At 55.6% G+C, this 56,536-nt stretch carries 56 protein-coding genes and 1 pseudogene (1 of these 57 cut by a window edge); 33 read left to right on the forward strand and 24 right to left on the reverse strand.

Annotated features, from left to right (window positions below; genetic code table 11):
- The 7 genes from ACR0J4_RS22005 to ACR0J4_RS22035 form a co-directional block, all read right to left on the reverse strand.
- The coding region (locus ACR0J4_RS22005; RefSeq protein WP_480668821.1) for a sulfatase-like hydrolase/transferase at nt 1-520 on the reverse strand (520 nt) is incomplete at its 3' end.
- Between the two features lie 299 nt (nt 521-819).
- Entirely contained in the window at nt 820-1,836 is a 1,017-nt protein-coding gene (locus ACR0J4_RS22010) for a DUF2955 domain-containing protein (protein WP_170644316.1), read from the reverse strand.
- Nucleotides 1,826-2,890 (reverse strand): HlyD family secretion protein, encoded by a 1,065-nt coding sequence (locus ACR0J4_RS22015; protein WP_170644314.1) that lies wholly within the window; start codon nt 2,888-2,890, stop codon nt 1,826-1,828. Before ACR0J4_RS22015 ends, ACR0J4_RS22010 begins: the two co-directional genes overlap by 11 nt.
- Nucleotides 2,887-3,966 (reverse strand): AI-2E family transporter, encoded by a 1,080-nt coding sequence (locus ACR0J4_RS22020; protein ID WP_170377195.1) that lies wholly within the window; start codon nt 3,964-3,966, stop codon nt 2,887-2,889. The genes ACR0J4_RS22015 and ACR0J4_RS22020 overlap by 4 nt, the downstream gene beginning before the upstream one ends.
- 180 nt (nt 3,967-4,146) lie before the next feature.
- Nucleotides 4,147-4,416 (reverse strand): potassium channel family protein, encoded by a 270-nt coding sequence (locus ACR0J4_RS22025; protein WP_480668822.1) that lies wholly within the window; start codon nt 4,414-4,416, stop codon nt 4,147-4,149.
- 141 nt (nt 4,417-4,557) lie between these two features.
- The gene (locus ACR0J4_RS22030) at nt 4,558-6,171 is read right to left on the reverse strand and encodes a mechanosensitive ion channel family protein (protein ID WP_170644311.1); all 1,614 of its coding nucleotides are present in this window, start codon (nt 6,169-6,171) and stop codon (nt 4,558-4,560) included.
- A complete protein-coding gene (locus ACR0J4_RS22035; RefSeq protein WP_170556329.1) occupies nt 6,168-7,493 on the reverse strand; it encodes a mechanosensitive ion channel family protein in 1,326 nt (441 codons plus the stop codon). Before ACR0J4_RS22035 ends, ACR0J4_RS22030 begins: the two co-directional genes overlap by 4 nt.
- A gap of 126 nt (nt 7,494-7,619) precedes the next feature.
- Between ACR0J4_RS22035 and ACR0J4_RS22040 the strand changes: the two genes are divergently transcribed.
- Together ACR0J4_RS22040 and ACR0J4_RS22045 are read left to right on the forward strand one after the other, a co-directional pair.
- On the forward strand, nt 7,620-7,880 hold the full coding sequence (locus tag ACR0J4_RS22040; protein ID WP_480668823.1) for a hypothetical protein: 261 nt from the start codon (nt 7,620-7,622) through the stop codon (nt 7,878-7,880).
- Between the two features lie 138 nt (nt 7,881-8,018).
- Nucleotides 8,019-8,387: pseudogene (locus ACR0J4_RS22045) on the forward strand (DUF1254 domain-containing protein); the annotation flags it as partial.
- A gap of 168 nt (nt 8,388-8,555) precedes the next feature.
- On the opposite strand, the gene ACR0J4_RS22050 reads toward ACR0J4_RS22045, so the two are convergent.
- A complete protein-coding gene (locus ACR0J4_RS22050; protein ID WP_170644309.1) occupies nt 8,556-9,467 on the reverse strand; it encodes a LysR family transcriptional regulator in 912 nt (303 codons plus the stop codon).
- A 113-nt stretch (nt 9,468-9,580) separates the two neighbouring features.
- Here ACR0J4_RS22050 and ACR0J4_RS22055 point away from each other — a divergent pair, with 113 nt between their 5' ends.
- Both ACR0J4_RS22055 and ACR0J4_RS22060 read left to right on the forward strand, forming a co-directional pair.
- A complete protein-coding gene (locus ACR0J4_RS22055; RefSeq protein ID WP_170644307.1) occupies nt 9,581-10,516 on the forward strand; it encodes a VOC family protein in 936 nt (311 codons plus the stop codon).
- A 14-nt stretch (nt 10,517-10,530) separates the two neighbouring features.
- On the forward strand, nt 10,531-11,151 hold the full coding sequence (locus tag ACR0J4_RS22060; RefSeq protein ID WP_170644305.1) for an alpha/beta hydrolase: 621 nt from the start codon (nt 10,531-10,533) through the stop codon (nt 11,149-11,151).
- Here ACR0J4_RS22060 and ACR0J4_RS22065 read toward each other — a convergent pair.
- Complete coding sequence (locus ACR0J4_RS22065; RefSeq protein WP_480668824.1) at nt 11,113-12,063, reverse strand: LysR family transcriptional regulator; 951 nt, start codon at nt 12,061-12,063, stop codon at nt 11,113-11,115. The genes ACR0J4_RS22060 and ACR0J4_RS22065 overlap by 39 nt on opposite strands.
- A gap of 136 nt (nt 12,064-12,199) precedes the next feature.
- Between ACR0J4_RS22065 and ACR0J4_RS22070 the strand changes: the two genes are divergently transcribed.
- From ACR0J4_RS22070 to ACR0J4_RS22110, 9 genes are all read left to right on the forward strand, one after another.
- Nucleotides 12,200-12,961: a pirin family protein gene (locus ACR0J4_RS22070; RefSeq protein ID WP_170644301.1), complete on the forward strand. Its 762-nt coding sequence runs from the start codon at nt 12,200-12,202 to the stop codon at nt 12,959-12,961.
- Nucleotides 12,958-13,212, forward strand: coding sequence for a DUF1427 family protein (locus ACR0J4_RS22075; RefSeq protein ID WP_170644299.1), 255 nt, complete (start codon nt 12,958-12,960; stop codon nt 13,210-13,212). Before ACR0J4_RS22070 ends, ACR0J4_RS22075 begins: the two co-directional genes overlap by 4 nt.
- 30 nt (nt 13,213-13,242) lie before the next feature.
- Nucleotides 13,243-13,947 carry a hydrolase gene (locus ACR0J4_RS22080; RefSeq protein ID WP_170644297.1) on the forward strand — a complete coding sequence of 235 codons (705 nt, stop codon included), beginning with the start codon at nt 13,243-13,245 and terminating at the stop codon, nt 13,945-13,947.
- Nucleotides 13,948-14,079: 132 nt separating this feature from the next.
- Entirely contained in the window at nt 14,080-15,813 is a 1,734-nt protein-coding gene (locus tag ACR0J4_RS22085) for an amidohydrolase (protein ID WP_170644295.1), read from the forward strand.
- 24 nt (nt 15,814-15,837) lie between these two features.
- Nucleotides 15,838-16,146: a GNAT family N-acetyltransferase gene (locus ACR0J4_RS22090; RefSeq protein WP_170644293.1), complete on the forward strand. Its 309-nt coding sequence runs from the start codon at nt 15,838-15,840 to the stop codon at nt 16,144-16,146.
- A complete protein-coding gene (locus ACR0J4_RS22095; protein WP_170644291.1) occupies nt 16,130-17,740 on the forward strand; it encodes an MFS transporter in 1,611 nt (536 codons plus the stop codon). The genes ACR0J4_RS22090 and ACR0J4_RS22095 overlap by 17 nt, the downstream gene beginning before the upstream one ends.
- Nucleotides 17,741-17,754: 14 nt before the next feature.
- A complete protein-coding gene (locus ACR0J4_RS22100; protein ID WP_170644289.1) occupies nt 17,755-18,639 on the forward strand; it encodes an efflux RND transporter periplasmic adaptor subunit in 885 nt (294 codons plus the stop codon).
- 58 nt (nt 18,640-18,697) lie between these two features.
- Nucleotides 18,698-19,150: a (2Fe-2S)-binding protein gene (locus ACR0J4_RS22105; RefSeq protein ID WP_170644287.1), complete on the forward strand. Its 453-nt coding sequence runs from the start codon at nt 18,698-18,700 to the stop codon at nt 19,148-19,150.
- A 1-nt stretch (nt 19,151) separates the two neighbouring features.
- The gene (locus ACR0J4_RS22110; RefSeq protein ID WP_170644285.1) at nt 19,152-21,332 is read left to right on the forward strand and encodes a molybdopterin cofactor-binding domain-containing protein; all 2,181 of its coding nucleotides are present in this window, start codon (nt 19,152-19,154) and stop codon (nt 21,330-21,332) included.
- 7 nt (nt 21,333-21,339) lie between these two features.
- On the opposite strand, the gene ACR0J4_RS22115 is transcribed toward ACR0J4_RS22110, so the two are convergent.
- Genes ACR0J4_RS22115 through ACR0J4_RS22160 form a run of 10 tightly spaced genes read right to left on the reverse strand, consistent with a single transcriptional unit; the run spans nt 21,340 to nt 31,220 of the window.
- Entirely contained in the window at nt 21,340-22,161 is an 822-nt protein-coding gene (locus ACR0J4_RS22115; protein ID WP_170644283.1) for a 3-oxoadipate:acetyl-CoA acetyltransferase, read from the reverse strand.
- Nucleotide 22,162: 1 nt separating this feature from the next.
- Nucleotides 22,163-23,047, reverse strand: coding sequence for an intradiol ring-cleavage dioxygenase (locus tag ACR0J4_RS22120; protein ID WP_170556315.1), 885 nt, complete (start codon nt 23,045-23,047; stop codon nt 22,163-22,165).
- Nucleotides 23,048-23,086: 39 nt separating this feature from the next.
- Entirely contained in the window at nt 23,087-24,844 is a 1,758-nt protein-coding gene (locus tag ACR0J4_RS22125) for an FAD-dependent oxidoreductase (protein ID WP_170644281.1), read from the reverse strand.
- A 26-nt stretch (nt 24,845-24,870) separates the two neighbouring features.
- Complete coding sequence (locus tag ACR0J4_RS22130; protein ID WP_170644279.1) at nt 24,871-25,449, reverse strand: VOC family protein; 579 nt, start codon at nt 25,447-25,449, stop codon at nt 24,871-24,873.
- Nucleotides 25,450-25,452: 3 nt separating this feature from the next.
- A complete protein-coding gene (locus tag ACR0J4_RS22135; RefSeq protein ID WP_480668825.1) occupies nt 25,453-26,520 on the reverse strand; it encodes a branched-chain amino acid ABC transporter permease in 1,068 nt (355 codons plus the stop codon).
- Complete coding sequence (locus ACR0J4_RS22140; RefSeq protein ID WP_170644277.1) at nt 26,520-27,383, reverse strand: branched-chain amino acid ABC transporter permease; 864 nt, start codon at nt 27,381-27,383, stop codon at nt 26,520-26,522. The genes ACR0J4_RS22135 and ACR0J4_RS22140 overlap by 1 nt, the downstream gene beginning before the upstream one ends.
- Nucleotides 27,380-28,090: a branched-chain amino acid ABC transporter ATP-binding protein gene (locus tag ACR0J4_RS22145; protein WP_170644275.1), complete on the reverse strand. Its 711-nt coding sequence runs from the start codon at nt 28,088-28,090 to the stop codon at nt 27,380-27,382. Before ACR0J4_RS22145 ends, ACR0J4_RS22140 begins: the two co-directional genes overlap by 4 nt.
- On the reverse strand, nt 28,090-28,809 hold the full coding sequence (locus ACR0J4_RS22150; RefSeq protein ID WP_170556311.1) for an ABC transporter ATP-binding protein: 720 nt from the start codon (nt 28,807-28,809) through the stop codon (nt 28,090-28,092). Before ACR0J4_RS22150 ends, ACR0J4_RS22145 begins: the two co-directional genes overlap by 1 nt.
- A gap of 49 nt (nt 28,810-28,858) precedes the next feature.
- Nucleotides 28,859-30,133, reverse strand: a complete 1,275-nt coding sequence (locus ACR0J4_RS22155) for an ABC transporter substrate-binding protein (RefSeq protein ID WP_170556310.1) — start codon at nt 30,131-30,133, stop codon at nt 28,859-28,861.
- Nucleotides 30,134-30,158: 25 nt separating this feature from the next.
- Nucleotides 30,159-31,220 carry a maleylacetate reductase gene (locus ACR0J4_RS22160; RefSeq protein WP_170644273.1) on the reverse strand — a complete coding sequence of 354 codons (1,062 nt, stop codon included), beginning with the start codon at nt 31,218-31,220 and terminating at the stop codon, nt 30,159-30,161.
- Nucleotides 31,221-31,325: 105 nt separating this feature from the next.
- On the opposite strand from ACR0J4_RS22160, the gene ACR0J4_RS22165 reads away from it, so the two are divergent.
- A complete protein-coding gene (locus ACR0J4_RS22165; RefSeq protein ID WP_170644271.1) occupies nt 31,326-32,255 on the forward strand; it encodes a LysR family transcriptional regulator in 930 nt (309 codons plus the stop codon).
- Between the two features lie 1,498 nt (nt 32,256-33,753).
- On the opposite strand, the gene ACR0J4_RS22170 is transcribed toward ACR0J4_RS22165, so the two are convergent.
- Nucleotides 33,754-34,605: a helix-turn-helix domain-containing protein gene (locus ACR0J4_RS22170; protein ID WP_170644269.1), complete on the reverse strand. Its 852-nt coding sequence runs from the start codon at nt 34,603-34,605 to the stop codon at nt 33,754-33,756.
- A gap of 64 nt (nt 34,606-34,669) precedes the next feature.
- Between ACR0J4_RS22170 and ACR0J4_RS22175 the strand changes: the two genes are divergently transcribed.
- The gene (locus ACR0J4_RS22175) at nt 34,670-36,271 is read left to right on the forward strand and encodes an ABC transporter substrate-binding protein (protein ID WP_480668826.1); all 1,602 of its coding nucleotides are present in this window, start codon (nt 34,670-34,672) and stop codon (nt 36,269-36,271) included.
- Between the two features lie 83 nt (nt 36,272-36,354).
- Entirely contained in the window at nt 36,355-37,830 is a 1,476-nt protein-coding gene (locus ACR0J4_RS22180) for a M81 family metallopeptidase (protein WP_170644267.1), read from the forward strand.
- A 365-nt stretch (nt 37,831-38,195) separates the two neighbouring features.
- Here ACR0J4_RS22180 and ACR0J4_RS22185 read toward each other — a convergent pair whose 3' ends face one another.
- Nucleotides 38,196-38,870, reverse strand: coding sequence for a GntR family transcriptional regulator (locus ACR0J4_RS22185; RefSeq protein ID WP_170644265.1), 675 nt, complete (start codon nt 38,868-38,870; stop codon nt 38,196-38,198).
- 124 nt (nt 38,871-38,994) lie between these two features.
- Here ACR0J4_RS22185 and ACR0J4_RS22190 point away from each other — a divergent pair, with 124 nt between their 5' ends.
- From ACR0J4_RS22190 to ACR0J4_RS22240, 11 genes are all read left to right on the forward strand, one after another.
- Nucleotides 38,995-39,501: a TRAP transporter small permease gene (locus tag ACR0J4_RS22190; RefSeq protein ID WP_170644263.1), complete on the forward strand. Its 507-nt coding sequence runs from the start codon at nt 38,995-38,997 to the stop codon at nt 39,499-39,501.
- 3 nt (nt 39,502-39,504) lie between these two features.
- On the forward strand, nt 39,505-40,791 hold the full coding sequence (locus ACR0J4_RS22195; RefSeq protein WP_170644261.1) for a TRAP transporter large permease: 1,287 nt from the start codon (nt 39,505-39,507) through the stop codon (nt 40,789-40,791).
- 19 nt (nt 40,792-40,810) lie between these two features.
- Complete coding sequence (locus tag ACR0J4_RS22200; RefSeq protein ID WP_480668827.1) at nt 40,811-41,821, forward strand: DctP family TRAP transporter solute-binding subunit; 1,011 nt, start codon at nt 40,811-40,813, stop codon at nt 41,819-41,821.
- Nucleotides 41,822-41,842: 21 nt separating this feature from the next.
- Complete coding sequence (locus tag ACR0J4_RS22205) at nt 41,843-42,811, forward strand: C-terminal binding protein (RefSeq protein WP_170644259.1); 969 nt, start codon at nt 41,843-41,845, stop codon at nt 42,809-42,811.
- On the forward strand, nt 42,805-43,116 hold the full coding sequence (locus tag ACR0J4_RS22210) for a beta/alpha barrel domain-containing protein (RefSeq protein WP_170644257.1): 312 nt from the start codon (nt 42,805-42,807) through the stop codon (nt 43,114-43,116). The genes ACR0J4_RS22205 and ACR0J4_RS22210 overlap by 7 nt, the downstream gene beginning before the upstream one ends.
- Nucleotides 43,113-43,763, forward strand: coding sequence for an RraA family protein (locus ACR0J4_RS22215; protein ID WP_170644255.1), 651 nt, complete (start codon nt 43,113-43,115; stop codon nt 43,761-43,763). Before ACR0J4_RS22210 ends, ACR0J4_RS22215 begins: the two co-directional genes overlap by 4 nt.
- Nucleotides 43,764-43,833: 70 nt before the next feature.
- Complete coding sequence (locus tag ACR0J4_RS22220; RefSeq protein ID WP_170644253.1) at nt 43,834-45,024, forward strand: L-dopachrome tautomerase-related protein; 1,191 nt, start codon at nt 43,834-43,836, stop codon at nt 45,022-45,024.
- A gap of 63 nt (nt 45,025-45,087) precedes the next feature.
- Nucleotides 45,088-46,005, forward strand: coding sequence for a sugar kinase (locus tag ACR0J4_RS22225; RefSeq protein ID WP_170556299.1), 918 nt, complete (start codon nt 45,088-45,090; stop codon nt 46,003-46,005).
- A gap of 3 nt (nt 46,006-46,008) precedes the next feature.
- Nucleotides 46,009-46,713 (forward strand): SDR family oxidoreductase, encoded by a 705-nt coding sequence (locus tag ACR0J4_RS22230; RefSeq protein ID WP_170644251.1) that lies wholly within the window; start codon nt 46,009-46,011, stop codon nt 46,711-46,713.
- A gap of 12 nt (nt 46,714-46,725) precedes the next feature.
- Nucleotides 46,726-47,253 (forward strand): 2,4'-dihydroxyacetophenone dioxygenase family protein, encoded by a 528-nt coding sequence (locus ACR0J4_RS22235; RefSeq protein WP_170644249.1) that lies wholly within the window; start codon nt 46,726-46,728, stop codon nt 47,251-47,253.
- Nucleotides 47,231-47,632 carry a methylglyoxal synthase gene (locus ACR0J4_RS22240; protein WP_170644247.1) on the forward strand — a complete coding sequence of 134 codons (402 nt, stop codon included), beginning with the start codon at nt 47,231-47,233 and terminating at the stop codon, nt 47,630-47,632. The genes ACR0J4_RS22235 and ACR0J4_RS22240 overlap by 23 nt, the downstream gene beginning before the upstream one ends.
- Before the next feature lie 191 nt (nt 47,633-47,823).
- Here the strand turns inward: ACR0J4_RS22240 and ACR0J4_RS22245 are convergent, their stop codons facing one another.
- Entirely contained in the window at nt 47,824-48,771 is a 948-nt protein-coding gene (locus tag ACR0J4_RS22245) for a LysR family transcriptional regulator (protein WP_170644245.1), read from the reverse strand.
- Nucleotides 48,772-49,007: 236 nt separating this feature from the next.
- Between ACR0J4_RS22245 and ACR0J4_RS22250 the strand changes: the two genes are divergently transcribed.
- Entirely contained in the window at nt 49,008-49,748 is a 741-nt protein-coding gene (locus tag ACR0J4_RS22250) for an SDR family oxidoreductase (RefSeq protein WP_170556295.1), read from the forward strand.
- A gap of 490 nt (nt 49,749-50,238) precedes the next feature.
- On the opposite strand, the gene ACR0J4_RS22255 is transcribed toward ACR0J4_RS22250, so the two are convergent.
- Nucleotides 50,239-50,457 (reverse strand): hypothetical protein, encoded by a 219-nt coding sequence (locus ACR0J4_RS22255; protein WP_170474859.1) that lies wholly within the window; start codon nt 50,455-50,457, stop codon nt 50,239-50,241.
- Nucleotides 50,458-50,668: 211 nt separating this feature from the next.
- Here ACR0J4_RS22255 and ACR0J4_RS22260 point away from each other — a divergent pair, with 211 nt between their 5' ends.
- From ACR0J4_RS22260 to ACR0J4_RS22270, 3 genes are read left to right on the forward strand one after another with little or no spacing between them, the layout of a single operon-like run.
- Nucleotides 50,669-51,169: a Dps family protein gene (locus ACR0J4_RS22260; RefSeq protein WP_170380680.1), complete on the forward strand. Its 501-nt coding sequence runs from the start codon at nt 50,669-50,671 to the stop codon at nt 51,167-51,169.
- Between the two features lie 18 nt (nt 51,170-51,187).
- Nucleotides 51,188-51,505, forward strand: a complete 318-nt coding sequence (locus tag ACR0J4_RS22265) for a sll1863 family stress response protein (RefSeq protein ID WP_170644243.1) — start codon at nt 51,188-51,190, stop codon at nt 51,503-51,505.
- A gap of 43 nt (nt 51,506-51,548) precedes the next feature.
- On the forward strand, nt 51,549-52,811 hold the full coding sequence (locus ACR0J4_RS22270; RefSeq protein WP_170644241.1) for a DUF2254 domain-containing protein: 1,263 nt from the start codon (nt 51,549-51,551) through the stop codon (nt 52,809-52,811).
- A 502-nt stretch (nt 52,812-53,313) separates the two neighbouring features.
- Here the strand turns inward: ACR0J4_RS22270 and ACR0J4_RS22275 are convergent.
- Nucleotides 53,314-53,916, reverse strand: coding sequence for an XRE family transcriptional regulator (locus tag ACR0J4_RS22275; RefSeq protein WP_170556292.1), 603 nt, complete (start codon nt 53,914-53,916; stop codon nt 53,314-53,316).
- A 132-nt stretch (nt 53,917-54,048) separates the two neighbouring features.
- Here ACR0J4_RS22275 and glyA point away from each other — a divergent pair, with 132 nt between their 5' ends.
- Both glyA and lpdA read left to right on the forward strand, forming a co-directional pair.
- Complete coding sequence (gene glyA / locus ACR0J4_RS22280; protein WP_170644239.1) at nt 54,049-55,317, forward strand: serine hydroxymethyltransferase; 1,269 nt, start codon at nt 54,049-54,051, stop codon at nt 55,315-55,317.
- Between the two features lie 11 nt (nt 55,318-55,328).
- Nucleotides 55,329-56,536 carry the 5' portion of a dihydrolipoyl dehydrogenase gene (lpdA, locus tag ACR0J4_RS22285; protein ID WP_170644236.1) on the forward strand. Its footprint extends 175 nt past the window's final position, so the window shows 1,208 of its 1,383 coding nt (coding positions 1-1,208); the start codon lies at nt 55,329-55,331; its stop codon lies beyond the right edge, outside the window.

Consider the following 56,536-nt stretch of genomic DNA (forward strand, 5'->3'; position numbering starts at 1 on the left):
CAGGCTCTTCCATGTTGGCTTCAGCAAATCCCGGAAGCGTGCGCCAGACTGTAACGTCCGTGGTTTCAACACCGTAAAACTCGTCGAATCCCTGGTTGGTTGGATAGCGTCCTTCGGTCCATCCAAGGTGCCACTTGCCGTACATGGCCGTGTTGTATCCTGCTTCCTTGAGCATCTCGGCCATTGTGATTTCCCACAGAGTCAGACCGTAAACGCCACCCCCAAGTGGGACTGTATGGTTTCCGCTCCGAATGCCATACCGTCCCGTCATGGTCGCAGCGCGGGACGGCGTGCATTGGCTTTCCACGTTGAAGTTCGTGAGCCTTAATCCCTCAGCGGCCAGAGCATCCATTTCCGGAGTGGCGGTGCCGCGAATTATTCCTCCACCATTGAACCCTGGCTCACCCCAGCCAAAGTTATCGAGAAAAATAAAGACTATATTGGGCTTGTCATGAGCTGAGGCGACAGTGCCAATTAGAAGAGAAAGCAACAGTAGGAATGTTCGCGAAAACCGCTTCATGATGACGCTCCCTATAGATATCATTCGTTCGAGAATGGCGAAATTGGATGCCTGCGGTCAAAAAATGACCGTCTTCTAAGGGCTCGCTTTGAACTTTGGCTGCATCTTGAACGAACGGCAACTTTCAGGTCCAGAGTAGCCAGCAAGCGAAGCGGGCCGGTGGCAATTCGTAAAAAGCGGAAAGTAAACTTCCCGAGTTTAGATGCATCCTTGAAGTGTGCATTCTGTGTCATGATACGCGACTTAGAACAGCAAAACCTTCAAACCTTCTGTGGAGTGAATTGTCTAACGGTTCCACTTTAGGCCTCTGATGCAGGCTGACGTTTCTTTTCAGGCCAGAATTCGTCAACCACGACATAGGCAACAATTACGAAGATCGCAGCGCTGGCGACTTGCAGAACGCGCGTAATACTCTTTACGTCAGCTTCGTCGGAAAAAGGCGCAATTGACCCACCGTAGACGATCAAAGCAGTCGTAATTGCAGAGCCAGCGGCAGCGGCGAGCGGGGCTTGTGATTTTCCAAGTGCTCCGAGGGCCAGGCAAAAGAAAAAACACAGCAGAATAGAAGTGAGAATGACCGGGGCTATTACGTTTACTTCGTAACAAATGATAGAGACTGCTGCCCCAAGAAGGTTTGCCGTCAGCATTGCTTTTGCTACGGTTTTGCCCGCCGCAGGCATCGCAGCGAGTTGCTGGCTCAGCAGCGCGACAAAAAACAAAACCAATAATGCGGATGCCCCGGAAACAAAGAACGCCATAGCAAACGGAACTGTGACAAGTGACATCCTGACGATGCGGCGATGTGGGTCAAAGTCTGACGACGTTGCTGCTTTCTTCTGAGCGGCCGTCGGAGGCTCAGCGGGTATTAGCACGAACATCAGTGTCGACACGAAACCTGCAAAAAACAAATTCAGCGGTATCCAGTACACGAGCACCAAGGCCAAATCCTGCGATTGCAGAACCAAGTTCGGGATCATCAACGCCCCCATGAGAGCGATGACTCCCGGCAATACTCCGGCACCAGAAACGGACCAAACGAAAGACAGGATTATTCCGATGGCCACGAGGATGAGGAACACAAGAGGATATGGTGAGAAGATTGACGACACCAGGAACGAAATGAACATCAATCCAATCGAGAAGACAAACAGCTTGCCAAACGCCGCCAAAGGCAATGCGGCAGGCGCTTGCAGAAACAGTGCAGTGAATACCGCCCCGACGACTGCGAGTGGCCAACCAAGAAACAAGCCCAACGAAAAGACACCGGTCACACCCAGCGCAAGCCGGGCGACGGAGCGCTGGTCCTCAGTACGCATAGGACAGAATTGAAACCACGCGGATATAGGTACGGCCTACGAGGTTCAGTAACGAGTTGTCACTTAGATACATAATCACATCGGCCTGCCCGTTCAGCTGAAAGCGAAGGTCATCTTCAGCACTTCCAGCTTCATAACCAGGTAAGACGATCCTGACCGGGAACCTTTCAGGCTCTCGCAAGAACCCCTTGGTGCTTGGTGCGCTTGCCAATTGCCCGGGTTCGTCACCACCACTCAAAGACACAGCGGCACTGAAGCTCTCAATGACGCCAGGGACAATCTTACCGGGATGCATATCCAACACCACATCAACCGGAGACCCTATCGACGCCCTTCCCAGGTTGTTCTCGGTAAAATACGCTTCGATCCAGACGTCCGTTGCATCCAGAAACGTCAACAGATCTTGCCCGGATCGGGCATACGTACCGGGGGCTATTAGCAAGTTTGAGATGACACCTGTTGCCGGAGCACGCAGTTCAGTCCATTCAAGGTTCAGTTCCGAATCTGCCAAAGCAGCCAACGCGCGCTGGATCTTCGGGTTTTCAACCCCGTCGTCACCGAGCCTCTGCTTTGCTTTTTCCAGATCCGCTTTTGCGTTCTCAAAATTTGCTTCAGATTCTGCCAACTGCCCTCGCGCATCATCGGCCTTTGAGACGGCAATCAAACCCTTCTTTTCGAGCGCAAATACGCGCTCTGTCTGAAGGCGCATGGTATCGAGATCACTCTGCGCCCTCGCCAATTTCGCCTGCGCAGCGCTTACTTCCGCTGACGATGCTCCCACCTCTTGAGTGGCCGCCTCGAGATCGGCTTGGGCTTTGTCACGATCAATTTCGTACGGTCTGGCATCAATCCGAACCAGAACATCCCCTGCCGAGACCACCTGACCGTTTTGAACAAGAACCTCGGTCACCGTCCCAGTGACCTGCGGAACGATCTGGGTCGCCACTGCCTTTACTCTGGCATTTCCGGTGAACGGTGTCTTTCTGTCAGCGACCAGATACCAGACGAGAAAAATGAGAATGACGGCTAATGTCGACCAGATCGTCTTCCTCATTCTGCAGCTCCTTCAGCGGCGTCTTCGCTAACCGGCGGTGCGTCAATCCAGACTTTGAACAACTCATAGAAGACCGCAAACAATACAGGTCCCATGAAAATGCCGATCAAGCCATAGGCCATCATACCCCCCAGAACCCCAATGAGGATCACAAGCATCGGCGTTTCAAGGCCTTTTGAGATAAAGACGGGGCGCAGGAAGCTGTCCATTATGGTCACGGGAATGGCCAGTATGGTGAAGATCAAAGCCGCACCTCCGGACATGGAGCTCCATGCATAAATGATCACTGGTATAAGCACCAAACCGGGTCCAATCTGGATGATCGAAAGGATCAGGCAGACAAACGCCAGCGTCGCGGCCGAGCCAATCCCAAACAGAACCAGCAATATCCACACGACGACGGCCTGAATGGCGGCAACGCCAATTACACCTTTTGTCACATTTCGGATCGTCGCGCCTGCCAGAGTAACGAATTCACCACCACGCGGTGCAAATACACGGTTGGCAAAGCGCTGAAGGCCCTGAACCATACTTGGTCCGGGACTGAACAGAGCCCCCATTATCAATACCGACAGAGCGAGGCCAAGAAGCCCAATTCCGATTCCCAACACCTTTCCAAAAAGAGACTTGGTGATTTCAAGAATTTGGGTGCCGTATTTTGCAAGCGCACCGTCCAGATTCCGCTCGAACATGCCCCAAACATCAGCAATTTTCCCGCCGACTACCGGTAGTTCCTTGAGACCTTCGGGTGCTGGAGGGATTTTTATTTCGCCTTTGTCGGCCTGTTCCGCAAACTCGGACCCTAGTTCAGCAGCACCGGAAACCGCAGTTGCGACAGGCCCTAGGGTCAGAACAAGGCCCAACAAAACCAAGATCGTCGCTGCAAGCTTCTTTCGCCCTCCCAATTTAGATTGCATCCAATCAAACACCGGATAGAGCGCCACGCAAAGGATGGTTGCCCAGATGACCACGCTTGCGAGCGGGGCCACCATGACCAATGCGCTATAGAGAAATAGTCCGAGAAACAGCAGTCGTATCGCTAGATCGACAATCTTTGCGTCCTGAGTTTTTTCCATTCCATCCCCCTGGGTTTGTTTTCTGAATATTATACTCAAAAAACGTTATATGTATATTTTTTTGAGATTGAGGTGATGACCTATCAATTTGAAGACAAAAGTGAATCCGCAATAGGGTTTGAAATGCGCTGGCGTTCTTATGCCTGCGCACAAACTCGGTTGGACGAAACCAGGTACAGTTTATTCGTCTGTTTTCTTGTCGTCTTGGGATAAGATCGTATCAGCCACAGTGGTCGCAGCAGTCACAAAAACGCCCAGCCCTACAATGATGTAAAACATTGTAACGATTTTCCCCACTGCGGTTTCAGGTGAAAAATCACCAAACCCTACGGTCGAAATTGTAACGACAGAAAAGTAGATTGAGTCGAGCCAACTCCAACCTTCTACAAAGTGGTAGAAGACCGAGGCCCATAAAATCATTCCGACCGTGAAGGCCAAAAGGCCTTTCACTCTGCCATCCTTAAAGGCCGTTCGTATCCCTCTGGTGATTCTGGTAAGCGCGTTCATTGGACTACCTTAGCAACTAACACATAATTACATAGCGGTTTTAGAATTTAATATGAATCACGCATCGTCGTTTGGTCAAAGACCCTATTCAACTTCATGAGCAAGCCTGCCGTTCCATTCTTCTGTCGAAACTTTGGGTTCAGGCGGATCTGCTATGTAGGACGGTGTCATGATCTGTGTTCCGTTTTCATTGAACACTTCGACTATATTCTCGCGAAGATCGGACAAGATTTTGGGCAAGCTCGATCCACGCGACGTATAGGCATTGATCTCATAATTGATCGCGTAGTCAGCCAGTTGCGTCCAAAGGACAAAGGGCTCCGGCGACTTTTTCAAGCCTTGAGTTCGAAGAGCTGCCTCCACCAACATAGCTTTGATTTTCTTCGGAGGCTCCTCGTATCCGATCCCGACTGACGTGTGAACCAGCAGTCCTCGCCCATCCACTTTGCGCGAGTAATTCACAACCTCGGAATTTAACAATTGCGAGTTTGGAATACTAATCATCTCGTTTTTTATCGACTTGATGAGTGTTTCCATGAGCTTGATTTCGGTGACATCCCCTATCTTGTCACCAACCTGAATGCGATCGCCAATATTAGTACTGCGTCTGTAGATAACAAACAGGCCCGCCATCATGTTTGAAACAACCGTGTTTGACCCGAGCGAAACCATGATACCTGCGAGAATGGTCAGACCCTGAAAAGCTCGTGAATCAGACCCTGGAATGTAAGGGTAAGCGAATACGAGCGCGATCACGATGATCAATGCCCTGACCAGCATTTTTGTAGGTGCAATCCAATGGTCTTCAAAGTCCTTGATCTTGAAAGCACCATTCTCGAGGTTTTCAAAGAATAGATCGATGCCACGAATGGCCATTCTTGTGACAGCGGCAATGATGGCGAGCATGATGAGGTTTGGAATGTAGCTCATAATTGCCAAGACAACGCTGATGAGGGGCTCACTGACGTACTTCAAAAGGATTTGAGCAATACCCTGTGTTTCGGCGAAAGAAAGCAGGACCAGAGAAAGATAGTAGTAGAAGAAGAACAGAAAAAGGACCCACATCAAGATGTGAATTGAATAGACGATGATCGACGCGATAGCCCTGCTCCTTAAGATGGACTTGGTGGCTTCCTCGACGCCTTCCGCCCTCTTCTCCAAGATTTTTCTTATGTATTTCAATAACTTTTTACGTTTTGCAAAAAACCCATACGAAGCCAAAGCAAAGATTACCGTCCAAGCAAATGCCGCCATGGCACTGCCCACTCTGCCCTCATTGGACCGACCTTCTCGGTATTGGAGGATTGCTGCCTCGATCGCTTCGGATTGAAGCCCAGCAAGAACCTCAATGGCCATTTGTTCGTGTTCAGCGTCCGCTTGCGTGGTGATCGTAACCATTTGTCCATCCGCGCGGATTAATTTTCCGAACTCGGCATCCGAAATCTGCATCTGGACCGTGTTGCTTTGAGACGCATCTGCGACCTGAGCAATTCGTTCCTCAATTTTTGCCGCCCTTTCAATGGCAGGCAACGCGCTCGATCCTCGAACCACGAATAACTCCGAGCCGTCGATAACAACCGGCGCTATGAACTCGGGATCGTCTCTTTCTTCGGGTGCAACGAGGATCTCCTCGGACTGGGCAAACGCGACATTGCACAAGAGAAGAAATGATACGAACCAAACTGAAAAAGCTCTCATGAGTTTGCTCCTTCCACAGGTATCAAGTGAATATCCCGTTGTGGGAACGGGATCGAAATACCTTCTTCGTCAAACCGCTCTTTTGCCTGACCCGTTAGGTCCCAATAGACTGTCCAATAGTCGTCTGATTTGGACCACGGTCGGCAAAAGATATTGACCGAGTTGTCACCCAACTCACCCACAAAAACTTCCGGCTCCGGCGTCTTCAGACACAGCGCATGTTGGGCTACCAAGTCTTTCAGAACGTCAATTGCCTGGGCTGCGTTGTCCGAATAGGCGATGCCAAAAACCAGATCGACCCTACGTTCTTCAGATGCGCTCACATTGGTGATTACATCCCCCCAAATCTTGCTGTTTGGCACCACGATGATCTGGTTATCGAACGTTCTGATCTTGGTCGAAACAACTGACATCTCGTCCACGAAACCGGATGAACCCCCGACCTGAATATAGTCGCCGGTATCAAACGGCTTGAGAACCATGATCATCAAACCGCTTGCAAGGTTGCCCAAAGTTTCCTGCAAAGCGAAGCCGAGAATAAATGACAAACCGCCAAGCACCGCAAATAGCGGTGTGACGTTGACTCCGAAGAGAGCTAAGACGACCAGGATGCCAAGCACAAAAACAACCCAGTAAACCGTTGTGGCGATGAACCGCTTGAGCATCCTGGAAATCGTCGGAATTTTGCCGAGGCCGCGTTCGGTGATCCGTCTCACCATTCTTGCGATAAACATCATGGCCCAGACAGCCAACAAAACGCCCAGGGCGGCCATCAGCACGCCAACGCCGCCATCCCAGGAAAACAGCCAAGTCCAGGCGTTCTGAAAAAGCGTTTGAAGATCGGTCGTCTTAAGAGCGCCTGCTTTCAATGCGAGAATATAGTCGGTATGAGGCTCGAGCTCTTCCGCCTTTGCTCCTTTCAAAGTCCAGGCTTCAAGCACCAGTCGGTAGTTGTTCAGAAAATCTGATCCAGATTCACTTAAGGAAGACAATTGAGACCGCAAGCTGGCCTCTTGCTCTCCGCTTGCTGACCGAAGCTGAAGGTTGATTTGCGCGACGTCTTCGAGTTGCGATCGCACGTAACCCTGCCAACTACCTGCGACGTCAGATAACTCTTCAGCCGTTAACGGGACGAGTAGGATTTCCAAGTCATCTGCAGGGATTGTTTTTTCAACCACCTCTTCCAACAAGTTGTTGTTTTCCAGCACAACAACTTCCTGCTCTGGTTCAGTGACTTGAGCGACAACAGGAAACCCATTCGACGACACCGCAACGCACCAAAATAATAGCCAGACCAGTCTAATTCTGCGAAGTCGTTTCATTTGAAGTCCCCTACTCCTATAGCGCTTGAGGAGAGCATAGGAGGACCCATCAAATCTAGACTTATGTTTATTTTTGCATGTTTAAGTGCTGGCAACAGCTATGTTAGGTGCGCCTCGTGGTAGAAAATGGCGATCACTCCAATTCGCCGATTTTACTGCGTTGCGAGTATAGGAAATTCCTGTTTGCAGCCCTTCCAAAATCGCCCAAAAAGGGAAAGAGCTTCATCAGATTTGGACACTTTCGGAAAGATCTCCTCCATGTTGCGCTTGAAAGACATCGCAATTGCAAAGGCACTTGCGCTCGGCCTAGCTGCAGCGACAACCGCCCAATCAAGTGAGTTCGATCTAGCGAATGCCACCACTGCCGAGCGGATGACTTATCATTGAGCTGTCGACGCAGCCGTTTGGGCGATGCCACTGATGAATTTTAAGTTTTATCGTGATGCACTTGCCAATGCAGGGGTTGGTCCCAATGACATCGGGTATAATTCACAAGCCTAGGATTGGCGTTTCCAGACTGCAACACCGAATAACACGACGCCCTACTTCCACAGCTATTGGACTATCGAAGACGGCCCGATGGTTTTTGAAATGCCTGCGTCCGAAGAGGGTATGGGAATCTTCAGCACAATTTTGGAAGCATTGCAAAGCCCTCTGGACGACGTCGGCTCCAACGGTCGGGACCGCGGCGCGGGAGAAAGGTACATGCTGGTGCTGCCGGGATACAACGGTCCGCTGCTTCCGAACCCTCTGGTCTATGAACAAGACAAGAACTTCGGTTTTGCCTTGCTTCGTCCGATCCTTGCCGGCGCCGCCACCGAAGAAAACCTTGCGAAAGCCGCCGCGCTGACCAAAAAGACCAAAGATTGCCCTCTATCTGAGGCAGGTGGTTAGATGTCAACTCATTGCATCGACGTTTACGGGGTTAATTTAGAAATGACGCCTGCGATGAACGGCGGCATGTACAGCCATAAGCACCCCCATTTCATGCTCCCGTAAACAGTGTCGTTCAATCTGACTTGCCCTAAGGAGAACCAGCGCCGATTTGCAGCCCAAATGGCTTCAAACTTGTGTTTCCAGGTTCGGGTGGTCTTGCACGAATTTTTCAAAGTAATCCGCAAACGTTCCAACGATCGGTGGGAGTTGTTCGTATGGGGGGTAGTACAGCGTCAACCATAACGACGTGATAGACCAGCTTGGCATCACCTGCACGACTTGTCCGCTAGCTAATCCCTTGTCAGTTATGAAATCCGGTAGAACACATATGCCCTCTCCCGCGACCGCAAGAGCGTAGAGGAAGTCTCCATTGTTAGAGATTATCTTTCCGCCTGCTTGAATTGAAACGTTGCTACCTGCATTGGAGAAGTCCCAAGTTTCAGCGCGACCTTGCGTGCTGTAAGACATCAGAAAGTCTGGGTTCAGATCGCGCGGATGATCAGGCCTCGGGATGCGTTCAAACAGAGACGGCGCAGCAATCATATGCCGCGGAACTTCGCAAAGTTTGCGCCAAATTGTCGACTTGTCGGTAGGCGGGCCCGATACACGTACAGCGAGGTCGCAGTTTTCCTCAATCACATCAAGTAGGGTGTCGGTGAAGTTGATCTCGACTGAAATATTCGGATAGGCGAGACGAAACCCCGAGATCACTTGCGGCAGCAACGTGACGCCCAGCGATACCGGCGCGGTCAGACGTAGATGGCCCTTGTCAGGTTGGTTGGCCCGTTGAAGACTGCGTGTGACCTTTTCAAACCCCTCCAATAGCGGTCTGTACTGCGCAAGGACAGTCGCTCCGGCGCTGGTTAGTGAAACTTGTCGAGTCGTACGCACCAGAAGCTGCGTGCCCAGATCTCTCTCAAGCTGCGCTATGATGCGCGTTGCTGATGCCGGTGCGATGCCCAGTTCGCGCGCGGCCAAAGAAAAGCTTTTCAGGTCTGATACGGCGCGCAGAACGCGGATGGGCTTAAGCTCGATCATCTCAGTTTAATAATTCCGTTTTCGACAATAATAAAGCCACATAGTTGTCTATTCACTTTAATAATCGATGCGCCATCTTTGATGCAAGTGGAACACTCGCCAAGGAGCGGAACATGATCAAAGATATCAAAGGGCTGCACCACGTCACATCGATGGCTGCAGACGCCAGCACCAACAACGCTTTCTTCACCAACACACTTGGCATGCGCCGGGTGAAAAAGACGGTCAATTTCGATGCGCCTGAGGTGTATCACCTCTACTACGGGGACGAGGTTGGAACACCGGGCTCGGTAATGACCTATTTTCCTTTTGGTCAGATGCCAAAGGGACGCAGAGGGGCCGGTGAGGTAGGTGTGACAGAGTTTGCCATCCCCACAGGTGGTGTCGAATTCTGGAAACAACGTCTTGCATCTGAGGGCGTGACTGGGCTGGCCGATGGCACGGTCTTCGGAGAAAAGCGTCTGTCCTTCGACGGCCCCGATGGCGACAGCTTTGCCTTGGTCGAGTCTGATGCGCGGGGTCGGACAGCCTGGACCCAGGGCGGTGTTCCCGATGAGGCCGGGATTCTTGGGTTCCGGGGCGCTCGGTTCTCTCTGAAGGATGTCGATGCGACGGGTGAACTGCTGACCTTCATGGGATACCAGAAGGCTGAAACCGAAGGTGACGTCACTCGCTATGTGATCGAAGGGGGCAACGCTGCAGACACGATCGATCTGCAGCAGCTACCGTCAAGTACCCCGACCGCTGGTCAGGGCGCTGGGTCCGTTCATCATATCGCTTTTGCCGTCGACGACCGCGCCGCGCAACTGCGTGTTCGGCAGGCCTTGCTGGATACAGGCTATCAGGTCACGCCGGTTATCGACCGTGACTATTTCTGGGCGATCTATTTCCGCACGCCGGGTGGTGTGCTGTTTGAGATCGCTACCAACGAGCCCGGTTTTGACCGCGATGAAGACACGGCCCATCTGGGTAAGGCGCTTAAGTTGCCTACCCGCTACGAGCCACATCGCAGCAAGATCGAAAGTCTCCTGCCCCCACTTGCATCATGATTTCAGAGGTTGAAATGTCCAAAGATCTCTATCAGGCGCTTGTGCACGCGCCGCAACCCGCCCGTCCGCTGGTCTTTGCCTTTCATGGCACCGGAGGGGATGAGCATCAGCTTGTTGAATTGGCCGGCACTCTCGTCGCTGGCGCCGGGATCGTATCACCGCGCGGCGATGTCTCAGAGATGGGGGCCGCTCGGTTCTTCCGCCGCACAGCCGAGGGTGTGTATGACATGGAGGACCTTGCCCGTGCGACGGACAAGATGATTGCGTTCATCGAAGCCCATCGCGCATCGCATCCCGGTCATCCGGTCTATGGCTTCGGCTATTCGAACGGGGCAAACATCCTGGCGGCGGTCTTTCTCAAACGCCCGGACCTGTTCGAGCGGGTTGGCCTTTTGCATCCGATGGTCACGTGGGAACCGAACGCGCATCCTAAGCTGGTGGGGCGGAAAGTTCTGGTGACCGCCGGACGACGCGACCCAATCACGCCATGGCCGATGACGGAACGCCTTATGAACTGGCTTTCTGAACATGGTGCTGAGGTTACTTCGGACGTCCATGAAGGCGGGCACGAGCTGCGAAACTCTGAACTGACGGCGCTAGCCGCCCACTTCAACGGGGATGTCGACGCCGGGTGAAGGTTCACGCATTGCATTCAACGTAGACAAGACGGCGGCTTCTTTGCGCGCCCAGGACATGAACTCATGAATATGCTCTTCACGTTCCCGGCCCGGGTGGCAACATATGAAATAGCTGAACCCGGTTTCCACCACCGGACCGAACGGGCAAACAAGCCGTCCGTCCGAAAGTGCGGAATAGACCAGCAGCGACCCGCAGAGCGCGACACCCGCACCTGCGATCGCAGCATCCACAATCTGGCCACCCGGAGGTCTTTCAAACCGCATGGCTTTCGAAGGATCAACCGCATTCGGAAGCCCGGTGTGTTGGCTCCAAAGAACCCAACTGGGAACCGACCCGTCCAGCATCGGCGTTGTATCATACAGAACCTGCGCGGCCTTGATGTCGGCAGGGGACTTTATGTCGTACGTGTCCAGCACAGCTGGGCTGGCGACCACCAGCATCAACTCCCGGTGAAGCAACTCCGTATAACGGTCCTCTGGCGGTTCGCTGGTGTATCGAATTTCGATATTGGCGGTCGCGTGGGTTTTGTGGTCCGAAGGGTTTTCGGACTCAATGTGGACCTGAACGTCGGGATGGTCCTTGGTGAACTTGTGCAGCCTTGGCAAAAGCCACTTGCTGATCAACGCATTGCTGGAACTGATGCGCAGTTTAGGCGTCTTCTTGGGTCGAACCTCATCGACCACCTGACGGATCTGCAAGAACGCTTCACTGATCGTTGGCTGCAAGCGCTGCCCTTCGGGTGTCAAATGGATCGCGCGGGTCTTTCGCACAAACAAAGCCACCCCAAGGTCGGCCTCCAGCGCCTTGATCTGCTGGCTAACCGCACCCGGCGTCACCGAAAGCTCATAGGCCGCTTCCTTGATCGAGCCGCGCCGCGCTGCGGCCTCAAAGGCGCGCAAACTTAGCAAGGAAGGCAATCGGGACAGCGGCATGGCAACACAGAAAACAGTTTAGCCTAACTAATGCATACCCGCAGAACTTCTGCTTTGTCGAGTTCAAACTACGCCCCACATCGAAGAGCAACAGAACTTGGAACTGAGTGAAATGATCAAGATTCACGAAAAAGCATCGCGGGGACGCACGCAAAACGGATGGCTGGATAGCTATCACATGTTTTCGTTCGGCCAGTTCCAAGACCCGACGCGCATGGGGTTCGCCAATTTGCGCGTGATCAACGAAGACGGCCTGATCCCAGGTGGTGGTTTTGCTGCGCACGATCATGCGGATATGGATATCATTACACTGGTTCTGGATGGGCAACTGCGCCACGAGGATGATCAGGGCAATGTCGCCAGTATAAGCGCAGGCGAAGTGCAGGGAATGTCGGCAGGCACTGGCGTGCGCCATTCCGAATACAACGGCTCCACGTCGGAGCCCGCAAAATTCCTGCAAATCTGGCTGATCCCGGATGAGGTGAGTGGTCAGCCTTCATACACACAAGCCTCGCTTCCGAACGAAGGGGATGTCCTGCTCGCTGGACCCGCCTCATTGCACCCTTTGATCCCGTTGAAATCAAGGGCGCGACTGGCGCTTCGTCGGTTCACCGAAGGACAAGAACTTGTGCTTTCTCCAAATGGCGAAAGTGACCACTTCGTTCATTTGCTGGATGGCCTTGCCTTTGCCGAGCACGAACGTCTGAGCGCGGGTGACGGTCTACAGGTTCCGCGATCCGAACAGGTCACTATGCAATGGCACACTGACGGTGCTGCGCTGGTGTTCGATATGCCAAGCCCCCCGGCAAGGAAAGAATCCAAAACCCTCAAAGCCAGATCAATCGAACTAGAATTGCAAGGAGACCCGACGTGACTTGGCAACCATATCTCATATCGCTCGCAGCGGGCCTCGGGATTGGGGTCATCTATGGCCTGATCGCAGTCCGCAGTCCCGCCCCGCCAATCATCGCGCTTTTGGGCCTCTTGGGCATGCTCGCCGGAGAAGCTGCAGTGCAATGGATCCGAGGTCATTCCGACGCTGTGTCACAGGCCCTGCATCTGAAATCCTTCGCCGTCACGCAAGTGGAAGAGACGAGCCAACCAACCGAACCCAAAACCCTTTAGCCCCATCTACCCTCAACAAAGGAATGAAAAATGTCCAAACTTGAAGTCCTTACACCAGAGAACAGCCAGATCATCTTCATCGATCATCAGCCACAGATGGCTTTTGGCGTGCAGTCGATTGATCGTCAGACACTGAAGAATAACACCGTTGCCTTGGCAAAAGCCGCCAAGATCTTTGACGTGCCCACTATCATCACCACGGTCGAAACGGACAGTTTTTCCGGGCACACCTATCCTGAACTTCTGGATGTAAACCGACAGGCGCCTTTACTGGAACGCACGTCCATGAATTCCTGGGACGATCAGAAAGTCCGCGATGCACTGGCACGAGGAGCTGCGGAAGGTCGCAAGAAAATCGTTGTCTCGGGTCTTTGGACCGAAGTCTGTAATATCACCTTTGCGCTGAGCTGCATGGCCGACACGGACTACGAAATTTATATGGTTGCCGACGCGTCGGGCGGTACGTCGGCTGATGCCCACAAATACGCGATGGATCGGATGGTTCAGGCCGGCGTCATCCCCGTGACCTGGCAGCAGGTACTTCTGGAATGGCAGCGGGATTGGGCGCGCCGCGATACCTACGATGCTGTCATGGACTTGGTGCGTGAACACTCCGGTGCTTACGGAATGGGCGTCGATTACGCCTATACGATGGTCCACAAGGCGCCATCGCGCAGCCGCCACGCTGGACCAACGCTGGAAGCGGTGCCTGCCGGTAAAGTCGCCGCAGAATAGTCTGTCGCGCAAAGCCCGCTCGGTCCCCTCATCCCTCCCCATGAAACCGAGCGGGAGACTTTCCAAACCTCTCTCAATCTGTGCCCTTGCGGTGGGCACAGACACCTCACGTTTTGCCAAAGGATCTGCACCATGGCCGCCCCAGACACGATACTCTTCAACGGCAAGATCACGACGATGGATCCCGACAGGCCCGCAGCAACCGCTGTGGCCATTTCAGGGGATCAGATCAACGCTGTTGGAACAGACAAGGACATGCTTGGGCTTGCGGGACCCGAAACCGAGACCATTGATCTGGGCGGCCAGCGTGTAATTCCCGGCCTGATCGACAGCCATACGCACATCATCCGACAAGGCAACAACTTCGCCATGGAGCTGCGCTGGGATCACGTTCCGTCGCTTGCTGACGGTCTGCGTATGCTGAAGGCGCAAGCAGAGCGTACTCCTGCCGGGCAATGGATCCGCGTGGTTGGTGGTTGGTCCGTTGATCAATTCGCCGAAAAGCGCCTGCCGACGATTGATGAGATCAATGCGGTCGCGCCGGATGTGCCTGTGTACGTGTTGCATCTCTATGATCGGGCGTGGCTGAACAAAGCCGCCCTGCGTGCAATCGGCATCGACAAACACTTCTACGAGCCCTTTGTCTCAGGGCGTCTGGAGCGGGACGATCAGGGCAACCCGACAGGCCTCGCGATGGCGCGCCCCAACGCGCAACCGCTTTACGCGTTGTTGGATATGGCCCCCAAGCTGGATTTCGAACAGCAGGTCACCTCGACCAAGCACTATTTCAAGGCGCTGAATGGTCTTGGATTGACCTCGGCTTTGGATTGCGCGGGTGGGTTCCTGAACTATCCCGACGATTACGGCGTCATCACCGAGTTGAACAAACGCGGCGAGCAAACCGTGCGCATCGGCTATCAACTATTTGCGCAGCGCCCGATGTTTGAGCTGGACGATTTCAAACGTTGGAATGACATCGTCAAGCCAGACGAAGGCAACGACTACCTGAAATGCGTGGGCGCGGGCGAGATGCTGGTCGCGTCGGCCTATGATTTCGAAGATTTCAGCTACCCACGCCCCGATCTGCCCAAGCGGATGGAGGGGGACCTCAGGCCGGTACTCGAGTTTCTGTTCGAAAACCGCTGGCCGATCCGCTTCCATTGTACCTACGAGGAAAGCGCCCACCGGTTGCTGAGCCTTATTGAAGAGGTCGGCCGTGACAAAGGGCTGGAAGAGCTGAATTGGATTTTCGATCACGGCGAGACGATCTCAGAATCCACCATGGAGTGGGTCGCGCGTCTGGGCGGCGGTATCAGCTATCAAAACCGCATCGCTTTTCAGACCACAGCCTATCGCGACCGTTACGGTGAAGACGCCCTGCGCGAGGTCATGCCGGTCAAGAAGATGATGGCCTCTGGTGTGCCACTGGCTGCTGGCACGGATGCGACGCGGGTGTCGTCATACAATCCGTGGTTGGCCATTCATTGGGCCGTTTCTGGCAAGGGTCGTGGCGGAGACATCATCTGGAGTGCGGCGAACCGTTTGGATCGGCACGACGCGCTGCGTCATTGGACCGCCGCCGGAGCTTGGTTCAGCCGGGAAGCGGGTAAGAAAGGTCAGATCAAGGCGGGGCAATGGGCGGATATCGCCGTGCTCGACAGGGACTATTTCTCGATCGCCGAGAACGAGATCACCGAAATCGAGGCCGACCTGACACTGACGGGCGGCAAGATCGTACATGCCAAGGCCCGATTTGCGGCGCATGCGCCTGCCCCACTGCCAGAGCTTCCGGATTGGTCACCCGTTCCAATTTTCGGTGCACCCGGCGCTTCGGCGCAAAGCCAAGGCAGCCTTGCTGCTGAATAGCGGCAAGACCTCAGGAGATTTCCAATGTTGGACGACCAAAAGCTAAAAATCACATACAGCGAAAGCGATACAAAAGCACGATACGGCGCTTCGGTGTCCGGGATCGTGAGCGAGGCGGAACTTACGCTGTCAAAAGTTACGCCCAGCCTCGTTATCGCCGACCATACGTTTGTCCCGGAAGAGTTGCGTGGTCGCGGCTTGGCTCGGACCTTGGCCGCGCAACTTGTGGCGGACGCGCGCGACAAGGGTCTCCGCATTGTGCCTCTTTGCCCGTTTGTGCGGTCCTACGCCGAAAGAAACCGCGAGGAGTTGGCAGATGTCATCCAGTGGTAGTATCGCGAAACCAGCACCTGCGGCATCCAACTCGGCTTGGGCCCCGTTCAAACATCGGGCGTTTGCGCTTCTTTGGGTTGCGACCCTGATCTCTAACGTCGGCACTTGGATGCATGATGTGGGCGCAGGGTGGCTGATGACGACACTCAATTCATCTCCAGCAGTTGTCTCGTTGGTCCAAGCGGCAACAACCCTACCCGTGTTCATCTTCGCTTTGTACGCCGGTACGCTGGCGGACCGGTTGGACAAACGTAAGCTGTTAATCACAGTGAACGTGGTGCTTCTGGTACTGGTGTCGGTGCTAACCGTGCTGGTTCAGCTTGAACTGGTAACACCGACGCTCCTGATCCTGTTCACGTTGGCCATCGGAACTGGCACGGCCTTCATGGCTCCGGCCTGGCAAGCGATCGTGCCAACTCTGGTGCCGCGTGACGCGTTGCAGCCCGCCATCGCGCTGAATTCAATGGGCATCAACATCAGCCGCGCGATCGGCCCTGCTTTGGCTGGCGTTTTGATTGCATCGGTCAGTTTGGCGGCCCCTTTTGCGGTCAACGCGGTCAGCTATCTCGTGATCATTGGCGCTCTGTTGTTTTGGAAGCACGACGTCGGCGTTTCGAAGACATCTCAGCCTATGTTCAACGCGATGATGACCGGCATGCGTCACGTCGCACATAACAGCCCGCTCAAGGCAACGTTGATCCGATCCTTTGCCTTCTTCATCTTTGCCTCTGCGTATTGGGCTCTGCTGCCGCTGGTCGTCCGAACGATCGAAGGGGGCGGGGCGACGCTGTATGGATTGTTGCTGACTTTGATCGGTGCCGGGGCTGTTGCGGGAGCTTTGACACTTCCGCAGTTCCGCGCGAAGCTTGATGCAAGCACGACAGCTGCAGGCGGCACTATCGGCACTGCCGTTGCCATGGCAATTCTCGCAACGGCGACAACGCCTCCCTTGGCTTATATCGCCGCATTGTTGGGTGGCTTTAGCTGGATTGCCGTTCTCACCACGTTCAATGTCTCGGCGCAGACCGCGCTGCCCAACTGGGTCAGGGCCCGAGGATTGTCTGTGAATCTGATGGTGTTCTTCGGGTCCATGGCGTTTGGATCAGCATTCTGGGGTCAGGTGGCCACGGCAACATGTGTTTCGATCACCTTGCTGATCGCAGCAGGCGGTTTGATCGTTGGCTTGCTTCTTACGCGCAAGTTCCAGCTTGGTCAGGGCGAAGATCTGGACCTGACGCCCTCTATGCATTGGCCGGCGCCGCAAGTTGCCCTTGAAGAGCACGGCTTGGCATCCCGCGGTCCCGTCATGGTCGAAGTCGAGTATCGCATCCGACCCGAGGACGAAGCTGCGTTCCTGTCCGCGATTCAAGAATGGTCAGGCGAGCGCTGGCGCGACGGAGCCTATGATTGGCGCGTTTTCCAAAGCGCAGAAGAGCCTGAGCTATGGGTCGAAGCCTTCATGGTTTCTTCCTGGGAGGAACATCTGGCCCAGCACGAGCGTGTATCACACCAGGATCAGGACCTTCAACGGGCTGTCGCAGCCTTTGATACCCGTGAAAGCGGGCCGGTCGTTCGCCATCTGATCGCACCATGATGAGAGTGTTTGTGATGCTATCGATTTTGGTCACCCAAAGGCCCATTCTTTCGGCCACAGTCTTTGCGGCTCTGTTCTGGGCTCATGCGCCTGAGCAGGCATCTGCAAGTGGAGCGGAGTTTGAAGGTCGTATCGAAGCAGTCGACCGATCGGACGTTTATAGCCGGGCGGAGGGCATCGTCGAAGAAGTGCTGGTTGAGCAAGGTGAGTATGTCCAAGCGGGCACGCCATTGCTGCAGCTACGAAACGATCTGGAGAAACTGGCGGTTCATGGTGCGCGTGCAAAGCTGGCCAAAGCCGAGGCTCTGTTGCTTCAAGCCCGAGATAGATTGGAACGCGCAGCCCAACTCTCTACGCGGGGAGCGGCAACAGAGGTTGCATTGTTGGACGCCGAAACAAATCTGGCTTTGGCTGAGGTCGAAAGGGCTTTGGCGAAAACCGAGTTGGAGATCGCACAAACCAACTTCGACGACACGCTCATACGTGCACCGATCTCAGGACATGTTGAAGACCCGCGTGTTGGACCGGGTTCGCTGGTTGAGTTCAATTCCGGCGACCCGCCCCTGTTTCAACTCGTAAATCTCAACCGCCTGCGCGTTGTGTTCGAGCTTCCCTATGCCCAATGGGTTTCAGGGCTGAACACAACTAACACGCGCTCAGAGGAGTTATCAAAATCTGGCTGGTTTCGTGTTGAAACGGAAATTGGTCGGGTTCTGTCAGATGCAATTCGGCTCACTGGATCGGCGGTCTGGTTCGATGAAAACAGCGGAAAGATACGTGTCTGGGCAGATCTGGAAAACCCCGACCTAACGTTGCGACCGGGAATGAAAGTTCGTGTCACGCCCGTGGTCAGCCCAGTCACCGGCGCCGAGCAGGACCACTCCATGGTCAGGCCATGACGACGAATGCCACTTCACAAGAATCTATCAACATCAGGCATCACAAGGACTGTTCCAAATGATCAAATTCGAATTGAACGGCCGACCCGTAGAGGTTGATAACCCCCCTGACGAAATGTTGCTGCTGGTCCTGCGAGATACGCTCAAACTCAAAGGTACGAAATACGGATGCGGTGCTGCTATGTGTGGGGCCTGCACGGTGCATGTGGATGGTGTGGCGAGCTTCGCGTGTCAGATGTCGGTTAGCGACGTGGAGGATGCGCAAGTCACGACGATCGAAGGATTGTCCGAAGACGGCTCGCATCCCGTGCAGAGGGCCTGGATCGAAGAGCAGGTCGCGCAATGCGGCTATTGCCAGTCGGGTCAGATCATGCGCGCGGTGGCACTTCTGGCGGACAATCCATCCCCGACGCGCGAAGAAATCGTCGATGAGATGAGTTCGAACCTCTGTCGCTGCGGGACCTATAACCGAATTTTCAAAGCCATCGAACGTGCAGCCAAGGAGGTTTGAGATGACCATAAACATCAACCGCCGTGGGTTTCTACAAGGCGCTGCTGGACTGACGTTTTTCATCGGTGCGGCTGGCATCTCATCCGTCCACGCTGAGGCAGCCGTTGGCACTCTGGATGTCAATCACTGGTTGACGATCCGGGCTGATGGAAGCATCCGGATCGTCTTCCCGTCGACCGAAATGGGGCAAAGCAGCTACTCCACACTGCCACAAATCCTTGCTGAGGAGCTGGATGCTGCATGGGAAGACGTTGAGATCGAACAGCTAAACGCTGATGATCGACGCTTTGGAAATCAGCTGTTTGGCGGTGTTCTATATACGGCTGGCAGCACCGGAACGCAGTTCTATTTTGACCCGATGCGCAAGGCGGGCGCGCAGGCGCGCGACGTTTTGCTGCAAATCGCAGCACGTGAATGGGCTGTGGACAAAGCCAGCCTTAGGACCGAACCAAGTGTTGTTTTGGGCCCAGATGGCCAACAGGCAGGGTATGGTGAACTGGCGGCGCTCGGTTTGACAGATGTGACGGTACCAGACGCTGAAGCCGTGCCTCTGAAAGACCCATCCGCGTTTCGGATCATCGGGCAAGACCTACCGCGTCGCGATGTTCCGGCCAAAAGTACAGGTCAGGCCGAATACGCGATCGATGTGGATGTGCCCAATATGGCTTATGCGGCTGTCCTACGCGCACCAGTCGAGGACGAGGTACCGCTTTCCATCAAGGACACTGCCGCACACGAAGTACCAGGCGTTATCGATATCGTGACGGTACCGGACGGAGTCGCCGTGGTGGCAGAAAGCCTGTGGTCTGCCTTGGGGGCACGGGGGTTGCTAGAGGTCGAATGGTCCACCACCTCACCCTTCCGGACCTCAAACAGCGAAGACACGCTGGCCGAATACGCCGCCGCTGTCAGCGCCCCGGACGCGTCGGGGGCAACCTGGGCTGAAAAAGGCGACGCCGCTGCAGCTATTGGCAACGCTGACCGTCAGTTTTCGCAGCTTTATTTGTCGGACTACGCCTACCACGCTCAGATTGAGCCGATGGCGGCTGTCGCTGATGTCGACGCGGACGGACAAGGTGCCGAGGTTTGGGCAGGCACGCAAACGCAGTCATGGACCGCGCGCACCGTGTCGGAGGTGTTGGGCATCCCCGTCGAAAACGTTCGTCTGAACATGATGACTATGGGCGGAGGCTTTGGTCGACGCACAGCCCTGATGCAGAACTATGTGCGGGATGCGGTGCTGTGCTCTAAGGCCGTTGGACGCCCTGTAAAAGTGATCTGGCCGCGTGAAGATGACGTGAAGCAAGGGACTTTCCGCCCCGCTGCGGCCCAAAAGCTTGAGGCAGGGCTGACAGCGGACGGAACATTGGACGGGTGGTATCACAAGGTCGCAACACCAACGGTCATTGGTTTCTTCAACCCGCTGCGTTGGGACGCGGTGAACCCGAACGATGTGATCTCGATGCGGGGTGCAGAGAGCAAATTCTATGGGATCAAGGATTTCCGCGCCGATCACCTCATCATGGACCGGCACGCCCGCCTTGCCCCCTATCGCGGTATTGGCGCGTCCTATACGGCCTTTGCGGCAGAGTGTTTTATGGACGAACTGGCAGAAAAGGCCGGGCGGGACCCATTGGAGTTCCGGCTGGACCTTGTTTCCGAAAACCCGCGTGGGCGGCACCTGCTTGAGAAGGTGGCCGAGATGTCCGATTGGCAAAATCGGGGAGATCGAAACCTAGGGCTTTCTTTTGCAGGCTACAGCTCGTCCATGGCCGCAGGTGTGGCGGAAGTTGAAGTCGACGCGGACAGTGGAGAGATCCAGATCACCAACTTCTGGGCCGCAATCGATGCGGGCCTGATCGTCACGCCAGACAACGCACTCAATCAGATCGAAGGTGGCATCGTGTTCGGAATCTCGATGGCTCTTTCCGAAAAGATCGACATCGAAAACGGCGAAGTGGTGCAGAGCAACTTCTGGGACTACGAGATCACACGCGCGGCGCAGATGCCGGAAATCGAGATCTACATCGCAGAGGTCGATGCGCCGCCTGTTGGTGTTGGCGAAGTTGGAACTCCGATGGTGCCTGCGGCCATCGCAAACGCGTTCTATACCGCGCAAGGTAAGCGCCTGCGCCACATGCCGTTTACGCCGGAACGTGTGGCTGCTGCATTGGGCAGCTAGTGTCGGTTCATAGCCCGAGTATCTCACGTGCCTGGTCGGCTGTCGCAACCGGGCGATTGTACTGGTCACAGATCTCAGCAGTGCGCTTTACAAGCGCTGCATTTGATGGTGCCAGCGTATTGCGATCTAGGCGTACGTTGTCTTCGAGGCCGGTTCGTGCATGGCCACCAGAGGAAACTGCCCAGTAGTTTAGAACCTCCTGCTGGGCACCAATGCCTGCAGCGCACCAAGGCGCACCTGGAAACAGTCGGTCAACTGTCTTCACGTAGAAATCGAATACGTCCCGATCCGCAGGCATCGCGTTTTTGACACCCATGACAAATTGCACATAAGGCGTGTCTTTGATTTGCCCTTTCTTATGCATCTTGGCCGCCTTCAGGATGTGGCTCAGATCGAACGCTTCGATCTCTGGTTTGACGTCATATGTCGCCATTTCAGCCGCGAGCCAGTCGACAAGATCGGGTGGGTTTTCGTAGACGCGCGTGGGGAAATTGTTCGACCCCACGGACAACGACGCCATATCCGGCCGCAACGGCAACATGCCGCCCCGCGTCTTGCCCGCCCCCGATCGCCCTCCAGTCGAAAACTGGATGATCATGCCAGGGCAGTGTTTCTCGAGCCCCTCTTTCAACCTTGCGAACTTTTCCGGGTCGCTCGAAGGCGTCTCGTCATCATTTCGAACATGGGCATGGCAGATGGATGCCCCCACCTCAAAAGCGGCCTGTGTGCTTTCGACTTGTTCCTCGACTGTTATGGGCACAGCCGGGTTGTTGGCCTTGGTTGGTAACGATCCGGTTATTGCAACACAGATGATGCAGGGTTCAGACATTTCACGCCTCTTTCGGTGCGAGGACAAAGTCGAATTCGACATCCCAATAGGGACCTTCAAAGCCAACTTCCGCAGATCGCGCCGGATCATCGACGCGATTGAATTCGGCGATCAGGCTTTCTTTGACGCCAAATACAGCATCCGAGTTGATATATTGGTCATCGGGATCAAAGATATGCGTGGTCAGGTCGTCGTATCCGTCTTTTGAAACGATGTAGTGTAGATGCGCCGGTCGGTACGGGTGTCGACCAAGACGCTTCAACAGATCGCCAACTGGCCCATCATCTGGGATTGGATAGTTCTTTGGCCGCACCGCACGGAACCAATAGGTCCCATCGGCTCCGGTTGTGAAGACGCCACGCAGGTTGAAATCAGGTTGAATACCTTTCTGTTGCACATCGTAAAACCCATCGTCATTGGCTTGCCAGACATCAATCTTGACGCCTTCCAACGGGTTGCCTTCCACATCCGTGACACGACCCCGTACCACCATGTCCTCGCCTTTTTGATCCAGACAGATGTTGTGCCCCATCTCGTATTCCGGGGCACCTCCCACATGGAACGGCCCCAGCACAGTGTTCTCTGAGGCCCCGGTGGGACGACGAGAGTTCACGGCATCCACCAGCATCGACACGCCGAGAACATCGGACAGAAGAATGTACTCCTGCCGCCAATCATCGCACATGTGTCCGACCTTGGTCAGGAACATGATTGCCTCGAACCATTCCTGCTGCGTTGGTTCGATTTCCTTCACGGCTTCGTGGAGTTTTCTGGTGATGACCTCCATCACATGCTTCAGCCGTTCGCTTTCTGCGTTTTTATTGCGTGCCGTGACGACCTCGGCCGAGTTTTCCTCGGTAAAGTATCCCATCTCATGCGAGTCCATTTTGGCCTCCTGACTTGTGTAAGTTTGCTCCAGATTGGCTCATCGCGAAAGGACTGTGGTCAGCGCGCGACGCAGTTCGGCTTCGGCGTCAGCAGCCATATCGGCTGAGCGCCACGCCACGTGTTGATCAGGACGGACCAACAAACAGCCCGTATCCGAAATCTCCGACGCGCGAGCCCAATCCCCGGTGTGGTCAACATAAGTCTGGCGCGGGCCGATGACGTGACAGCGAATGGGCATGCCCAGTTCTTTCGAGATGGTCTCGGCCGCCGTTACCCAAGCCTCTCCACCAATCCCGGTCAGAACGGTGAATTCTCCGCGACCGCATAAATCCAGAGTTGAATGTTTGCTCCCTGTATCATGATCAAACACCCAGACATGTGGAATACGCGCGCCGGGCCAAGTCGTGGGCTGGTAGTGCAGCTCCGCATCCTGATCAAAACCGGGATCGGGTTGACCATCCGTTTCAATCGCACAGGAGTCGTAGCGTTGGTTCATTTCTACGCCATGCGCATCGAACTCATATTTTTTAAAGGCAATCGCCTCGCGAATGGCCTGTCTTTGTGCCGCAGCTTCAGGTGTTGATCCTGTGCGAGCCTCAAGGTTGCTTTGCATGACCTCTGGGTCGACGCCTTCGGCCATTCCGAGTGACTCAAAGATCGGTCCGAATTCGCCAATGGATTGATTGGCTCGCGTGACGATCTGTTTGGCGACTGGAGCGCGTTCTTCGCTGTAGCTGTCGAGCAGGCTCTCTCCGGCATGGCCTTTCAGGACAGCCGCCAGTTTCCAGGCGAGGTTGAAGCTGTCCTGTATTGAGGTGTTCGACCCCAGCCCGTTTGAAGGCGGGTGCCGATGCGCGGCGTCACCCATGATGAACACGCGATCCTTCTGCATATGGGTCGCGTACATATTGTTGACGGTCCAGGTGTTGGCGCTGATCAGTTCGATCTCAAGCTCAGGGTCGCCAACCAGTTGCCGCGCAACCTGAGTGGCCATGGCCTCGTCAACTTCGGGCGCTGGTTGGTTGATGTCATAGCCCCAGACAATGAGCCATTCGTTCCATGGGCGGACCATGCGGACCAGACCCATGCCGATGCCGCCTACATTGGCACCCGGTTGCATCACCCAATAGAGGACCGATGGCCGATGCGCGACGTATTTACTGAGGTCCGCACGAAACAGGATGTTCATGGACCCGCCGACGCCCATCTGACCTTCAAAAGGCAAACCGGCATGTTCCGCGACCAGAGAATTACCCCCATCCGCGCCGACAAGGTATTTCGATCGGATCGTGATTTCTTCGCCCGACAAACGATCGAGGCATGTGGTCGTTACGCCTTCTGCGTCTTGCTCATGTCGCAAGTATTCGGTGCTCATGCGCGCTTGCGTACCGCGACGGCAGGCGGTGCCGAACAGGATCGGCTCCATGAATGTCTGCGGAAGGTCGTTCATCATCGTCGGGCTGGACAGAAGGTGCTCGGCTTTAGACAAAGGATGATTGCCCCAGCTTTTCATCCGTCCGATTTCCTCACCGGCGAGGCTTTCGCAGAACACGTTTTCACCCATCAAATCCTGATGCGCGGCGTGCATATAAGCTTCGGCCTCGACCTCATGACCAAGGTCGCGCAGCACCTCCATCGTGCGCTGATTGGTGATATGCGCCCGCGGCGTATTGGCCAGCCAGTGATAGCGGTTGATGACCATGTTCTCGATGCCATAGCTGGACAGCAAAGCCGCCGTTGCAGACCCCGCCGGGCCGGTCCCGATGATCAGGACATCCGTTGTGATGGTGGCCATAAGCTCTCTCCCTTATTCTTTGATTGTTAGGACCGCGGATCCCAGAGGCGGCCGTCATATTCGGCCTCATAGGCTTTGCCGTCCGGGTAGCTGACCAATTCCAGCTGCATGCCCCAGGGGGCGAGGAAATAGACCCAGGTTTCGCCAGCGCTTGGCCCGTCGGTCATGGTTGTCGGGTTGCCCAGGACCTCAATGCCCTTATCCTGCAAATAGCTGACGGCACCTTCCATATCGGTGGTATAAAACGCGATATGATGCCCGCCGATATCTGAGTTTCGCGGCAGTTTCGTATCCTGATCCGGCGCGGTATATTCGAAGATCTCGAAATTTGCGCCATTGCCGCAGCGTACCAGCCGCATCGTCGGGATCTCGGCCTTGGCGTCCACGTTTAGATGGTCCGCCATCCAAGTGCTGTCGCCGCCCGAGAACGGTCCCAACGGGTAGAACACATTGCAACCGATGACGTCCTGAAAGAAGGTGACGGCCTCATCGACACTCGGGACTGTAAATCCCACGTGGTCTGTGCCCGTCATTCCCGGCAGGGAACTGTCAGCAAATGCGCCAGTTCCAAGTGCTGTGACTGCAACCTTCGCGAGTGTTTTCATGGATCAATCCTCCTTGTTCGACTGCGCGCCAACCACCAAACGACGGCGCACGGGGAATATTTGAAGTCCGGTTTTCTCAGAGATCAGCCCCCAGATGCCGCGCGGTGCGAAGAGCATGACGGCGATCCCGATCAGCCCGAGCACCATGAGGTACCAGGAGCCGTAGTCAGCCAGCAGGCTCTGCAAGATGAAGAAGATCAGCACGCCCAGGATCGGGCCTTCGATGGTGCCGATGCCTCCGATCACGACAATGAAAATCACGTAGGCCGTCCAGTCGGTGACCGAGAACGCTGCGTCCGGAGAGATGCGCAGTTTCTGTACGTAAATCAGAGCGCCCGTCAGTCCCGTCCCAGCGGCTGAGACGAGGTAGACCAACCACTTCATCCGCACCGCATCAACGCCAACGGATTTCGCTGCTTCGACATTGTCGCGTACCGCAGCCAGCGCCAGCCCGCGCTTTGTTCTGAGCAGCCAGTAGATGCCCGCAATCGTTGCGATCACCAGCGCCAATGCCAGCCAGTAGGTCAGGATATCGCGCGCTGCCGCTCCGCGAACGTCAAAGGTGGTCTGGATCCACTCGGTGGCCCACATCTCACGCGTCGCGGTGCGCGGCAGAGAGGTTCCAGTGCCGCCGCCGAGCACTTTCCATTGTGCCACCAGCAGGCGCATGACCTCGGCGATGACCCATGTGCCGATGGCGAAGTAAGCTCCTTGCAGCCTGAAGGCGAAGAAAGCCGTGGGTATGGCGACAATCAGGGCTGCAACGCCGCCCAGCAGGATTGCCGGAACCGGGTCCATACCCCAAAGGATGACACCGCCGAACATGGCGTAGGCCCCCATGCCCACGAAGGCTTGCTGGCCGACGGACACAAGGCCACCATACCCCGCCAGCAGGTTCCAGAACTGCGCCAGTACAAGCATGGTGAAGATGAAGAACAGGTCTTGAATCAACCCTCTGCTGGCAAAGGTCGGCAGCAGGATGAACAGGATGATCAGGGCGATGCAGACAGCTCCGGCACTGTAGGACGCGCGGGTCTGGGTCTGAACGCGGTACATTGAAAGGTCAGCCATCAGTCCACCGCCCTTGGAAACAGGCCTCTGGGTTTGATCAGAAGCACGATGAGAAACGCCAGGTGACCGGCCAGGATTTGCCATTCGGGGTTGATTGCGGCTCCGACAGTCTGCGCGACGCCGATGATGATGCCTCCGATCAGAGTGCCCCACAGACTGCCGAGGCCACCAATGATCACGGCCTCAAAGGCGTAGATTAGGCGCGCTGGGCCGATATTGGGGTCAAAGTTTGCCCGCATTCCCAGATAAAGCGCCGCCAAAGTCACCACGAGCATTGCGATCGCGGTCGCAGTGGCGAAGATACGTTCTGGCCGGATACCCATTAGACCCGCTGTCACCGCATCATCCGAAGTCGCGCGGAACGCCCGCCCCAATTCCGTTCGATAGAAAAGCTGGTTCAGACCGACGATGACAAGGATTGCCGAGGCAAAGGTCAGCAGCGGTAGTACGCCGAGGTTCAGCCCGCCCATCTGAACGGAAGCCGTTGCAATCTCACCCGCAGGCAAACGTTGGCTATCGGCTGAGAACCCTTCGAGCAGAGCATTCTGCAAGACAACCGACAGACCGAATGTCACAAGCAAAGGCGGCAGGATATCAGGCCCCAGCACGTGGTTCAGCACATGTCTCTGCAAAGCCCAACCCACGCCAAACATGATCGGTGCGGCAATGATCGCTGCCAAAAACGGAGAGAGACCAAGCAGCGAGACCAATAGAAGGATCAGATAGGCCGCAAAGACGATGAGATCGCCATGGGCCAGATTGACCAAACGCATTATCCCGAACACAAGGCTAAGTCCTGCAGCGAACAGCGCATAGAGCCCGCCCAACAGAACGCCCTGAATGATGGTGTCGATCCAGATCATGCGGCGGCTCCTCCGAAATAGGCGTCGTGAATGGCCTCGCGGCTGAGCGTGTCTGCGGTTCCTTCCAGCGTGACGCGGCCCTCCATCATGCAGTAGACGCGATCCGCGACTTTCATCGCCTGGCCAATGTCCTGCTCCACCACGATCAGGCTGGCCCCGGCCTCCTGAATGCGGGGGACGGCATCGTAGATGTCTTTGATGACCACCGGCGCGAGGCCAAGGCTGATCTCGTCACAGAGTAGAACACGGGGGTTGCTCATCAGCGCGCGACCGATTGCAACCATCTGCTGTTGCCCGCCAGACAGGGCGGTGCCGGGGTGGTTGCGGCGCTCTTTCAGGATCGGGAACAGGTCGTAGATTGTTTGCAAAGACCATTGGCCAGATACCTTGCGGCCATAGGTGCCGATCAGCAAGTTTTCCTCGACGCTTAGGGAAGGAAACAGCCGGCGCCCCTCGGGCACCATGGCCACGCCGCGCGCCATGATCTCATCAGCAGCCAAGCCCCCAATGGGTTGGCCGTCAAAGCGCACTTGATCCGACCCGTTGGTCAGAACGCCCGAGATCGAGCGCATGAGTGTCGATTTCCCGGCCCCGTTTGCCCCGATGATGGCGACGGTTTCACCTTCGCCCAGATGGATATCCACGCCGAACAGGGCTTGGAAATCTCCGTAATGGGCGGTCAGCGCGTGGGTCTCTAACAGGCTCATCAGACTTCGATCCCCAGATAGATTTCTTTGACTTCCCGGCTGTTCATGATCTCATCCGGTTCGCCGAGGCCGATGACCTTGCCGAAATCCAGAACCAGTAGCCGTTCGACGACCGAGGTGAGTGCATGCAGAACGTGTTCAATCCAGATGATCGTGACGCCACTGCTGTGCAGTCCTTTGATCGTGTTGATCAGTGCTGTGCATTCCGCGTCGGTCAGCCCCCCGGCAATCTCGTCCAGCAGCAATAGCTTTGGATTGGTTGCCATCGCGCGGGCCAACTCCAGCCGTTTGCGTTGCAACAGCCGCAATCCACCGGCCGTGTCATTAGACACATCCAAAAGTTCCGTTTTCTCGAGAATGCGGGCGCAGTCCTGTTCGACCTCATGTTCGGATTTGCTCTGCCCATGTGTCGCGGCCACAAGCAGGTTTTCGAACACTGTCAGATGATCAAACGGCTGAGGGATCTGGAACGAACGCCCTATGCCCGACAAGCAGCGCTGCATGGGCGGCACGCGCGTCACGTCAACCCCGTCGAAATGGATTGATCCAGCATCAGAGGTCAGGTTGCCGGTAATCAGATTGAACAGCGTCGACTTGCCCGCCCCATTGGGGCCAATGATCCCAAGGGCCTGCCCCTGAGCGACATCAAAACTGACATCGTCAGTGACGGTGAGCGCACCGAAGCTTTTCGAGACGTTTTTGAGCGAAAGAATGGTCATACCGGAGTTCCTGCCCCGGACAGGGTCCGGGGCGCTGGTTTCATTGCGATCAGGAGATTTCTTCCATCACACCTGCGGTCGGGATTTCGGGTGCTGAAGAGTTGTCGACGATCACGAGGTCATAGCTGCCATTGTCCAAGAGCCTCCACTGCCCTCCGACCAAGGGTGTTTTCGCGACATTCTGCGCAGCGAACGGTGGCAAGCCCGCACCATCAAAGGCGATCCGGCCAACAATGGAATCCAACTGCGTCGCTGCGATAGCCTCGGCTACGGCATCGCCATCACCCGCGTCATCAACGCGGCCCATAACGTTGGCGGCCATTTCAAACAGCGCGTGTACAAAGCCGATAGGCTGGGTCCATTGGCGGCTTGTGGCGGCCATGTACCCTTGCGCCAATTCAGCCGAGCTTGCGCCGGTCAGCGATGACGAGAACGGATGGGTTGGCGACCACCACACCTCGGAACTCAGGTTGTTGCCTGCGTTGCCCAGGGCCTCAACCGCTTGCGGGAACAGGATGGCTTTGCCGATGCTAGCCGCCTTGGGGGTGAAGCCTTGCTGCTTGGCCTGGCTCCAGAAGGTGGTGAAGTCAGGCGGGATCGGCACGCCGGTTACAATTTCGACATTCGCTTGGCGAAATGCGTTGATTTGGGCCGAGAAATCGTCGGTCAGGTTCTGGTACCGTCCGGGATCTGTCAGTGAATAGCCCAGTTCTGACAATACTGGCGGGAATCCTACATTCGCGTCGCCCCAAGCATTGCCATCACCGTCATTCGGGAACAATGCACCGACCTGCTTGTTGGTCTCCAATTGGCCCCACATCGCCGTAAAGACTGAGATAACGTCCTCAAGGCCCCAGAAGAAGTGATAGGCGTAGTAGAACGGCTCCCAACTGGCTGGATCGCCGGGGTTGCCCTGCTGGCCGATGAACCACGGCTGCCACGGGGCAACAGTGGAAATACACGGAACTTCTTCGGCCTCACAGGTCGAGGCAACCGGGTTGGTCGTTTCTGGTGTCGAGGCGACCAGCATCAGGTCGATCTCATCATCCACGATCAGCTCGCCCGCGACATCTGCTGCCCGGTTCGGGTTCGACTGGCTGTCCTTGACGATGACTTCGAAATTTGCACCGGCTTCGGACGCGGCGAAGTTCTCCAGAATAAACTTGTCGGCCTCGGAGAAGGCGGCCAGAGGACCTGATTGCGGGCTGACATAGCCCAGCTTGATCTTGGCACCCTGAGCGATAGCGGGCGCAGCGAGCGTGCCGGCGGCCAGCCCGAGGCCGGTTGCAGCGCTGGATTGCAGCAATTTGCGTCGTGTGATCATGTGTCCCTCCCTTGACACGGTGAAGTCAAACGCTTGGGGCGTTTCCCGCCCACGCGTTTTGAAGAAGCGCACGCAGCCCGTCAGCGGTGACCGGCTGCGGGTTCCAATACGGGTTCTTGAGTGCGATTTCGGTGGCGCGATCCAGATCGGCCTCAGACAGGCCAAAGTCCTTCAGAGCCATTGGTGCGCCCATGGATTTGGAAAAATCCCAAAGCGCCTGGCCGGGCTCAGAACCGTCGAGAATTTCCGACACGGGTGCCAGCAGCTCCGGCACACCCATCGCGTTGTAGGCGATGGCATGGGGCAGAACGATCGCGTGGGTTTCCGCGTGCGGCAGATTGAAGGATCCGCCCAGCGTATGGCAAAGCTTGTGATGCAGAGCCATTCCGACCAGACCAAGTACCGTGCCGCAGGCCCATGCACCACGCTGCGTTTCTTCTCTGGCTTTCAGGTCGTCGGGGCTTTCGACAACGGTCGGCAGACCTTCCGCAAACGCCCTAAGGCCGTCGATCGCCAATTCCGTGGTCTGATCCGTGCGATCCTTGGCATAAAGCGCCTCGGCTGCATGAGCCATTGCGTTCAAGGCGCTGGTCACGGTCATTGCGGGCGGCAATGACGCCACAAGTTCGGGATCGTACAGAATGACCCGCGGCAGAACCTTCGGGTCTGTCAGGGTAGTTTTGATGCCATCCTCAGTCTGGCCCAGGATCGGAGTTGCCTCGCTGCCGGCATATGTTGTCGGGATGGCGATTTGTGGCAAAGAGGTCCGAAGGGCAATCGCCTTGCCTAAGCCAATCGTCGAACCTCCACCGATGGAGACAATGCTATCGGCATTGACTGACAAAGCGTGTTCAACCGCTTCTTCGGTCACGCCGACCGGAGTGTGCATTGTTGCCCGAGTGAACACGCCTGCAGCACGATCTCCAACAGTTGTCGCAAGCTCCATTGCCATATCGACTTGTTGAGGCGTCGACAGGATTATCGCCTTATTCGATCCCAGCTCCGCCAACTCCGTGCAGATATCGTTGCGCAATCCTGCGCCGTACCTGACTTTCTGGCCGTTGATGCTGGTGGTGCTGAGAGCCATTGGGCGGGTTCCTGACAAGCGATGGATTGCGGATCTGGGGGGAACGCTAGCAGGCAAAGACAGCACTCTTGATCGAATTATCGACCATCAATATAACTTTGGGTTATGAAGCTTGATCCAAGACATCTCGAGATTCTTGCGGCTATCGTCGAGGCAGGAGGGTTGACCGAAGGCGCTGCTTTACTTGGGAAATCTCAACCCAGTGTCTCCAGAAGCGTCTCTCTCTTGGAGGACAGGGTGGGAGAGCCCCTATTCCTGCCGACCCGAAGACCATTGCAACCAACTGAGCTTGGTCTTGCGCTTGCTCAGGAAGGTCAAAGAATCTTAAGCGCGGGTCGCCATGCAAGCCGCGTTGTGGACGAGTACCGTCAGGGCATTGCCGGTGCAGTGCGGGTTGCGGGTACGCCGATCTTCATGGATGGTGTTATCTCGAACGTGATTGCAGAGTTTCAGGCCGAGTATCCCAATATTCGGATCGACCAATCCTACGGATACCCCACTGAACTTTTGTCCCAGTTGTCCGCTGAAACTCTGGACTTGGCCATTCTTCCTATGCGCCCGGCAGACGTGTCTGATGAGTACGCGTTTCGTCAAATCCTGCCTGGTCGAAACGTCATTGCGTGCCGTGTTGGGCACCCTTTGGCGCGCAAGAAAGAGGTGAAGCTGGAAGATATCACCGAGTTTTCCTGGATCGCGCCACCTGCAAACAGCCCGCTGTTTCGTGACTTGAGAAACACGCTGGACGGTATCGGTATGCGAGACCTCAAAATCAGTTTCACAGGCGGGTCCTTGAGTGCGGTTGTGAACGTTCTGACGGGTTCAGACTCCCTAACCGTTTTGCCTTTTTCGGTGGTCTTCATGATGCAAAGACAAAAAACTTTGGCAGCACTTCCGATAAAAATCGGTGATCCCGACCGGCACTTGGGATGCGTTACGCTCAGCGCTAGAAGCATGCCGGCTTCGTCGGAGCGCGTTCTTGAGTTCATAAAGCAGAAGTTCGAAATGCTTGATCGCTTGATTTGTAGCGCGGGATGATCTCTCTGACCGGTCTAGCCTGAAACAAACCGAGAGCTCTCGTGGGTTTATGAAACCCGCACGAAGTTTTAGACGCTTGTTGTTCAGTGCTTGCTGTCTCAGGGATCCTATTGTGTTTAGTCGACCTCTGTATGTTTTTAGGTCAGAGTTGTTTGACGTTTGGCTCAGAGTGATTGACGAGAATTACCGATTTGGTGAGGTTTTGGAGTTCTATTGAGGCAGTAGTCGGTAACGCTCTACAGTTCTTGTTGAACGTCGGAAGAATTTGACCTTTGCTTCATAGACTAACCCAACACCACCTGGTCATACTCCCGTAGACAGTTTCGTTTGATCTGACTGACCTTCCTGAAAACGAGAGCTGATTTGCGGCCCAAATGGTTTCAAACTTGTGTTTCCAGGTTCGGGAAGTCCTGCACAACTTTTTCAAAGTACTCGACAGACGTCCCGGTGATCGGTGGGACTTGTTCGAATGGAGGTAGTAAAGCGTCAGCCAAAACAACTTGATAGACCAGCTTGACATCACCTGCTCGACTTACCCGCTAGCCAATCCATTTTCAGCAATGAAATCCGGTAGAACACTTATGCTGTCTCCCGCAACGTCAAGAGCGGAGAGGAAGTCTCCATTGTTGGAGATTATCTTTTGGCTAGCTTGAACTGAAACGTTGCGACCTGCATGAGAGAAGTTGCAAGTTTTTGAGTGGCCTTGAGCACTTTATGACATCAGCAAGTCTGGGTTCAGATCGCGCGGATGATCAGACCTGGAAATGGGATGTGTCGCAAAATTTTGGGACAGCTGGAATTAGCGGTTTACTGGGCAAACCTATCTTGTGATCTCGGCAAATAGCCGAAAGCCAGCCGCTGTGGAGCTAGAGAATTGCAGCTTCCGGATCGAGTTGGATATCTTAATACCGTCCAGAGTACGCGAGGCGGATCAGAACGTGCACATTTGCCGTGCGCGTCGCTTGACTAAGCGATGATCCTGCTCGATCAGGATGTTCAAGTAATTGGACTTAACTGTTTGGATTTTGGCTGAGCAACCAAACCGACTAAGGATTTTTTCACTTCTCTAATGCCTGCCGCAGAGGCTCCACTCTTGTCGATCACGGTCGTGTCTGGAATTCCATTTTAAGACTGCGCTTTGGCAAAGAACCTTGCTTTCGCTGGACGGTTCTTCTGCTCCGACAGCATAAAATCAAGGGTATTTCCCGCTTCACCGGCGGTCCTATGGATGTAGATCGATTCGCCGTGAACACTGCGATCATCGGCGAATACTTAGCAATTCACCTGTTGAAAGTGGCGTTGTCCATCCGCACGCCGCGTTCAGCCACGTTCTCTTCGAGGTCACGATAGGACACCGTATACCGCAGATAGCATTACACGGCGTGCAAAAAAGGTAAGATCAGACATGTTTACTGATCTCGCTATTGAGACGTGATCCACCCCCACCAGCAGAAACAAATGGGCACCGACCCCCATACGCAGGTATCCTGCGGTTCTGCTACTCAGTAATAATATTCGCACCAGAGTCTGTGGACGTACCAAGAAGGTGTTGACGAACCTTCATATCCAGTTTGGTGCTCTTCAAATCGACGATACCGCTTTTCGAAAACAGCTCTCGCACTGAGCGGTAGTTTTCAGCTCTCTTCCAGACGACAGGAGAAGAGGTCGGCGTTCGGCCGGACAACGAAGCGAGATAAGACATCGTACCGAACAATAGCTTTGCCTTGTCGCGATGGGGTTTGTTCAGAATGTACAGGCTGACAGGTGCGTCTGGACCGCGTTCGGAATCGACGACAAAAACCTGCCCCGCGCGGAAGGCGGCTTTGCCATCACATCTTGTCCAGCGGCGCGTCGATGACTTTCCTTCGCTTAAGGCTTCGACGACACGGCTGTAAACCGTCCCGTTCCGCTCATCCAAAAAGGCAACGTTGACAATGGCTTTGGTTGGATCGTTCGGTGCGCGAAAGAACACTTGATAAGATCCGAGAAATGGCCGCAGCCGTTGAAGATCACCTGGGAACACATCGATCAGAGGGTCTCGTCGCCGATCCGCCTCGGTTTTGGCGAGTTGGGTGGTGTGGAGCCGCAGTTCTGCATGATCTCCCAGCAAGATATGCTCGCCCACGTCGAAGAACCGGCTAATGCGGCGCAAGTTGTTTGGCGAGGGCATGCTGCGGCCGTTGAGGTACTTGGCGAATTGCTGATGGTTGATGCCAATCTCTCTGCAAACAGCTGCCACTGACGGGTAATCCGCACAAAGGTGACGCAGGTTTGCAGCTAAATTCTGGTGCATCGATGGTTGGGCCTTGGCTAGCATAAACTCGCTAAAGAAAGCATAATGTGGCGTCATTGTTAAGCTCAAATTGGTGCGTGATCTTCCGAGCAACAGAAGAAGGCTCAGGGAAGGTCAAGCAATGGATAAGTTTCAATACGTGCGGCAGATGGAACAGCGTCTGCAATTGCGTCAGGTGGATCGCCGCCAGTTCATGCGAGGTGTTTTGGCAACCGGCATGACCGTCGGTGCAGCAACGCTTCTGGCGGATCGCGCTATCGCGGCCACGCCCAAAAAAGGCGGAAGCATGATCGCTGGGATTGGTCATGGCGGGACGACTGAGCAACTCAATCCCGGGCAGATATCAGCGGGTTTCCTGATCCCGTTGAGCCTGGGCATGAACGGTTTCCTGACTGCGATCGACGCGGACAGCAACGTGCAGCCGTCACTTGCAAAATCATGGGAGGCCTCGCCGGACGCGTCGGTTTGGACCTTCGAGATGCGCGACGGGGTCGAGTTCCACAATGGTCGTACAGTGACAGTTGAGGACGTGATTGCCTCGATCAATTTTCACAGCGGAGAAGGGTCAACCTCGACTGGGGCGCCGCTGTTAGCCGGTGTGAAAGAATTGCGTGCGGACGGGCCAAACACCATCGTTTTCGAGCTTGAGGGCGGTAACGCAGATTTCCCGGCCATCCTCAGTGACTACCGTTTTGCTATTCTGCCGGCAGAGGGTGACAGCATTGATTGGCAATCCGGTATTGGTTGCGGAGCCTATCAGCTAAAGGATTTCCAGCCAGGGATTTCGGCGGATCTGGCCCGTCACGGGAACCACTGGAACTCTGATGTCGCGCATGTGGACGAATGGAAACTTTTGGTGCTGCTGGATACGACCGCACGGATGGCGGCGCTGTCGGCGGGGTCGGTCGACATTGCCGATAAGGTTGATCCAAAGACGGCCAAATTTGTCTCGCGTGATCCAAATGTTACGCTGCATTCGGTTGCCGGTACGCAGCACTACTCCTTCCCGATGCTGACCAATGCCGCGCCGTTTGACGACAACAATGTGCGTCAGGCGATCAAATGGGGCATCGACCGGCAAGAGCTGGTGGACAAGATTCTGCTGGGTTACGGCGAGATCGGCAATGATCATCCAATCGGGTCCGGTCAGAAGTATTTCAATGCTGAGCTTGAACAAAAGACTTTCGATCCGGACAAGGCAAAATACTATCTGAAACAGGCTGGTCTGGAGTCGCTGAATGTCGAACTCTCGTCCTCTGACGCTGCTTTCCCTGGCGCGGTGGACGCGGCGACGCTGATTTCGAACTCGGCCGCGAAATGCGGGATCAACGTTTCTGTCAAACGAGAGCCAAATGATGGTTATTGGTCCGAGGTCTGGACGAAGAAACCTTGGTGCGCCAGCTATTGGGCCGGACGACCGGTCGAGGATCTTATGTTCTCATTGGCGTTCCAATCCGGTGTCGCTTGGAACGAATCTCTCTGGTCGCATGAGAGATTCGACAAGATTCTGGTTGAGGCTCGGGCTGAACTGGACACCGAAAAACGTCGCCAGATGTATGGCGAGATGCAGGATATTGTCGCCAATCAGGGCGGTGTCGCGATCCCGATGTTTGCGTCATACGTTTTTGCCACGCGCCCAAGCGTTGGCACGCCCGAAAAATTCGGTTCGAATCTGGATCTGGATGGAAGCAGCTTTATGGAGCGTTGGTGGAAAGCCGAATAACTCTGGTGAAATATGATAGCATCGCCAAAGATCAGAGGATGGCTCGCGCAGCCGTCCTCTGACGTGTTGGGAACAGAGAATTTATGAAACTTTTCATTGCAACACTATCTACAGAGACGAACACGTTTTGCACGATGCCGACTGCGATGTCGGGTTTTGAGGACTATTTCCTGCGGCATGGTACGGCGACACAGGAGCCTCCAAACCTTATGACGGAGGCACTGCATCTGTGGCGTGAAAAGGCCGAAGCTCTGGGCTGGCAGGTTGTCGAAAGCCTGACCGCCATAGCCGAACCCGCCGGACCGACCACGCGCAGCTGTTATGACGCATTGAGCGGCGAGATTCTGTCTGATCTCGCGGAGTGCGGTGGTGCAGATATCATCCTGCTGCAACTGCACGGCGCGATGGTGGCTGAGCATATCGAGGATTGCGAGGGCGATATTCTGGCTCGCGTCCGCGAACAGTGCCCGGAGGCAACGATCGGTGTTTCGCTGGACCTGCATTCTCATCTGACAAAGAAGATGCTGAACGCCAGCGATCTGATCGTGCATTTCAGAGAATACCCGCATGACGATGCAACGGCCTGCGCGGCCGAACTGTTTGATCTGGCAAAGCGGGCAAATGCGGGTGAGATCGCGCCCAAGATGGCGTTTTTTGATACCCGTATGATGAACCTCTATCTGACTAAAACCGGGGCTATGAAGGATTTTGTAGCCGAGATGGCCGAAGCTCAAACCAGACTCGGTGTGTTATCAGTTTCATTGAGTCACGGTTTTCCCTGGGCTGACGTCGAAGATGTCGGCGCGCGGATGCTTGTTATTGCAGATGGCCAAGCACAACTGGCCGCGCAACTGGCTGAGGAGTTGGGGTGGCGCTTCTTTGATTTGCGCAACGAGGTGACCACGCGGTATCTACCGATCTCCGAGGCGCTGGATCAAATTGCTACACGGTCCGGTCTATGCGTTCTTGCGGACATGGGTGACAATTCAGGCGGAGGAGCGCCGGGCGACGCCACCCACTTGCTGAAAGCCATGCTGGAGTGTGGAATGACACATTTTGCCAGTGGTCTGTTCTGGGATCCCGGAGTAGTGCGGATTTGTCAGGATGCGGGTATAGGAAGCAGATTGAAGCTTCGGCTTGGCGGAAAAACCGGTGTGGTTTCAGGGGATCCGATCGACCTGATTGCAAGGGTTATGAACATAGAGACAGGCCTGGGTCAGCATCTCGGCACTGGTCTTGAACCAATGGGTACCGTGGTCTGGCTCCGCTTGGATGGCGAGATCGACTTGCTGGTCAACGATCTGCGTGTTCAGGTTTACCATCCTGGAGCCTTCGAGCAGATCGGCATCCGGCTGGCTGAGAAATCGGTGGTAGCGGTGAAATCCCTGTTCCATTTCTATGGCCCTTTCAGCCAAATTTCGGATCACATCCTGCAGGTTGCCAGCCCCGGAGGAACACAGCCTGCGTTTCACGACCTTGCTCTCACCAAGCGAAAACTGCCTTTCTGGCCTGCGGTTGCGCAGCCATTCTTAGATGAAAGCCTTGTGGACGCCGGATAGAGGTTTCAATCAAACAGGTCTGGCGGACAGAATCCAATCGCAAACATACTCAACCACTAGTGCTGTAGAGTAGGGTTTGGGCCGGGTCAGAGAAAACCCGTTTCGGGGTCTTCATCTCGTTTCCGCTTGTACCGCCTGTATGGCTTGCTGAACCAGGCCTTGGCTATTGAGGCGCAGACGTTGTGAGGGTGTGATCTCCGTGATGCCAAAACGCGGGGTTGAGCTCAAGGTTAGCAGATATCTGACGCTCTTCATCCGATCAGATTGCGCCGTGCTCTAGAACGAAAACCAACTGGCCAAATGGACCCGGCATCGCCGAGGTTCTCGCGTTGTTGGGCATCCCCGGTTAGACGATTCATCGCACGCTATCCTGAACCTGTTCCGTCGGGCTGCGTCGCATCGCTCCAATAAGATCCTTCCTTCCTGTCTATATGGAGTTTCAGCACATCCAAGGCTTGTGGAACGTCTCCATCCCGAACGAACTGAAGCAACTCAATGTGCTCCCGATGGGATTTAGCCATGTGATCAGGGTGATGCCCCAACCGGCTGCGCAAAGCCGCCATTTTCAGTGCAATCGTTTGATAGGCGTCGTTCAGAAACCGATTGTCCGCACAGTCGAAAAGGCATTGGTGAAATAGAGTGTCTTGATAAAGATATTCTGCATCATCCGCGTCCTCACGGGCCGCTGTCATCCGATCAACGCATTGATCAAGCGCGGCATGAAGCGCCTCTGGGTTCGTCTGCATGGCCGAGGTCAAAGCGGTTGTTTCAAGGCACACACGTGCATCGCAAAGTTTTGCGAGTTCCTCGGGCTCCAGATTGAACACGAATGAGCCTCTTTGCGGTTCAACGACCAACAGCCCTTCCATCTCAAGCCGGTTGATTGCCTCGCGCACAGGGGTACGGCTGACCTCAAGATTCTTGGCGATTCGAGCTTCAGACAGTTGCTCACCCAGTTCGAACTCGCCTTTGATAATCCGCTCGCGCAGGTTTTCGGTCACCAATTCCGTCAATGATTTCGGTCTGTTGAATAGGCTCATGTCGCTCTCCTCAGTGCAACATTAGCAGGCCTGCGTCTGGCATACAATGTGGTAGTGTTGACAGATTAGCATACAGTATGCCAGTTATGATTCTCACGAGGAGACGGCATTGGGAGGGGCGTCTTTGCAAACTCTGGAAACATGGATTGTTGCGTTGAACCGGGCGCTGGTGGCTCTGGCGCTGGCTACGGTCTTTGCAATCGTCTTCGCCAATGTGGTGGGGCGATACGGGTTCGGTACGTCCCTGGCCTGGGTTGAAGAGGTCGCCAGACACCTGATGATCTTCGGCGCTTTTTGCGGTGCCGGTCTTGCGTTGCGCGAGGGGCGGTTGGTCGCGATCACCACAATTCCGGATTTGCTGCCCGAAGCTCTGGCCCGCCTGCTGCGCTGGAGCATTGTCTTCGTCATGTTCGCCTTCATGGCGACGATGCTGTGGCTGGGCGTCAAATTCGTTGAATTCGGCTGGAACAAGGAAACCATGTCCACCGGCATTTCGCGCGGCATTCCCTATCTCGCCATCCCGATCGGGTGCACTTTTTTCCTGATTCAGTTGGCCTTTTTTGCAAAACGTTTCGTAAGCCGAGAGTTTGAACACGGCCCCAGCGCCAAGCGCGATGAGGCGGAGGTCTAAGCCGTGGCAAAAACCCTGATCATCCTGTTCTTCGCGACGCTGTTTCTGGGTGTTCCCGTTGCCTTCACGATGGGGATCGCCGGCCTGTCCGCGATTTTTATCGACGGTTCTTTAAACCCACTGGTCGCAACCCAACGCATGTTCGCCGGGATCGACAGTTTCCCGCTGATGGCGGTGCCGTTCTTTATTCTCGCGTCTGAGCTGATGACGGCCTGCGGGCTAACAAACGCATTGCTGCGCTTTGCCAACGCTCTGGTTGGACATGTGCGTGGTGGGTTAGGGCATGTGAACATCCTTGTGTCGATGCTGTTTGCGGGGATCAGCGGCTCTGCTCTGGCGGATGCTGCAGGGCCTTCTGCCATCGTCATGCGGATGATGCGTGAGGCCGGGTATGAGAAGAACTACGCCGGTGCCCTGTCCGCTGCGACGGCCACTATCGGCCCGATCATCCCGCCGTCCATTCTGGCTGTAATTTTTGCGATTTCGACCAATGGAGTTACAGTCGCCGGACTGTTTTTGGCTGGAATTGTGCCTGGGGTTATGCTGGGCGTTGCGCTGGCCATCGCGAACCATATCGTGTCCACTCGTAACGGCTACCGCGGGCGTGAACATCGCGCCACCATGGTTGAGTTGCGCAGTGCAACCCTGGCGGCCATTCCGGCCCTGATCATGCCAGCAATCATTCTGGGCGGTATCCTTTTCGGTGTGTTCACACCCACCGAGGCGGGCGCGGTGGCCTCAGCCTACGCTCTGTTCCTTGGTTTCATCCTGCGCGCCTTCACGGTCCGCGCTCTGTACGCCGCTTTTGTGCGGGCTGCGGTGGTGACGTCCTCGGTCTTCCTGATCGTGGCGATGGCGTCGATCTTTGCCTGGCTACTGACTTACCTGCAAATTCCACAGGAATTGGCCAAGCTGATCACCCAGATCACCGACAACCGTCTGGGCATTCTGTTCATTCTGGCGGCTTTTGCCCTGATCTGCGGCTTCTTTATCGACACGCTGCCAGCGCTGATCATCCTGACTCCGATCCTAGGTCCCATTGCCTATTCCGCGGGGATCGACCCGCTGCAATTCGGGATGATGTTAGTGCTGAACCTGACTATCGGGATGATCACCCCTCCGGTTGGTCCGGTGCTGTTCGTGATCGCCACGGTCGGACAATTGAAAATCGAACGCCTGTCAAAAGCGGTTCTGCCGCTGCTGCTGGCTGAACTCGTAGTGCTTCTTCTGGTCATTCTTGTGCCAGGCGTCAGCACCTTCATCCCCAACTTCTTTGGATTTGCGAACTGACATGAAAGGGAGGAACCTCATGAAAACCATGTCGAAACTGATGACGGCAACAGCTGTTGTTGCAATGACCGCCGCCAGTGCGGCCTCGGCTAAAGAGCTGAAATACGCACATTTTCAAGCCGCTGACCTGAGCTCGCCCAAACACGCCGCAGCGTTGGCGTTTGAAGCCTGCGTCGAGGGCAAGACCTCGGGTTCGATCGACGTTCAGATCTTCCCAGCATCGCAACTGGGTGGCGGGTCCGAGATTATGGAAGGGCTGCAGCTGGGCACCGTTCAGATGGCAGCGATTCATGACGGCCCGATCTCGGCTGTCTACAAACCCTTCTCGGTTCTCGCGATGCCTTATCTGTTCGACGATCAGGCGATGGCCTGGGCGGTGATGGACAGTGAATTCGGTGACGCGCTGGCCGACGACATGCGGGCCAAAACCGGCATCCGCAGCTTTGGCGTGGCCGACAACGGGGTGCGCAATTTCACCAACAACGTGAAACCCGTGGCCGAACCTGCCGATATGGAAGGCCTGAAAATGCGCGTAATGACCGCGCCGGTTTGGGTAACTTTGGTCGAAAGCCTCGGCGCATCGGCAACACCCGTTCCGTGGCCGGAACTTCCCGGTGCACTGCAGCAGGGCGTTGTGGACGGTCAGGAAAACGGCGTGACGAATATCGTCAACGCGTCGCTCTACCAGCACCAAAAATACGTCTCGCTCGATGGCCATGTGTTCAGCTGGCACGCCTATCTGATGTCGGACATGTTCTTCGAAAGCCTGACGGATGACGAGAAGAAAGCCGTCGAGCAATGCGTCGAGATCTCGAAAACGATCCACCGTGGCATGACCGCCGCGCAGGACGCGAATGCGACCGCGATCCTGTCGGAGAAAGGCATGGAAGTGGTCCCCGTCAGTCCCGAGCAAAAGGCCCTGTTCCGCGAAGCCGCGCAGCCTGCCGTGCGCGAATACATCGTGGGAGAGATCGGCGAGGAGTGGCCCGATCGCCTCGACGCCGCCGTCGAAGCCTACAAGGCCCAATAACCCATGCCGAGGGACCGTCACATGACCCACCAAACCATCGCAATTCTTGAACCCGGCTATGCCGCCTATGACACCGAGGCTTCGGTGTTGGCCGAGCAGGATGTTCAGATCGCGCCGGTCGGGCCGGAAACGGAGGCGGTCGCGGCCCTGCAGGCACTGGATCCGGTTGCCATCCTTGTGCGGGAACGCATTGTGGATGCGGCTGTGATCGATGCCTGCCCGAACCTGAAAGTCGTCGTCCGCTATGGGGTGGGCGTCGACAATATCGACCTGGATTACGCGCAATCGCGCGGCATCTATGTTGCGAATGTACCAGACTATGGTGCGGAAACCGAAGTCAGCGAACATGCGCTGGCACTTTATCTGGCCGTGCAGCGGCGTATTCCGTCCCGAGATGCAGAAGTGCGGCAGGGTCAATGGGGAGTAGGGCAGGCGGCGTTGATCCCCAGCCGCGAAAACGCCACCCTTGGCCTGATTGGCTGCGGAAAGATCGGCCTGCAAGCTGCACGGAAGTTCCGGGCCATGGGGTTCGCTTCGGTTCTGGTTTTCGACCCCTACCTTAGCGACGACGCAGCCCAAGCGGCGGACGTGCAAAAGGTGGATTTGATCGACCTCTGCAAAGCGTCCGACGTCATCAGTCTGCATGCTCCTCTCACGCCCGAAACGCGGCATATTCTGAACGCCGAGCGTATCGCGCAAATGAAGCCAACCTCGATCGTGATCAACGTTTCGCGCGGCGGTTTGGTGGACGAAGCGGCATTGGCTCAGGCCCTGCACCAAGGCCGCATTTTCGGGGCAGGGATCGACGTGTTCGAACAGGAACCGGTCGATCCAGCCAACCCCCTTTTGCACAGCCCCAACACCATCGTGTCGGACCATGCTGCCTGGTACTCTGAACGCTCGGTTGCGGTGCTGCAGCGATGCGCTGCGCGTGAAGTCGCGAGAGTTCTTGGGGACGAACAACCCGATCACTGGGTGAACAAATGGTAGATTTCGTCACCACTTTGCGATCGGCGCAAATTGTCCCGGTGATCCGCTATAGCGACCCCGAAATCGCTTTGACGACCGTCAAATCCTTATTCTCCAATCTCGCCCTGATGCCGACTGGCGGCGTGTCTCCTGACACTGCGCAAACCTATCTGAACGCCGGTGCGCTTTGCGTCGGCATGTGTGGAAATCTGCTGCCCGCCCAGGCGCTCGAGGCCGGTCACATCGACTTGGCTCGCGCACAAATCAACGCGTCTCTCACAGCCGCATCTTTTCAATCTTCCCAACGTAAGAGGATACTCTCATGAACACCCAAGAACTCGTTGCCGGGTTTCGCGACGTGGCCACCGCATCGGTCGCTGATGCTGTGGACAAGGTGTCCGGCAAGACCGGATTTCTGCCCGCCGCGATCAAACCGCGCATCAATGAAAAGAAGATCGTTGGCCCGGCCGTAACAATTCTGGAAGGACCAACTGACGAATTCCTGCCGCCGCAACACGCGCTGGACGCCATCGATGAATCCGAGGCCGGTTCGGTCATCGTGATCTCGACCAATGGCACCACCGATGTGGCGCTGTGGGGTGGTCTGATGACCGCCGGAGCTGTTGCCAACAAACACGAAGGTGCCGTTCTGGACGGTGGTGTGCGTGATCTGGTCGAGATCAAGCGCGACTATGACTTCCCGGTCTATTCCCGCTGCGTTAACCCAGGCACCACTCTGGGCCGCGTTCGTACGCTGGCTTCGAACGTAGAAGTCGACATGGGCGGTGTGATTGTACACCCCGGCGACATCATCGTGGCAGATATCGACGGTGCGGTTGTGGTCCCCCGTGAACACGCCGAAGCGATCTTGGACATGGCACGCGAGATTGATGAGCGCGAAGCCGAACAGGCACGTCTGATCATCGAAAGCGGCTCGCTTCGCGAAGGTCTGGCAAAATACGGCCGCATCTAAACCAACAAAACGTCCCGCAGGTTGCTCGCAACAACCTGCGGGACACCAGACCTCAGCAAGGGAGGAATACATGCTGAAACGAATGCTCAACACGGTGGCCCTTACCGCCGTTCTGGCTACCCCGGCGCTCGCGAACGAGCCCGAGGTGGTCGCGGAATGGAACACTCTGCCCTATGCCGTCAAGGACGAGGCGACAAAATCCGCTTGGGAAGGGAGCGAGATTTACGGCAAAGCGTTGGTTCAGGGTGCCAAAGTTGATAGTCAGGGCAACATCTATGTTTCGACCGCGCGTTGGGGTGGGGCCGAGATACCCTCAACCGTTTCCAAGCTGGTCAAAAACGGAGGCACTTGGGAACTTGAGGCGTTTCCGTCTGAAGAAATGAACAGCATGTCGAACCCCGATGGCCTGAAAGCCGTTCTGGGTTTTGAGATCGACCGCAATGACGTGATGTGGATCCTGGATCAGGGCCACGTGGCAGGCCCTCCGTTCAAGGATGGCGACGCGAAGCTGGTTCTGTGGGATCTGAAAGAGAACAAGGAAATTCAGCGTTATGTCTTCACGGCGCAAGAAGCGGATCGTCAGTGTTCTTTCCTGAACGATCTGGCTGTCGATAACGACACCGGCTTTGCTTATATTGCCGATAGTGGCATCTTCTGTGACCCGCTGCATGGTGGCTTGATTGTCTATGACAGCAACACCAATTCGGCGCGCCGCATTCTGGACCAGCACCGGTTCACCAATGATGAGCCGAATTTCGTCTTCAACATTGACGACCGTCCAGTGCTGAAAAATGGCGGCATGCGCACCGGTGCCGATGGTATCGCGCTGTCTGGCGACAAAGAAACACTCTACTGGACCAACTTGACGGGCAATCACCTCTATAGCCTTCCGACCGAAGTGTTGCGAGACTTCGAGGCCAACGAGACGGTGATTGAAAACGCTGTAGAAATCGCGGCTGTCCTGCCTTCCAACACCGACGGGATGACGGCTGACAATGCGGGCAACATCTACATGACCGCGCTGTCGCTGGACGGGATCATGAAGTTCGATGAATCCACCCGTCAGGTCAGCCGTTTCGTCCACCACCCGGAAATGAACTGGCCGGATACGCTGGCCTGGGGTCCGGATGGCGAGATGTATGTGGTCTCGAACCACCTGCATATCTGGGTCGATGGCGATATGAACTTTGAAGACCCCGAAATCCCGAATTTCCGTATCTGGAAGATTCCGGGTGTCGGCCAAAGCTATACGACCGAATAACCCTCCCAACCTCCTTGGTCAGCCCCCCTTGGGCTGACCCTTTTTTGCAAAGATGAGATGACCATGACCCCCGATATTTTGTGCCTTGGCGAGCCGATGCTGGAGTTCAACCAGCAGCCTGACGGGAACTACCTGCCGGGACATGGCGGTGACACCTCAAACTGCGCAATCGCCGCCGCGCGACAGGGTGCGTCCGTCGGCTATGTGACGCATATCGGCGCCGATACGTTCGGCAATTCCTTCATGGACCTTTGGAAGGCCGAGGGGATCGACACCTCGACCGTGCGTCAGGTCGCGGATGCTCATACCGGGGTCTATTTTGTGACGCATGGCGCGAACGGGCATGAGTTCAGTTACTTCCGCGCAGGCTCGGCCAGTAGCCGGATGGAGCCAGATGATCTGCCAATGGCGGCGTTGAAATCGGCGAAGATATTGCACGTTTCGGGGATCAGTCAGGCGATTTCGGATGTTGCCGCCGATACCGTGTTTCGGGCCATTCAGATTGTAAAGGACGGCGGAGGCCTCGTGTCCTACGACACCAATCTGCGTCTGAAGCTCTGGCCGATCGAACGCGCCCGCGCTGTGACGCACGCTGCAATGTCGCAATGCGATATTGCCCTTCCTGGTCTGGATGACGCCGAGCAACTGACAGGCTTGTCCGACCCGGATGCCATCGCGGATTTCTACCTAAACCTCGGTGCAAAAATTGTCGCCCTGACGCTGGGGGCCGAAGGGACCCTGGTTGCGACACCAGACAAGCGCGAACGTGTCAAAGGCCGCCGGGTCGAAGCGGTGGATGCCACGGCCGCAGGCGACACATTTGACGGTGCTTTCCTGTCTCGTATTGTTGCGGGCGACGACCCATTTCAGGCCGCACGCTATGCCAACGCCGCTGCTGCGCTTTCGACCCAAGGGTACGGTGCGGTTGCCCCGATGCCTCGCAGCGACGCGGTCGAGGCGTTTCTTGCGGAAGGAGACTGATCCATGAAACACGCCGTTGTAATTGGCGGCACCCGCGGCATAGGCGCCGGTATCGCAGGGGAACTTCGCCGTAAGGGATGGCGCATCACCGTGACCGGTGTCGGAGCTGAAGAGGTTTCGGAATATGCTGCGCAGCACCCTGACGACGTCTGTGCGCAGTTGGATGTGCGGGATACTCAGGCCGTAGCCGCGTTCTTCGGTGGGATTAAGAAACTCGACGGGCTGGTCAATTGCGCAGGTATTCTGGCGCGCGGCGCGGAGTATGAGATCGACGTTTTTGAGACAGTGATCGACATCAATCTGACCGGTACCATGCGCTGCTGTCTGGCCGCGCAACCCTTTTTAGCCGCGTCAGGCGGGGCCATCGTGAACACGGCGTCGATGCTCAGTTACTTTGGTGGGCCACTTGTTCCTGCTTATTCTGCCAGTAAGGGCGGGGTGGCTCAGTTGACCAAGGCCTTGGCCGGGAAATGGGCTGAAGATGGCGTGCGCGTCAACGCAGTTGCGCCCGGATGGATCGAAACCGAAATGACTGAGGCCCTGCGGGCCGATCCGGCCCGCAACCAACCTATTCTGGGTCGGACGCCGCTGGACCGTTGGGGCAAACCATCCGAGGTTGGCGCACTGGCTGCTTGGCTACTATCGGATGAGGCTGCTTTTGTGACCGGCGCTGTCTATCCTGTGGACGGCGGCTATTCTGCAATGTGAGGAGGGCAACTGATGCCAGTACAAGGAAACGACGACGATCCCAGGATGCCTTATCAACTGCCCTTCCCCAAGGATGCGCAGGAAGAGATCATCATCCCTGAAGCCGTCGCCAAAGACGAGAGGGTCTGGGTGCCGCAAACCGAAAACGTCTCGTTCCGACCGCTCTGCTTGAACCGGTCCCAGGGGTACTGGATGAACCTGCTACGGGTGCGGAAATCCGGAGTTCTGTCGAGGCATCGGCATCCGCAGCCCGTTCATGGTTTTGTTCTGAAAGGCCGCTGGCATTATCTGGAACATGACTGGGTCGCGGAGGAAGGCGGCTATGTGTTCGAACCGCCGGGCGAAACCCACACTCTGATTGTACCCGATGATGTCGACGAAATGATCACCTATTTCCAGGTCAACGGCGTGATGCTTTATGTCGACCCATGGGGCAAAACCATGGGGTACGAGGACGTCTTCACTAAAATCGACATGTGCCGTAAACATTACGAGGAGGTTGGTTTAGGGGCGGACTATGTCGAGCAATTCATTAGGTAGACCGCTCAAACTGGCCTTGGTTGCCCATGACGCCAAGAAAGACCTCATGGTTGAATGGGCCCAGTCCCATGCTGACGTCCTAAGTCAGGCAGAGTTATTCGCCACCGGAACCACCGGTGGCCGCCTCAGGGCCGCCTTGCCTGAGCTTAACGTCACCGCGCTGCATAGCGGGCCACTAGGCGGCGACCAGCAACTTGGGGCGATGATCTGCGAAGGCCGGCTGGACGGTTTGTTCTTTTTTATCGACCCAATGTCGCCGATGCCGCACGACGTGGATGTCAAAGCCCTGAGCCGTCTAGTGATTGTTTATGATCTACCCTTCGCAAGCAGCCCAAGCACAGCGGATTTCGTTCTGAAAGGGCTGACCGGACCAAATTAGCTTTAAGGCTTTGGATGATGTTACGTTCAGTCCGACCCGTAAGGTCAGGATGTATTGATTTTCGTTGCGCTGCAGGATTCACGGCTTGGAATTCGGAGCGGTGGCATTAGCGGTTTTTTTTGACTGAACGACATGCAGATGGCGTAGCGTCCCTCTTTTTCTCCAGCGCTAGCGCGGCAAACTACAGTCATCTATTGGCTATGAACTCTGACCCCAGGAAACGCGTTTCCCAGATCGAGTTCCGTCGAACGGCTCATTTCAGTGAATGAGTCTACAACGAAGCGCCCCAAGGGTTCATGTGCTGTCTTCTGGGTCCAAACCATTTCGCTTTCCCATTTCGGCAAATCCAATGGCGTTGGAAAGACGTCACACCCAGCGCGCTGCGCAACCGGTGTCAACGACGTTGGCACCGTTGCAACCAAGTCGGATTGAGCGACGATATCGGGTAGCAGAGCAAATTGGGCGCAGGTCAAAACCACTTGCCGAGCTTTTCCAAGCTTCTTTAGTGCCTTATCTACAAAACCGATTTTGTCATTGTTCAGTGTCATCAATGCATGACGAGCCTCTAGGAACGACTCAAGTGTCAAACCATCTCGGGTCAAAGGGTGATCGCGGCGGGCGATACATACAAAACTGTCCGGCATAATCGTCCGTCGATGAAACCGCGCAGGAAGCTGACCAAATGTACCAATGGCCAACGTCACTGTTTCGGCATCCAATTGATCAATCAGATCCGTTTTGTTCATCGGTACGAAGATCAGGCTAAGATTTGGTGCGTGTTCTGCAAAGTAAGTGACCATCGCAGGCGCCAAACGAAGAATTGCTAAATCCGAAGCTGCAACGGTGATTTGGCCTTGGGCGTGTTTGGGATCAAACTCGGTTTGCTCCAGCATTTCGGAAACGATCGTCAGCGCGCCTTGCACTTTTGGCGCCAATTCTTCCGCACGGCTGGTTGGCACCATTCCGCCCGGCCCCCTTTGAAAGAGTGGATCTTCGAACCTGGCGCGAAGCCGGTTCAGCGCGTTGCTCATGGAGGGCTGAGCAAGACCTATAGACGCCCCAGCGCGGCCGACATGTCGTTCGCGGTACATCGCATCGAAGGCTTTGAGGAGATTGAGGTCGAGAGAATTGATATTCATATGGTGAATTTATTGCATTCTATTTATCCATTTCAACAACTTCATACTGCGCATTAAATATCCGATCAGAAGCAACAAACGCTCAGATTGCGGCGGGTCGAAAGCTCCAAGGGGCACAATGGTTGCCGGAGTATCTAACACCAGAGTTGGGCCTGGAAGAGTGATCCTCAACCAGCCAAACGACCCCAGAGCGGCGATCCGGTGCGAATGCCACTGATGGAACGAGGAGTTGAACTGTGACAAACGTTTTTGAAACCGCGCTAAAAGGCAAACATGTCGTCATTGTTGGCGGCGGTAGCGGTATGGGCAAAGCAACAGCTGAACTTGCAGCCAGTTTGGGCGCCAAGGTTACAATCTCAAGCCGCAACGAAGAGAAACTGACGGCCGTTGCGTCTGAAATCGAAGGCGACATTTCAGTCGCTTCCGTTGACACCACTGACGAAGCAGCTGTCAAAGCTTGGGCTGCCAGCCTTGCCAAGGTCGATCATCTCGTCATCTCGGCATCCAGTGCCGCGCACGGCGCGTTTGCCGAACTGCCGACTAACGACCTGCGTGGCATGATTGAGGCCAAATTCATTGGCCCCTACGTGACCGCTCGCGAGGTTCTACCGTATCTGGCCGACGGTGCATCAATCACGCTGTTTTCCGGTGTGCTTAGCCGCCGCCCATCGGCCGGCGCGACCGGTCTGGGTGCGGTGAACGCGGCGGTTGAGGCTTTGACCATGGGGCTCGCGCAAGAACTAGCGGGTAAGGCCCGCGTCAACTGCATCAGCCCCGGGATGGTTGCGACTGAAGCCTATGCAGGCATGCCAGAAGAGGCACGTGAAGGCATGTATGCACAGGTTGGTGGATCGCTCCCTGTTGGCCGCGTCGGCAGGGCCAGCGAAATCGCTCAAGCTGTCATCATGGCAATGACCAACGGTTTCCTGACAGGTTCTGTGCTGGATATCGATGGCGGGCATCTGATCAAAGCCTGACAGTCTTTGCGGGGGTGCTGGCTGCCCCCCCTCTTCCTGTTCGGCTCTTGCGGAGCTTCACATGTCAAGTTCCCCGTGTTTCGATACAATTGATTTGCGCGAGCCGGTCATCTCTACCAGAAAGCCCGCTACTATGGACGATCTTGCCGATCAGCTTGGGGCTGTTGACAATTCGTCCGGCGCACCCGGTGAACGCGGCACTTTTTGATACCTCCTAGGCTTGGATTGGATCTGCAGCAGCCCCCCCATGTTCAGTTGGCCGATCTACCCGAGCCGGGCTTTGACAAACTGGTCGTACGCGCCTTTCGGTATGGCGAGGCGTCATCACCATCTGAAAAAAGATGCGGTTGATAACGCGGCCAACTCTCAGATGTTGGGGCGCCTCAGACCCTTTCACCGATGAATAGATGCTGACGTATTGGATCGTTTGATCGCTCATGCCATGTTGGTCCACCACTGGCGTCACTGGATTGCCCTGCGGGTTTTCCTGTCACTCGTCCACAACACGAAACTCGCCGGAAGGCGCGTCAGTAGGTGGCTCTGCGAACTCGTTGGAAATCAGACCGCGGCGGATGAGTTCTCGAATGGCGGCCGCTCTGGAAGGTAATCTGTTCTCGAACCGCCAATCATCAATGGCTTTAAGCTCCTCGAGGTCGAGCATCAGTTGCAGTTTTTCCGTGCGCTTTGGTGGTCGATTTTGATCAGACACTGGTATGACCTCAGTAGCTTACGTCAGTTACTCCAAGCATGTATGGCATTGGGCCTGCGTGTCTACAGCAATGTTGGCAAGTTGGGCTGGATACCCAGGATCATGAAGCGCCGCATGATGTGTCGGATACCTATAATAAGCATATGATTTTATTTGAAAAATAATTTTTCGCTTTTAGGTTTTACCCCACAAGAAACGAAACGGAGTGAAAATGATACAGCAAGTATTGAAGTCTGAAGTTCAGGAAGAAACCAACGACACAGGCATCGACAAAAACGCATGGATCGCCAACGCGGTGACAGAAGTGCTGGCCGATACCATGGTTCTGATGGTGAAAACGCAAGGCACACATTGGAACGTCGTAGGCCCACTCTTCGTGCCGATCCATGAACTGACAGAGCGTCAGTATCGCGACCTGTTTGAAGCTGCGGATGATTTGGCCGAGCGTGTGCGCGCTCTGGGTCAGGTGGCCCCGATCTCGTTCACGGACATGGTTAGCCAAGCCAAGTTGACCGAAGAAGAAACAGTCAAAAACGCAGAGGGTATGATCAACCAGTTGGTTGCGGACCACGAAGCGATTGCCCGGAACCTGCGTGAGACTGCCGCGACCGCTGCCCGTTATGGCGATGGGGCTACAGAGGATTTGATGAACGCTAGGATGGCGAAGCATGAGGAAGCAGTCTGGATGCTCAAGGCAATTGTTGCGGCCTAATTGGCAGCTCCCATTGATATGAACCAAAGTTTGAGACGAAAGGAAAATTTGATGACACGCGTTGGGTACGAGAAAAAGGCGCAGCTGCAACTGGATAGCTGGAATGCTCAAATTGATGTTCTCGAAGCCAAGCTGAAGGTGGCCGAAGCGGCCGCCAAACTCGAGCTCGAGGAGCAGCTCAATAAGCTCTACAAGGCAAGGTCTGACGCAGAGGCTCAACTGAACAATTTGAAGTCGACCAGCGACGAGGCCTGGGAAGACGTCAAAGAGGGTTACGAGGCTGCATGGGGCGATATGCAGAGTGCTTTGAAAGAAGCGGCCGATCGGTTTGCGTAAAGCTAGGTTCGTTAAAAAGATCGTGTCGTGACTGGGGACCGGAATGCAAACACCTAGAGAATTAGTGAGGTACTTTCGTGGGTTCCTAACCATCCCTGCTGCCATAAGCCTCTCGGGGCTCTTGGTGGCTGGGATTGTCTTCAAGACGGAGCAAGCGCTCGTAAGTTGGGGTTGTTCCACTTCTGATTGGCTCAGTGTTTCCAATCACACTGCGAGCGATGTGCTTGGCGCTATCTCGGCTGCATCCATGTCCGCGTTGGTCATGGTCTATTCCATTGTTCTGCTGGTCTACACTTTGGCAGCAGGATCTATCGGGCCCAGGCTCTTGCAGCGCTTTGGCGAAGACAGGGTAAATCAGGTTGCAGTTGGCTCACTTGGAGCGACGTTTTTATACAGCTTGATAATTTTGTGGCTGATACGCGATGACACATCCTTTAATTTGGCTGTTGCGATAGGAATAATCTATTCGATCATCTCAGTTCTCTTGCTGTTGCTCTTCGTTCATACAGTATCGACGCGCGTTACAATTGATCAGGAGGCAGCGCGGATTTCTGAGGCCTTGGATCGCCAAGTCAGCACCGCAATCGAAAACAGCGCAGATACTCCATCTTCAAAGGCAGTCCCTGAAGAGGGAGACAAGCGCCAAGTCTTGGCTTCGGGCACTGGATATGTGAATTCGATCAATACCGAAGGTCTGGTGAGTGCGGCCAAGGAAGCCGGAGCAGTCGTCGTTTTTGATGTGCAGCCAGGAGACTTTATGGTTCCATCGGACACTTTGGCCTATGTTTATGGTGATAGTGACGAAAGCCTCGATCATCTGGTGCAAGCGGCAGCTCCGTTGATCCCCGCGCGATATCCTAACGGAGATATCCGCTTTTCTGTTCATCTTCTCGTTGAAATCGCACTTCGGGCTCTGTCGCCAGGTGTCAACGACACGTTCACCGCAATAGTCTGCATCGACCGTCTATCGGCGTCTCTGGCTCGAGCGTGGTCGTCAAAGCTCTGCACGGGCGTGTATCGGGATGACGCCGGAACCGTGCGGGTGGTTTACCCGTCGATCACGGCAGAGTCTTTGTTTCGCGACTCAATGCCGGCACTGAGACGCGCAGCCAGGGGCAATGGGCTCGTAACGGCCGCCCTTATTCGAGCTCAGGTGCGCATCGCGGAGGCAGCTCCGTTTGAAGATGTTCGTATGGTTGCAGATGAACTGGCCGCGGTCAGAGATGAAACACGAGAAAGCGATATGCTAAAGCGCGATATTGAAAAGTTTTGCGGCCAAGTCGAAACCGCACTTGAACGAATTTAGCTAGCTGTCCTGAACTCGAGTCAAAGTATCTCAGCCCTACGAAGACAGGTCACTTGGGTGCCAGTTATCCGTCCGAATAAAGCTTGGACCATAAAACGTGAACTTGTCACACTTCAGCGGGATAGTTCCAGGGCATCAGGCTGGCGATGTTTGCCTGTTTGTGACCGCTTGCAATAGCGATCAGCATTCGGGCGAGCTAGGCGGGGCGGTCCACGCCATTGAGTTTGTAGGTTTCGTTCATTGAGGCGAGGAATGCCCAATTTTGAACTCCGGTCTTGTGTCTAGCGAACAACGCGTTTGTCCTGATCAGGGCTATTAAACGGATTGTCCATTTGACGCTGTTGAAATCCAGTTTCAATCAATCATCGTGGAGGAAGACGATCAGTCCGTCCTAGTGCTTGGCAGTATGGCTCAGAGTCTCGCCGATGGGCAACTTAGCGGAGGCGCGGGTGCGTTGTTTATGCAGCAGCGACATATGAGTCCAACCGACTGTGCGCTCAGATCACTCTAGCGAAACCCACAAGACTTTTGCGTCCTCTTTGCTGGTTGAAATGCAGCCGTGACCCATTCCGCTATCGTAGTACAAGGAATCCCCGGCCTTCATGGTCAATGGGCGATAGTGTTCCGAAATAAAGGTTAGCTCACCGCTGATCACATACATAAATTCTTCACCCGAATGTCTGATCCAGTTCTCGAATTCAGACACATCACGGGCTTTGATCGTCGCGATATAAGGCAGCATTCGCTTGCTGGTGAGTTCAGAGCAGAGCAACTCGTGCAGATATGTCGGTGTGTCCTTCATCTCGCCCTGGCCTTTTGGAGTGTAATCGCGGCGGCCCGAAATACCGTTTTGGCCCGATTGCAGGAAAAGCTGTGGGGTGCTCATTTCCAGCGCTTGGGTCAGCCTGCGAACAATATCGAAGCTGGGTCGCGTCTGGTTGTTTTCGATCTTGGAAAGTGTTGAGCGACCGATTCCCGCCGCCCGTCCGGCTTCCTCCAACGTCCACCCTTTTGCACGGCGCGCATCCCGGATTGAGCGCCCCAAAGCAGCGCCTTCGTCCTGTTCTTCCGGCCCGACGGCGTCGTTCAGGCTGTCATCGACCATAGAAATCTCCCTGATTTTCCGCAGGTTACCGACTTCCCAATCCTTACACAACTTCACAAGTACGAGATATATGTTGCCTTGAGTACCCGAATTCCACTATAGGAAACAAAATTTCGTACTTGGGATTCGAGTATGGAGGAGGGAACCTTGTTTACAAAATCGCTCAAAGATTCAGATCCGGTTATTGCTGCTTCGATTGTACGTGAAGGCAAGCGCCAAGCAGAACAGATCGAGCTTATCGCGTCCGAGAATATCGTCTCACAGGCTGTGATCGACGCGCAGGGTTCTGTGCTCACTAACAAGTACGCTGAGGGCTATCCCGGTCGCCGCTACTACGGCGGTTGCGAATATGTGGATGAGGTTGAGGTTGAAGCGATCGAACGATTGAAGAGGTTGTTCGGCTGTGAGTTCGCCAACGTTCAGCCACACTCTGGCGCGCAGGCAAACGGAGCGGTGAAGCTTGCGCTGCTCAGCCCCGGTGACACGATCCTTGGCATGTCGCTTGATGCCGGTGGTCACCTGACGCACGGTGCCAAGCCTGCTCAGTCGGGCAAGTGGTTTCACCCGGTTCAGTACGGCCTGACGGACGAGGGGTTGATCGCCTATGATCAAGTCGAAGCGCTGGCCAGGTCTGAAAAGCCAAAGCTGATCATCGCGGGCGCATCGGCCTATTCGCAAAAGATCGATTTCGCTCGGTTCCGGGCGATCGCAGATGAGGTCGGTGCATGGCTGCTGGCTGATATGGCGCATATCGCGGGTCTAGTTGCGACCGGGCTACACCCCTCGCCAATTGGTCATGCGCATGTGGTCACCTCGACGACCCACAAAACCCTGCGCGGTCCGCGTGGCGGGATCATTCTGACGAATGAAGAGGCGTTGGCGAAGAAGATCAACTCCGCCGTGTTCCCCGGACTTCAGGGAGGTCCCTTGATGCATGTGATCGCGGGTAAGGCCGTCGCATTTGGCGAGGCGTTGAAGCCAGAGTTCAAGGAATACATGCAGCGTGTCGTCGACAGCGCCACCGCTTTGGCAAACGTCATGATGGCGCGTGGTTGTGATATCGTTTCGGGCGGCACAGAAAACCACCTTATGCTGGTCGACCTGCGGCCACTTGGTGTTACCGGCAAAGATGCAGAAGCTGCGCTCGAGCGTGCCGGGTTCACTTGCAACAAGAACAGCGTGCCGGGTGATCCGGAAAAACCGACGATCACGAGCGGTATCCGGCTGGGAACGGCCGCTGGATGTAGCCGCGGGTTTGGGCCTGAAGAGTTCACTCAGATCGGCCACTTGATCGGCGATGTTCTCGATGCGCTGCGTGAGTCCTCTGAAGGCGATGCACCCATCGAAGCCGAGACCCGCGCAAAAGTCCGCGCCCTCTGCACCAACTATCCAATCTACTGAAAGAACACCCAATGAGCATTTACGATCTCATCGTCATCGGGGGCGGCCCCGGCGGTTATGTTGCTGCGATCCGCGCGGCTCAACTGGGTATGAAAGTGGCTTGCGTGGAAGGGCGCGGGGCGCTGGGCGGAACCTGTCTGAATGTGGGGTGCATCCCCTCCAAAGCGTTGCTGACCTCCTCGGCCAAATATGCCGAGCTTGCACATCTCTCCTCCCATGGCATTGCGGTCGAGGGGGCCAGCATCGACGTGCCGTCAATGATGGGGCGCAAGGACAAGATCGTTGGCGATCTTACCAAGGGCATCGGTTTTCTATTCAAGAAGAACGGCGTTGAGCTGATCGAAGGCTGGGCCCGCATTCCGGCGGACGGGCAAGTGCAGGTTGGCGACGATATCTATGAGGCCAAGAATATCCTGATCGCCACGGGGTCTGAGCCGACGCCGCTGAACGGTATCGAGATCGATGAAAAGGATGTTCTCAGCTCAACCGGTGCCTTGGCGCTGGACACGGTGCCTGATCATCTGGTTGTCGTCGGGGCGGGGGTGATCGGGCTAGAGCTGGGTCAGGTTTGGGCACGTCTTGGGGCCAAGGTCACGGTGGTTGAGTATCTGGACCGCGTTCTGCCCGGTATTGACGGTGAGATTGCGAAACTGGCGCAGCGCGCGCTCAGCAAACGCGGCCTGAAGTTTCAGTTGGGGCGCGCGCTGAAAGCCATTGAAAAGTCTGAAACCGGATCGGCGCTTACTCTGGACCGGGTCGGCAAAGACAAGGAAGAGGTGATCGAAGCCGACAAGGTTCTGATCGCCGTCGGACGCCGACCCGTCACGCGCGGGTTGGGGCTGGAAGAACTGGGGATAGCTCTTGACCCGCGCGGCTTTGTTCAAGTTGACAATAGCTTCCGCACATCGGTTCCCGGCATCTATGCGATCGGGGACTGCGTCCCCGGACCGATGCTGGCCCATAAGGCCGAAGAAGACGGCGTTGCCTGCGTTGAGATGTTGGCGGGGCTGGGCGGCCATGTCGACTACAACACCGTGCCGGGTGTCGTTTACACCGACCCTGAGGTCGCCTCGGTCGGTGTGACTGAAGAGGCGCTGAAAGAAGCCGGTGCCGAATACGCGGTCGGCAAATTCGCGTTCACGGCCAACTCGCGCGCACGGTCGACAGGAGAAACCGACGGCGCGGTCAAGGTTTTGTCTGAACCGAACGGCAAAATCCT

Source organism: Ruegeria sp. B10 (genome assembly GCF_056539825.1).

Bases quoted from the DNA above. Each gene is read 5' to 3' on its own strand.
- ACR0J4_RS22230 (WP_170644251.1), top strand. From the start codon at position 46,009: ATGAAACACGCCGTTGTAATTGGCGGCACCCGCGGCATAGGCGCCGGT.
- ACR0J4_RS22270 (WP_170644241.1), top strand. From the start codon at position 51,549: ATGCAAACACCTAGAGAATTAGTGAGGTACTTTCGTGGGTTCCTAACC.
- ACR0J4_RS22140 (WP_170644277.1), bottom strand. From the start codon at position 27,383: ATGATCTGGATCGACACCATCATTCAGGGCGTTCTGTTGGGCGGGCTC.
- ACR0J4_RS22050 (WP_170644309.1), bottom strand. From the start codon at position 9,467: ATGATCGAGCTTAAGCCCATCCGCGTTCTGCGCGCCGTATCAGACCTG.
- ACR0J4_RS22215 (WP_170644255.1), top strand. From the start codon at position 43,113: ATGAACACCCAAGAACTCGTTGCCGGGTTTCGCGACGTGGCCACCGCA.
- ACR0J4_RS22170 (WP_170644269.1), bottom strand. From the start codon at position 34,605: ATGACGCCACATTATGCTTTCTTTAGCGAGTTTATGCTAGCCAAGGCC.
- ACR0J4_RS22125 (WP_170644281.1), bottom strand. From the start codon at position 24,844: ATGGCCACCATCACAACGGATGTCCTGATCATCGGGACCGGCCCGGCG.
- ACR0J4_RS22220 (WP_170644253.1), top strand. From the start codon at position 43,834: ATGCTGAAACGAATGCTCAACACGGTGGCCCTTACCGCCGTTCTGGCT.
- ACR0J4_RS22185 (WP_170644265.1), bottom strand. From the start codon at position 38,870: ATGAGCCTATTCAACAGACCGAAATCATTGACGGAATTGGTGACCGAA.
- ACR0J4_RS22265 (WP_170644243.1), top strand. From the start codon at position 51,188: ATGAACCAAAGTTTGAGACGAAAGGAAAATTTGATGACACGCGTTGGG.
- ACR0J4_RS22010 (WP_170644316.1), bottom strand. From the start codon at position 1,836: ATGCGTACTGAGGACCAGCGCTCCGTCGCCCGGCTTGCGCTGGGTGTG.
- ACR0J4_RS22115 (WP_170644283.1), bottom strand. From the start codon at position 22,161: ATGTCTGAACCCTGCATCATCTGTGTTGCAATAACCGGATCGTTACCA.
- ACR0J4_RS22275 (WP_170556292.1), bottom strand. From the start codon at position 53,916: ATGGTCGATGACAGCCTGAACGACGCCGTCGGGCCGGAAGAACAGGAC.
- ACR0J4_RS22070 (WP_170644301.1), top strand. From the start codon at position 12,200: ATGATCAAGATTCACGAAAAAGCATCGCGGGGACGCACGCAAAACGGA.
- ACR0J4_RS22165 (WP_170644271.1), top strand. From the start codon at position 31,326: ATGAAGCTTGATCCAAGACATCTCGAGATTCTTGCGGCTATCGTCGAG.
- ACR0J4_RS22080 (WP_170644297.1), top strand. From the start codon at position 13,243: ATGTCCAAACTTGAAGTCCTTACACCAGAGAACAGCCAGATCATCTTC.
- ACR0J4_RS22085 (WP_170644295.1), top strand. From the start codon at position 14,080: ATGGCCGCCCCAGACACGATACTCTTCAACGGCAAGATCACGACGATG.
- ACR0J4_RS22055 (WP_170644307.1), top strand. From the start codon at position 9,581: ATGATCAAAGATATCAAAGGGCTGCACCACGTCACATCGATGGCTGCA.
- ACR0J4_RS22105 (WP_170644287.1), top strand. From the start codon at position 18,698: ATGATCAAATTCGAATTGAACGGCCGACCCGTAGAGGTTGATAACCCC.
- ACR0J4_RS22035 (WP_170556329.1), bottom strand. From the start codon at position 7,493: ATGAAACGACTTCGCAGAATTAGACTGGTCTGGCTATTATTTTGGTGC.
- ACR0J4_RS22175 (WP_480668826.1), top strand. From the start codon at position 34,670: ATGGATAAGTTTCAATACGTGCGGCAGATGGAACAGCGTCTGCAATTG.
- ACR0J4_RS22060 (WP_170644305.1), top strand. From the start codon at position 10,531: ATGTCCAAAGATCTCTATCAGGCGCTTGTGCACGCGCCGCAACCCGCC.
- ACR0J4_RS22145 (WP_170644275.1), bottom strand. From the start codon at position 28,090: ATGAGCCTGTTAGAGACCCACGCGCTGACCGCCCATTACGGAGATTTC.
- ACR0J4_RS22245 (WP_170644245.1), bottom strand. From the start codon at position 48,771: ATGAATATCAATTCTCTCGACCTCAATCTCCTCAAAGCCTTCGATGCG.
- ACR0J4_RS22205 (WP_170644259.1), top strand. From the start codon at position 41,843: ATGACCCACCAAACCATCGCAATTCTTGAACCCGGCTATGCCGCCTAT.
- ACR0J4_RS22240 (WP_170644247.1), top strand. From the start codon at position 47,231: ATGTCGAGCAATTCATTAGGTAGACCGCTCAAACTGGCCTTGGTTGCC.
- ACR0J4_RS22210 (WP_170644257.1), top strand. From the start codon at position 42,805: ATGGTAGATTTCGTCACCACTTTGCGATCGGCGCAAATTGTCCCGGTG.
- ACR0J4_RS22180 (WP_170644267.1), top strand. From the start codon at position 36,355: ATGAAACTTTTCATTGCAACACTATCTACAGAGACGAACACGTTTTGC.
- ACR0J4_RS22120 (WP_170556315.1), bottom strand. From the start codon at position 23,047: ATGGACTCGCATGAGATGGGATACTTTACCGAGGAAAACTCGGCCGAG.
- ACR0J4_RS22090 (WP_170644293.1), top strand. From the start codon at position 15,838: ATGTTGGACGACCAAAAGCTAAAAATCACATACAGCGAAAGCGATACA.
- glyA (WP_170644239.1), top strand. From the start codon at position 54,049: ATGGAGGAGGGAACCTTGTTTACAAAATCGCTCAAAGATTCAGATCCG.
- ACR0J4_RS22100 (WP_170644289.1), top strand. From the start codon at position 17,755: ATGCTATCGATTTTGGTCACCCAAAGGCCCATTCTTTCGGCCACAGTC.
- ACR0J4_RS22110 (WP_170644285.1), top strand. From the start codon at position 19,152: ATGACCATAAACATCAACCGCCGTGGGTTTCTACAAGGCGCTGCTGGA.
- ACR0J4_RS22130 (WP_170644279.1), bottom strand. From the start codon at position 25,449: ATGAAAACACTCGCGAAGGTTGCAGTCACAGCACTTGGAACTGGCGCA.
- ACR0J4_RS22235 (WP_170644249.1), top strand. From the start codon at position 46,726: ATGCCAGTACAAGGAAACGACGACGATCCCAGGATGCCTTATCAACTG.
- ACR0J4_RS22225 (WP_170556299.1), top strand. From the start codon at position 45,088: ATGACCCCCGATATTTTGTGCCTTGGCGAGCCGATGCTGGAGTTCAAC.
- ACR0J4_RS22015 (WP_170644314.1), bottom strand. From the start codon at position 2,890: ATGAGGAAGACGATCTGGTCGACATTAGCCGTCATTCTCATTTTTCTC.
- ACR0J4_RS22040 (WP_480668823.1), top strand. From the start codon at position 7,620: ATGGCGATCACTCCAATTCGCCGATTTTACTGCGTTGCGAGTATAGGA.
- ACR0J4_RS22160 (WP_170644273.1), bottom strand. From the start codon at position 31,220: ATGGCTCTCAGCACCACCAGCATCAACGGCCAGAAAGTCAGGTACGGC.
- ACR0J4_RS22150 (WP_170556311.1), bottom strand. From the start codon at position 28,809: ATGACCATTCTTTCGCTCAAAAACGTCTCGAAAAGCTTCGGTGCGCTC.
- ACR0J4_RS22200 (WP_480668827.1), top strand. From the start codon at position 40,811: ATGAAAACCATGTCGAAACTGATGACGGCAACAGCTGTTGTTGCAATG.
- ACR0J4_RS22095 (WP_170644291.1), top strand. From the start codon at position 16,130: ATGTCATCCAGTGGTAGTATCGCGAAACCAGCACCTGCGGCATCCAAC.
- ACR0J4_RS22155 (WP_170556310.1), bottom strand. From the start codon at position 30,133: ATGATCACACGACGCAAATTGCTGCAATCCAGCGCTGCAACCGGCCTC.
- ACR0J4_RS22260 (WP_170380680.1), top strand. From the start codon at position 50,669: ATGATACAGCAAGTATTGAAGTCTGAAGTTCAGGAAGAAACCAACGAC.
- ACR0J4_RS22135 (WP_480668825.1), bottom strand. From the start codon at position 26,520: ATGGCTGACCTTTCAATGTACCGCGTTCAGACCCAGACCCGCGCGTCC.
- ACR0J4_RS22030 (WP_170644311.1), bottom strand. From the start codon at position 6,171: ATGAGAGCTTTTTCAGTTTGGTTCGTATCATTTCTTCTCTTGTGCAAT.
- ACR0J4_RS22020 (WP_170377195.1), bottom strand. From the start codon at position 3,966: ATGGAAAAAACTCAGGACGCAAAGATTGTCGATCTAGCGATACGACTG.